At 59.4% G+C, this 57671-nt stretch carries 46 protein-coding genes and 1 pseudogene (1 of these 47 cut by a window edge); 24 read left to right on the top strand and 23 right to left on the bottom strand.

The window, feature by feature from the left end:
- Positions 1 to 16 precede the first annotated feature (16 nt).
- Entirely contained in the window at positions 17 to 1435 is a 1419-nt protein-coding gene (locus AB0P14_RS02470; RefSeq protein WP_363837248.1) for a hypothetical protein, read from the bottom strand.
- 120 nt (positions 1436 to 1555) lie between these two features.
- Between AB0P14_RS02470 and AB0P14_RS02465 the strand changes: the two genes are divergently transcribed.
- Positions 1556 to 2203 carry a hypothetical protein gene (locus AB0P14_RS02465; protein ID WP_363837245.1) on the top strand — a complete coding sequence of 216 codons (648 nt, stop codon included), beginning with the start codon at positions 1556 to 1558 and terminating at the stop codon, positions 2201 to 2203.
- 622 nt (positions 2204 to 2825) lie between these two features.
- On the opposite strand, the gene AB0P14_RS02460 is transcribed toward AB0P14_RS02465, so the two are convergent.
- The 3 genes from AB0P14_RS02460 to AB0P14_RS02450 all read right to left on the bottom strand — a co-directional run bounded on the left by AB0P14_RS02460 (position 2826) and on the right by AB0P14_RS02450 (position 11206).
- Positions 2826 to 8231, bottom strand: coding sequence for a DEAD/DEAH box helicase (locus AB0P14_RS02460; protein WP_363837244.1), 5406 nt, complete (start codon positions 8229 to 8231; stop codon positions 2826 to 2828).
- A 43-nt stretch (positions 8232 to 8274) separates the two neighbouring features.
- Positions 8275 to 8676 (bottom strand): hypothetical protein, encoded by a 402-nt coding sequence (locus AB0P14_RS02455; protein ID WP_363837241.1) that lies wholly within the window; start codon positions 8674 to 8676, stop codon positions 8275 to 8277.
- Positions 8677 to 9172: 496 nt separating this feature from the next.
- A complete protein-coding gene (locus AB0P14_RS02450) occupies positions 9173 to 11206 on the bottom strand; it encodes a hypothetical protein (RefSeq protein WP_363837238.1) in 2034 nt (677 codons plus the stop codon).
- A 559-nt stretch (positions 11207 to 11765) separates the two neighbouring features.
- Here AB0P14_RS02450 and AB0P14_RS02445 point away from each other — a divergent pair.
- The 3 genes from AB0P14_RS02445 to AB0P14_RS02435 all read left to right on the top strand — a co-directional run bounded on the left by AB0P14_RS02445 (position 11766) and on the right by AB0P14_RS02435 (position 14172).
- The gene (locus AB0P14_RS02445; RefSeq protein ID WP_363837235.1) at positions 11766 to 12605 is read left to right on the top strand and encodes a DUF3883 domain-containing protein; all 840 of its coding nucleotides are present in this window, start codon (positions 11766 to 11768) and stop codon (positions 12603 to 12605) included.
- An 82-nt stretch (positions 12606 to 12687) separates the two neighbouring features.
- On the top strand, positions 12688 to 13470 hold the full coding sequence (locus AB0P14_RS02440) for a glycosidase (protein ID WP_363837233.1): 783 nt from the start codon (positions 12688 to 12690) through the stop codon (positions 13468 to 13470).
- A gap of 144 nt (positions 13471 to 13614) precedes the next feature.
- Positions 13615 to 14172, top strand: coding sequence for a hypothetical protein (locus tag AB0P14_RS02435; protein ID WP_363837230.1), 558 nt, complete (start codon positions 13615 to 13617; stop codon positions 14170 to 14172).
- Positions 14173 to 14233: 61 nt separating this feature from the next.
- On the opposite strand, the gene AB0P14_RS02430 is transcribed toward AB0P14_RS02435, so the two are convergent.
- On the bottom strand, positions 14234 to 16744 hold the full coding sequence (locus AB0P14_RS02430; protein ID WP_363837228.1) for an excinuclease ABC subunit UvrA: 2511 nt from the start codon (positions 16742 to 16744) through the stop codon (positions 14234 to 14236).
- A 132-nt stretch (positions 16745 to 16876) separates the two neighbouring features.
- Here AB0P14_RS02430 and AB0P14_RS02425 point away from each other — a divergent pair, with 132 nt between their 5' ends.
- Positions 16877 to 17797: a DNA methyltransferase gene (locus tag AB0P14_RS02425; RefSeq protein WP_363837225.1), complete on the top strand. Its 921-nt coding sequence runs from the start codon at positions 16877 to 16879 to the stop codon at positions 17795 to 17797.
- Here the strand turns inward: AB0P14_RS02425 and AB0P14_RS02420 are convergent.
- Genes AB0P14_RS02420 through AB0P14_RS02410 form a run of 3 tightly spaced genes read right to left on the bottom strand, consistent with a single transcriptional unit; the run spans position 17790 to position 18959 of the window.
- Positions 17790 to 18188 (bottom strand): hypothetical protein, encoded by a 399-nt coding sequence (locus AB0P14_RS02420; protein WP_363837222.1) that lies wholly within the window; start codon positions 18186 to 18188, stop codon positions 17790 to 17792. The genes AB0P14_RS02425 and AB0P14_RS02420 overlap by 8 nt on opposite strands.
- Before the next feature lie 52 nt (positions 18189 to 18240).
- Entirely contained in the window at positions 18241 to 18594 is a 354-nt protein-coding gene (locus AB0P14_RS02415) for a hypothetical protein (protein ID WP_363837219.1), read from the bottom strand.
- The gene (locus tag AB0P14_RS02410) at positions 18594 to 18959 is read right to left on the bottom strand and encodes a hypothetical protein (RefSeq protein WP_363837217.1); all 366 of its coding nucleotides are present in this window, start codon (positions 18957 to 18959) and stop codon (positions 18594 to 18596) included. Before AB0P14_RS02410 ends, AB0P14_RS02415 begins: the two co-directional genes overlap by 1 nt.
- 288 nt (positions 18960 to 19247) lie before the next feature.
- Between AB0P14_RS02410 and AB0P14_RS02405 the strand changes: the two genes are divergently transcribed.
- The 3 genes from AB0P14_RS02405 (at position 19248) to AB0P14_RS02395 (ending at position 28315) form a co-directional block, all read left to right on the top strand.
- Positions 19248 to 20759, top strand: a complete 1512-nt coding sequence (locus AB0P14_RS02405; RefSeq protein WP_363837215.1) for an acetyl-CoA hydrolase/transferase family protein — start codon at positions 19248 to 19250, stop codon at positions 20757 to 20759.
- Positions 20760 to 21101: 342 nt separating this feature from the next.
- Complete coding sequence (locus AB0P14_RS02400; RefSeq protein ID WP_363837212.1) at positions 21102 to 26609, top strand: DUF3320 domain-containing protein; 5508 nt, start codon at positions 21102 to 21104, stop codon at positions 26607 to 26609.
- A 95-nt stretch (positions 26610 to 26704) separates the two neighbouring features.
- Positions 26705 to 28315: a hypothetical protein gene (locus AB0P14_RS02395; protein ID WP_363837210.1), complete on the top strand. Its 1611-nt coding sequence runs from the start codon at positions 26705 to 26707 to the stop codon at positions 28313 to 28315.
- 66 nt (positions 28316 to 28381) lie between these two features.
- Here AB0P14_RS02395 and AB0P14_RS02390 read toward each other — a convergent pair whose 3' ends face one another.
- A complete protein-coding gene (locus AB0P14_RS02390) occupies positions 28382 to 29320 on the bottom strand; it encodes an NAD(P)/FAD-dependent oxidoreductase (RefSeq protein WP_363837207.1) in 939 nt (312 codons plus the stop codon).
- A gap of 96 nt (positions 29321 to 29416) precedes the next feature.
- On the opposite strand from AB0P14_RS02390, the gene AB0P14_RS02385 reads away from it, so the two are divergent.
- A complete protein-coding gene (locus AB0P14_RS02385; RefSeq protein WP_363837204.1) occupies positions 29417 to 29998 on the top strand; it encodes an XRE family transcriptional regulator in 582 nt (193 codons plus the stop codon).
- A 17-nt stretch (positions 29999 to 30015) separates the two neighbouring features.
- On the opposite strand, the gene AB0P14_RS02380 is transcribed toward AB0P14_RS02385, so the two are convergent.
- Both AB0P14_RS02380 and AB0P14_RS02375 read right to left on the bottom strand, forming a co-directional pair.
- Complete coding sequence (locus AB0P14_RS02380) at positions 30016 to 30609, bottom strand: PIN domain-containing protein (RefSeq protein WP_363837202.1); 594 nt, start codon at positions 30607 to 30609, stop codon at positions 30016 to 30018.
- A gap of 39 nt (positions 30610 to 30648) precedes the next feature.
- Positions 30649 to 31107, bottom strand: coding sequence for a helix-turn-helix domain-containing protein (locus tag AB0P14_RS02375; protein WP_363837199.1), 459 nt, complete (start codon positions 31105 to 31107; stop codon positions 30649 to 30651).
- 177 nt (positions 31108 to 31284) lie between these two features.
- Here AB0P14_RS02375 and AB0P14_RS02370 point away from each other — a divergent pair, with 177 nt between their 5' ends.
- From AB0P14_RS02370 to AB0P14_RS02350, 5 genes are read left to right on the top strand one after another with little or no spacing between them, the layout of a single operon-like run.
- Complete coding sequence (locus tag AB0P14_RS02370; protein WP_363837196.1) at positions 31285 to 31992, top strand: alpha/beta hydrolase; 708 nt, start codon at positions 31285 to 31287, stop codon at positions 31990 to 31992.
- Positions 31989 to 32423 (top strand): DUF1810 domain-containing protein, encoded by a 435-nt coding sequence (locus AB0P14_RS02365; protein ID WP_363837194.1) that lies wholly within the window; start codon positions 31989 to 31991, stop codon positions 32421 to 32423. The genes AB0P14_RS02370 and AB0P14_RS02365 overlap by 4 nt, the downstream gene beginning before the upstream one ends.
- 38 nt (positions 32424 to 32461) lie before the next feature.
- Positions 32462 to 32923, top strand: coding sequence for a hypothetical protein (locus tag AB0P14_RS02360; protein ID WP_363837192.1), 462 nt, complete (start codon positions 32462 to 32464; stop codon positions 32921 to 32923).
- 53 nt (positions 32924 to 32976) lie between these two features.
- Entirely contained in the window at positions 32977 to 34647 is a 1671-nt protein-coding gene (locus tag AB0P14_RS02355; RefSeq protein WP_363837190.1) for an acyl-CoA dehydrogenase family protein, read from the top strand.
- A gap of 40 nt (positions 34648 to 34687) precedes the next feature.
- Entirely contained in the window at positions 34688 to 35590 is a 903-nt protein-coding gene (locus tag AB0P14_RS02350) for an alpha/beta fold hydrolase (protein WP_363837187.1), read from the top strand.
- 27 nt (positions 35591 to 35617) lie between these two features.
- Here AB0P14_RS02350 and AB0P14_RS02345 read toward each other — a convergent pair whose 3' ends face one another.
- The 5 genes and pseudogenes from AB0P14_RS02345 to AB0P14_RS02325 form a co-directional block, all read right to left on the bottom strand.
- Positions 35618 to 35767, bottom strand: coding sequence for a hypothetical protein (locus tag AB0P14_RS02345; RefSeq protein WP_363837185.1), 150 nt, complete (start codon positions 35765 to 35767; stop codon positions 35618 to 35620).
- Positions 35768 to 35948: 181 nt separating this feature from the next.
- Entirely contained in the window at positions 35949 to 36413 is a 465-nt protein-coding gene (locus AB0P14_RS02340; protein WP_363837181.1) for a hypothetical protein, read from the bottom strand.
- Positions 36410 to 37249: pseudogene (locus AB0P14_RS02335) on the bottom strand (cytochrome c biogenesis CcdA family protein). The gene AB0P14_RS02340 and the pseudogene AB0P14_RS02335 overlap by 4 nt, the downstream one beginning before the upstream one ends.
- A 2-nt stretch (positions 37250 to 37251) precedes the next feature.
- Entirely contained in the window at positions 37252 to 37974 is a 723-nt protein-coding gene (locus AB0P14_RS02330) for a DsbA family protein (protein ID WP_363837179.1), read from the bottom strand.
- A 151-nt stretch (positions 37975 to 38125) separates the two neighbouring features.
- A complete protein-coding gene (locus tag AB0P14_RS02325) occupies positions 38126 to 38515 on the bottom strand; it encodes a hypothetical protein (protein ID WP_363837176.1) in 390 nt (129 codons plus the stop codon).
- Positions 38516 to 39023: 508 nt separating this feature from the next.
- On the opposite strand from AB0P14_RS02325, the gene AB0P14_RS02320 reads away from it, so the two are divergent.
- The 3 genes from AB0P14_RS02320 (at position 39024) to purN (ending at position 41534) form a co-directional block, all read left to right on the top strand.
- Entirely contained in the window at positions 39024 to 39227 is a 204-nt protein-coding gene (locus AB0P14_RS02320) for a cold-shock protein (RefSeq protein ID WP_038467205.1), read from the top strand.
- 386 nt (positions 39228 to 39613) lie between these two features.
- Positions 39614 to 40936 carry a DUF6350 family protein gene (locus tag AB0P14_RS02315; protein WP_363837171.1) on the top strand — a complete coding sequence of 441 codons (1323 nt, stop codon included), beginning with the start codon at positions 39614 to 39616 and terminating at the stop codon, positions 40934 to 40936.
- A gap of 34 nt (positions 40937 to 40970) precedes the next feature.
- Positions 40971 to 41534: a phosphoribosylglycinamide formyltransferase gene (purN, locus tag AB0P14_RS02310; protein ID WP_363837169.1), complete on the top strand. Its 564-nt coding sequence runs from the start codon at positions 40971 to 40973 to the stop codon at positions 41532 to 41534.
- A gap of 62 nt (positions 41535 to 41596) precedes the next feature.
- Here purN and AB0P14_RS02305 read toward each other — a convergent pair whose 3' ends face one another.
- From AB0P14_RS02305 to AB0P14_RS02280, 6 genes are all read right to left on the bottom strand, one after another.
- Complete coding sequence (locus AB0P14_RS02305) at positions 41597 to 42220, bottom strand: VTT domain-containing protein (protein ID WP_363837166.1); 624 nt, start codon at positions 42218 to 42220, stop codon at positions 41597 to 41599.
- Between the two features lie 118 nt (positions 42221 to 42338).
- Positions 42339 to 42641, bottom strand: a complete 303-nt coding sequence (locus AB0P14_RS02300; RefSeq protein ID WP_363837164.1) for a hypothetical protein — start codon at positions 42639 to 42641, stop codon at positions 42339 to 42341.
- A 92-nt stretch (positions 42642 to 42733) separates the two neighbouring features.
- The gene (locus AB0P14_RS02295; protein WP_363837161.1) at positions 42734 to 44086 is read right to left on the bottom strand and encodes an MFS transporter; all 1353 of its coding nucleotides are present in this window, start codon (positions 44084 to 44086) and stop codon (positions 42734 to 42736) included.
- Between the two features lie 48 nt (positions 44087 to 44134).
- Positions 44135 to 45235, bottom strand: a complete 1101-nt coding sequence (locus tag AB0P14_RS02290; RefSeq protein ID WP_363837158.1) for a serine hydrolase domain-containing protein — start codon at positions 45233 to 45235, stop codon at positions 44135 to 44137.
- A gap of 21 nt (positions 45236 to 45256) precedes the next feature.
- Positions 45257 to 46231, bottom strand: coding sequence for an N-acetylmuramic acid 6-phosphate etherase (murQ, locus tag AB0P14_RS02285; protein ID WP_363837155.1), 975 nt, complete (start codon positions 46229 to 46231; stop codon positions 45257 to 45259).
- 87 nt (positions 46232 to 46318) lie between these two features.
- The gene (locus AB0P14_RS02280) at positions 46319 to 47896 is read right to left on the bottom strand and encodes a glycoside hydrolase family 3 N-terminal domain-containing protein (RefSeq protein WP_363837152.1); all 1578 of its coding nucleotides are present in this window, start codon (positions 47894 to 47896) and stop codon (positions 46319 to 46321) included.
- 76 nt (positions 47897 to 47972) lie between these two features.
- On the opposite strand from AB0P14_RS02280, the gene purH reads away from it, so the two are divergent.
- Together purH and AB0P14_RS02270 are read left to right on the top strand one after the other, a co-directional pair.
- Complete coding sequence (gene purH / locus AB0P14_RS02275; protein WP_363837149.1) at positions 47973 to 49640, top strand: bifunctional phosphoribosylaminoimidazolecarboxamide formyltransferase/IMP cyclohydrolase; 1668 nt, start codon at positions 47973 to 47975, stop codon at positions 49638 to 49640.
- Positions 49618 to 49752, top strand: a complete 135-nt coding sequence (locus AB0P14_RS02270) for a hypothetical protein (RefSeq protein ID WP_363837146.1) — start codon at positions 49618 to 49620, stop codon at positions 49750 to 49752. The genes purH and AB0P14_RS02270 overlap by 23 nt, the downstream gene beginning before the upstream one ends.
- 124 nt (positions 49753 to 49876) lie before the next feature.
- Here AB0P14_RS02270 and AB0P14_RS02265 read toward each other — a convergent pair whose 3' ends face one another.
- Entirely contained in the window at positions 49877 to 50383 is a 507-nt protein-coding gene (locus tag AB0P14_RS02265; RefSeq protein ID WP_363837143.1) for a ferritin, read from the bottom strand.
- 195 nt (positions 50384 to 50578) lie between these two features.
- Here AB0P14_RS02265 and AB0P14_RS02260 point away from each other — a divergent pair, with 195 nt between their 5' ends.
- The 5 genes from AB0P14_RS02260 to AB0P14_RS02240 all read left to right on the top strand — a co-directional run.
- A complete protein-coding gene (locus AB0P14_RS02260; RefSeq protein WP_363837140.1) occupies positions 50579 to 52801 on the top strand; it encodes an NADP-dependent isocitrate dehydrogenase in 2223 nt (740 codons plus the stop codon).
- A gap of 502 nt (positions 52802 to 53303) precedes the next feature.
- Complete coding sequence (locus tag AB0P14_RS02255) at positions 53304 to 54539, top strand: branched-chain amino acid ABC transporter substrate-binding protein (RefSeq protein WP_363837137.1); 1236 nt, start codon at positions 53304 to 53306, stop codon at positions 54537 to 54539.
- 139 nt (positions 54540 to 54678) lie between these two features.
- A complete protein-coding gene (locus tag AB0P14_RS02250; protein ID WP_363837134.1) occupies positions 54679 to 55683 on the top strand; it encodes a branched-chain amino acid ABC transporter permease in 1005 nt (334 codons plus the stop codon).
- Entirely contained in the window at positions 55680 to 56909 is a 1230-nt protein-coding gene (locus AB0P14_RS02245; protein WP_363837131.1) for a branched-chain amino acid ABC transporter permease, read from the top strand. The genes AB0P14_RS02250 and AB0P14_RS02245 overlap by 4 nt, the downstream gene beginning before the upstream one ends.
- Positions 56906 to 57671 carry the 5' portion of an ABC transporter ATP-binding protein gene (locus tag AB0P14_RS02240; protein WP_110484889.1) on the top strand. 128 nt of this gene lie beyond the right edge of the window, so 766 of the gene's 894 nt are visible here — the first part of the coding sequence; the start codon lies at positions 56906 to 56908; the stop codon falls past the right edge of the window. The genes AB0P14_RS02245 and AB0P14_RS02240 overlap by 4 nt, the downstream gene beginning before the upstream one ends.

The raw sequence follows: 57671 nt of genomic DNA, 5'->3' as shown, positions 1-57671 counted from the left end.
CTTAGCTGAAGTTTGGTCACGACGCAGTGACAGCCTTGAACAACCAGCCGACACCCTCACTGAGCTCCCCGCCGACCACAGCTGGTTTTACGTGCTGGGCGAGCCGGGTTAGCTCCCTCTTGAAGCTTTGTAGGGCGCTGTCCAATTCCTCTGGGTCAAATGACCTTGCGGCTTTGGAACCGGCAATGGCAGAAATAGCCGCACGAAGATCTTCCGTAGCGTCTTCGAGCGATTGAATAGGGGCGTCGTGTGTCTTTTTTAGGCGCGCGCTCTTGCCCGCGGTTGTCAAACCATTTTCGATAGCCGAGTCGAGCTCGACAAGCTTAGCGGCGGATATTCTTACTTCATCGGGAGTAGCAACGGTGGACGTCTGTCTTACGGCGCGAGCCTTCAACGCTGAATCAGTCAGCATGGAAACGCGCTGCGTTTCGGAACTGGGCCCGGCAACTTGTAGACCACCTGGTACGCCAGGGACGTTGATCGTTGTGGGACTGAAGTCGCCTGGGGGCAACACCTCGGCGGCGTGATTCTTGAGAAAGTCCTCATCAATTAGGCGTACATCCGTTTTGGATTTATCCATGACGATGGCCAACAGGCGCTGCTCAAGTAGTCGATTCGCACGGTCATGCTGGCCACTTCTTTCTAATTTCGACCACGCTCTATGGAGTTCTTCAAGTTTGCCTTGATGGGTCTCAAAGTCGACTAACCGCATCTTTACTTCAGTGCCATCTTTGAGTTGGACACGGCTGCGATCGATGGCGTCACGAATTAGATTCAGAATCCAAATGGAGCGTTTATAAGTCTCAGCCCGCATCCGGAAGTCCTTTTGGATTGCTGTGGGATCGTCTCCACGTGCAACTCGGTCGTCGACCGCCAGGAGAGCGTTGACAAAAGAGTAGTCGCGCTTGTGCTCTTTGCGGAGTTGCAAGACTAGTTCGATAGCTTCGGTGTCGGCTTCCGCGGCGTCGCTGGGAAGAACGGCGACGAGAATCTCTCGTTTACCTAACTCTCTCAGGGCAACACATCTAGTGTTCGCATTAATTAATACGCCGGCACGCGTCACGATTCCGGGTTCTTCTTGCCCGTATTCGTCTAGGGATTCCCGGAGTTCCTTGAATGAAGTATCTTCATTTTCAGGGTTCACGGGATCTCGAGTTAGCAGATGTTGAAGGTAACCTTGAGCCATTTCGCCGTAAGGGTCATCTTCAAGTGCCTTCTCACGCACCGGATCTAGGGATTTTTGGGCGCGAATACGGTGGGTATCTGGATTCAACATTAAGCTGTCCACCGGCAATGAGACCACGGACAGGATCTCAGGTTGTCCCCGGAAATCAACTGTGAGTGTCCGCTGTTCACCAGTCTTTTCTAAGCGCGCTGCAAGACGCTGCTCGATCAACTGAGCCACAGCTGCGGCGTTGGGAGGCAATTGCCCCATTACGACCTCCAATTATCCGATACTAGTAGCCCTATACTAGATGAGATTACCTAACCGTTTGATATGGCGTTGGAGCGTATATTGGTTCTCCCCGATTGGCGAACGTACCCTGGTGGGACTATGAAGAAGGCAGCGTTATGGCTTGCTGACTTTGTTGGTGAAGGTGAAGTTTTCACCAAGGACGAGCTTCGTGAGACTTTCCCCGGTGTGAGTCAGATTGATCGTCGTGTGCGTGATCTACGGGATCATGGGTGGATCATCAATACCCGATCCGAGGACCTCGATTTAGAGCTTGACGAGCAACGGCTTGTGCGCATAGGTGGCAACGTGTGGGTCGCTGGATACAGATCTCCCATTAAAGTCAACGGACCCAGCCCCAAACAAAGGCAAGAAGCTTTAACATCATCGAACCATCGCTGCATGGCTTGCGGTGCCGCGGCTGGCGAGCCGTTCTTCGATGAGGTCCTTACAATTGCCAAGCTAACCGTGGTGGGTTCGCCAGGCATTGGGTGGATCGCTTGTTGCCAGCGGTGCAAGAAAGGTGAAAGCCTTCCCTCTTCTAAGGCTGAATTCCTAGCGGACTATTCGCTCCTTACCATTTCTGAGAAGCGGGTCTTCGCAGAGTGGATTCATGCTGATGTACGTGAAAGTACTCCGCTGGATCGGGCTTGGGACCAGTTCCGTAGGTTGACCGAAGAAGAACGCCCGGGCGCCCTCTACATAGTCGAGGCAGAAGTGCAAGGTCGGAGAGGGCGCTACAGCGCATAAAATTATTTCCATATCGCTGGCTGCGGTATCGGTCGAGGTGGCTCGAAAACAGTGAGACTTGTGTTCAGTAGGGACTCGGAGAGTCAAAATGCATGCTATCGGCTGGTGCACTGGCTTGTAGCTTTGTCGCAAAACAAGCTGGAATTGGCTGAAAAGTACTCCGCCACTGGATGCCAGGGGCAGTTTCGCGACGGCAATCTGCAAAAATATCGATTTTGGACTTTACCCCGATTTTTCGGGAGCTCGGCTTCAACTTCGTAAATGTGAGTGGAGGTAAGAAGCGGCCCGGATCAAGGAGGAATCGACCAAGCGCCTATGGGATCGCCTGTGGGATAAGGCCAGGGAGTGCGACCGATTCTAGATATCAGGGATCGTCGCAAAACGCTATTCTTGATCGGCGTCGCCAGATACGCACCTGGCGGCAAGGGTATTTAGAGACGAGGCTTTCTGTAGCGGGTATGGGTCGATCAGGTCGTGCATCCGGGTTGACCTCACTCACTTGCTGGGGGCTTGTAGCCAACAGGGCCTACGCGCTATAAGCGCCGGAAGCGATCATAGCGCATACCCCCTGCTGGCAATTTCCCTCAGACGTTATTTGAAACACGGAACAGGAAGCTAATATCTACGCGCCGATCCTCAGACTCCGAATTAGATTGACGGCATGGTTCGGGTCGCGATCAAGCATGAAAGCGTCGACATAGACGACTCCGTCGAGTCCCGGGTTCTCTTCGTGAATTTGTGACGTAGTCTTCTTCAGTCTCTCCGGCATCAAGTCCGGTTCTGCAGATTCGAGGGGATGTCGCAGAACCACTGCTATACGTCCCTCAGCAGCTTTGTCCCACAGCGCGCAGGCTGCGAAGCTGTTTGAGAGTGGCGCTACGTTGTAGACCGCCGCCCAGTTTTGGATAGTTTTTCGTTGCGTGTCCAAATCGATAATCAGGCTCTGACCATCGAGCACTGATTTCAAGTCTTTGGCTAGACGCCAGTCGAGCAGTGCATGGTAGGCCATATTCGAGTAATCACGCAGGCATCGGTAGCAAGATGACGTGCACTCGATGGAGTGCTCACCCCCGAGTTCTTCTAGATAGGCGTCCACGTCTTTGAGGAACTCGGGCAGAATGTCCGGTCGTCCCAAATGGCTACTAAAACCCGCGCCGTTTTCCAAGGTGTCGGCAAGAAAAGCGAACGTGGTTGGCCGTCCGTTTTGCAGTCCTGTGTAGATTCCGGCGTTGAACTCCTGGGACTGAATGTCTAGTTTGTTGGCGGCCACGGTCCTCATCAGAAAACTCAGCGAGTACCAGGCAGCCCGGCGACCTTGGATAGAATCATAGGCGCCATATTGTTGGGGCATTCCTGCGCTCAGATCCAGCCGCAGCCCCTCACTCTCAACCACTGCTGACTGGGGTCCGTAGAAGAGGAAATCCGTTGGCTGAATAGTTCCAAGTGCCACTGAGATTGCTGCCACCGACTGGTCAGTGTGAACTGGTGTTGTCCCATCAGCTGCTACCGCTACGTAACCACCCCAGTGATCGTTTGAAAGAGCCTGCTTAAACTCGAAGGATTTTCCGGAGTTGTCATTAATGACATACCGCTTTCCTGGGCCCGAGTATGCAACTGAGTTGGAAAGGGATACGGATTCCAGTATTTTGAGATCAGCCACGGCCCGGGTCGATGTGGACTTGGGTGACCAGGAGAAGTTCCCGTCAAAGTCACGAGGTGTACCTGCCCGGTATCCCTTGGGCTCCCGTAGATCGATGGTGCTGAAGATTCCGGGGTCGGCCTCGCATCGTGGGCAGGCACCTTCGGAGTGGTCCGAATCTGTTGGTTTTTCCTCCACATAGGCGCATTGCCGACAAGTATCGATCAGTCGTTGGTCGCCTAAAGCGTTGACTTCTTTGCTGACGTTTCGACCGGCCGGGTAGAACGCGGCCGCGCCAATGACTGGATAGATCTGCCCGTCGCGTACCAGTTCACTGCCAGGAGCGAACTGGTTTACTGCCATTGCGGCATCTCGATCAATGACGTTATCCGGCGGCCAGGGGAAGGCGAGATTTGGTCTCTTAAGGTATAGGTCTCGAACCTTTGACGGGAATCCGAACATCGGCAGGAGTCCATTTTCTGCCAGTCGCTGGCTCAGGTCTGAATGGCCCGGGGTGTCAAGAGCTACGATCCTGGAAATATCTTCTACCAGATTGGCTATGTCGGCGCGTGCGCCGTTCAGGTCGTCGGGACTAAGATTTGTATAAGTCGCGAAAGCTGTCACGGATTTCTCGACGATGGTCCGATTGTCGTCGAGCCAAAAACTTAGATGCGGCTTCACCTTGTGCCAGTCTGTCACTAGCCCGAATTGACCGTGGGTGTTCCGGCCAAGTCCGGAGAATTCTTCGTCAAGTGCGAGGACATCGGTAAGATCGATAAAAGCACGCCGGAGTGTCTCACTCCTTAGAGCCCGCAGATATATTTCGGGACGGTTAAGCGCAAGATATGGCTTCGGTGTTGGTTCATTGGTAATGAGTTCTGGACGTCCAAAATAGTACTCGTCGTGGCTGCGTCCCCTGCACACAGTAAGCGATATTGCCATGGGTGTCATTCGACGCCCAGCACGTCCAACTCGCTGCTGGTAATTGAAGCGGGTGGGTGGCATATTGGCCAAGATGACGGAGTCGAGGGCCCCAATATCTACACCCGCTTCCATTGTTGTCGTTACGGACAAGAGCTCAATGCCATCGGATTTCTTGTTCTCCTTCTGGTCGAGGAAAACATTCTGGAACCGAGCCTGCCTCGATTGGGCGGCAAGTCTATCGGTTTGCCCGGTCAGCTCAGCTGCTGTCAGGCGGAACTGTCCGGCGCCGTGGAGGGCCTTGTGGCCATAATAATCAAGGTTCGTCTCATGATCAGTCGCCGCTGGAAGTTGCTTACCGCAATACGTGCACAGTCCGCACCCCTGTACGAGGTGCCGCCGTCGGCAATTCTCACATGTCCAGTCACTTCCGGAGGGCTGATAGATGGTTGCCTTGTCGGGATGTATGAGGAATTGAGAAACCGAATCTCCCCATTCCTTCCGGACTGAAGTCTGAACGTCGTCGAAATCCAAGTCGAACATCTTCGCCACTGACTGCCAAAAAGTCTTGAGTTTCCTGGGTGGCGTCTCGGATTCATTCCTCATACCAGCGAATCGTCGCATTCCGGCTAGAATTCGCAAGCTGGATTGTGCGATAGCCGCCGAAGAGCGAGAGTCCTGAGCGCCACTGAGAGCGCCGACAAGTCCTACCCACCCAAGTCCTAAGGATTCATAGTCTCGCCCGACTCCTGAAAACAACCCGTCAATAACTTCCTTTTGTAGATTTTTGTCTATGGCAGCTTCTAGTTTTTTCTGAGGTATTGAAAGATCAGGTTTTCGTGAAGGTACCGGATCCCAACGGTAAATATGCGACCAAGAAAGAGTGTCTTTCTCGTCGGTTCCCTGAAGAGAAGCCGATGGTCCGCCGGGATTTATGCCCATTTCAACGAGTCGCTGACTGATCCGTGCAGTTAGTACGGGAATGGAAGGGGGTTGATTCAATTCATGTATGGCTTCAGTTTCCGGCATACTACTTTCGAGATCCCATACGTCCTGCAGAGTAGTAAACGCTTTCAGATCCTTGGCTCTTAAGCGATTGATCGCGTCTCGAGATTCTGGGCTCCGTTTACCGTTCAAGTAGTGTTCTTTAGCCAGAGAAATATCAGCTGTAACCTGATCTGATCCTGCAAGTTCCCTATGGAGAAGTAGCCGCAATAGATCCTGGTAGTGCCTGAGGCTAATTCCCGACGATAGCTTTGCGGCGTCCTGACGGCTATCCGCGAAAACGATAGTCTTTCGGTTTGCTGGCTCGAGGTCTTGAAACAATTCCGTGATCAATACCTGATTTATTTTCTCGAAACCAGTGCGCATGGCGCGGAGGGGTGACCTTTGACGTTTTTTGTCATCAGATCGAACAGGTCCTTCCGCCGTGTGCCTGATCTCCCAATCGTCGGCACAATTTGGGCACCTGGTTGGTAATGGTGACAAGTGTTCGGCATTTCGTTTGCCTGCCGGAGTCGTAACTCTGAACGTCCAGCCGGTGTGGCCATCGCTAACCGTCGGACGGAGCTCTCCTGTCTCGGGCCTCAAGATCGAGCGTAGGAATGTGTACTTCACCTTCTTATTGTCTGCATTCCATTCAAGCGCTTCCAGATCTGGCCTTCGTGTCTGAGGCCAGTACAGCAAATAGTTGTTCGCCGTTCGCTCAAGACCTACGTGATCAGGCAAATGTTGTATATCGGACAGGTCCGCCAGTAGGGTTACGGCTTTCCCCGGCTGTTGGGTCGAACCGGAAGGAACATAACCACCGAGGAAGACATCCCCGCAGTTCTGGCAGTACAGGAGTTCTAATACCCTGGAGCCGCATAAACAGCGGCCCACTGGTTCGGAATATAGCCGTCCTACACGCCTAGTTTCGCTGGTATCTTCCTGAATTTCTGGGCAGGAAGGATCGGTGCAGGCCCACATTCCCGGTACATTTCGGAAAAATAGATGGCTTCTTAGTAACGGCCACTTGACCACTTCAGTCTGTTCAACAGATGACGCAGCAGATTTCAAGACTCTTTGCACGGCTGGACCGCGGGAGCTTTCAGGCAACGCCGCAAAGAGTTGTTCGCCAATCTGTCGTAGGGACTTCGCGTTGGGGTGAGACAGGAGTTCACCCTTTTCGTTCCGAAAAAATACGTTACTGAGTGCGCTTGCACCGATAATTTCGTCCGCATGGCTGGGAGTAGCCGCTTGGTTTGCGAACCCAGTTTCGGACAGGTCAAGTGCGGGATGCTGGGCGCGGATGAGTTCTCCGGGAAGAAAATCAAATGAGTTGCGTGACACTCCAAAAAATTCCTCGACATACGCTTCGTCCCGGTTGGCTTCCAACGAAGCCGATGCTGCGATGACTTGGAATTGTTTGGAGTCTTCACCGAGCCCGAGCCGCATCTTCAAATTCCGGATCAGCAGCGCGACTTCCGTACCCGCGGTACCCCTGTAGGAATGCAGCTCATCTACAACGAATGTGAAGCGATGGTCGGGGCTGGCACTAAGCCACGCGCGAGTTGAGTCGAAGTATCGGCTATCTTGATCGCGAAGGAGCAGGACATTGAGCATCGAATAGTTGGTGATGAGAATGTCCGGTGCAGCGTCGGCCATATCCCATCTCGAGACCATCTCTGCTCCGCCCAAGTGAGGCATGAAGAACCTGGATTCATCATCAAGCTGGCGCATTTGGGCACTGCGCTGATCGACATCCTGCAGATAGGATCTTAGATTCCCTAATGGAACCTTATCGCCAACTGAACCCGTGACAGGCGTCGCTCCGGTGTACCGTCCGAAGTAGAAGCGATGCCCACGTCTATGCTTGTCCAACCAGGCTCGGGCCTCGTCACTGTCGAGGGCCTTACGAAGCCTGATGAGTTGGTCATCAACGAGCGCGTTCATCGGATACAGGATGATGGAGCGCACAGCTTGGGTGCGTCCCGACTCGGTGCCCCGCTGCGGAACGAATGGCTGATTCTCCCTTCGCCACCATGGAACAGGAGAGGCCCCCTGCCCTGTCCATGATGTCGATTCAGTCAAAAGGTTCGACAGTAAGGGCAGAAGGAATGCCTCGGTTTTACCGGCGCCGGTTCCAGCGGAGACGACAACATTACGTTTATCCCTCACAACGGATGTCAATGCGGACTCTTGGTGGGTGTACAAGTCTCGACCGGCAGGAATGAGCCCGGTCCGTGCGAACTCAACGAGGTCTTTTGAAGCCTGGGCGTGCTCCACTGACTGCTCGAACGTTTGTGCTGAGACCTTGTATTCGGGCCGCAGTTCGATAAATGGTTCTCGGTAAACGCCGTTGTCCTTGTCAAGGATTCGACGACGCTCGGCCATGAGTTTCTCATCAGCAAGTCCAAACGGTGTGTCGTAATAGCGGAAGTAAGATTCCCGCAAGTGATCGAATGTCTCAACTATGTCGATAGGCATGGCTGCGTCTTCCTGTTGAACGAACTAGAACTTGGCATTTTAGCTAGATGATTTGTAGCTGTTGATGAACAGATCGTGCGACAGAATTGGCGACGGAGCTCGGAACGTTTTCAAATGTCAAACTCCCATCCGAGGTCTTGTCGGGGTGGAACCCGCTGCAAAAAGTCAGTGCTTGGAGGTGTGGCATCGGCAGCGGCAGGCCATTGTCGACACGGAGCGTACCGATGGGATCGTCAGCATCTTCCGTAATTTGCAGTTCTAGGCAGTCGACGTCAATTTCTGCTTTGGCTAAGCACACACCTTCGGAATAGGTGGTTGAGTACCAAATACCCGACTCTAGCAACCAGTACACAGACCGTCCGTTCACCTTCTGCCTGTACAGTCCATCCCGACGAAAAATTTCAACGTGCATGAATTTTGCCGTTTGAACATTGAACATCTGCAATGGGGAACTTTGAGTGTTTGGTCCTCCTGCTAGCGGTCCGAGGCCAATTGAGGGGAGTCCTTCGGCTATGGACATCGCTGCACACGATATGAAGGCTGCTCCTGAACTGGCAGCAGCCTCGTGGAGCTCTGCTTCATTGTCGTACTCAACGATCAAAGTTCGTGGGTCGCTAAGTGGCCCGGTTCCAGGTCGTACCGGTGCCAGCCTGTGCAAGACCATGTCTGCTTCAAGTCGGGCTTCTAACACAGGTGACCGTTTTCCAATGACCAGAGCAAATGCTGAGGACCCTGGAAGTTGTGTCACCAATGTTGGTCGAATACGCCATTTGCCCTCTGACCACGATTGATCCAAATACCCCAGGACCTCCAAACGCCATAAATATGCTCGGGCGGCAGGCAGGTTTACCGACGGGACCCCATCCATCACGGCCCCAACTGACGAAACAACGTCGGTCATACTTCCGTGCTCTCTCGAGCTTAACCACTGTAGAACTAAGTCACCGTCCATGAATGCTCTCCTGCATTGATTGCGATAAGTATGCGCGCCAGAGACGGTTTGTATGGTCGATAGTCTCGCTAGCGGCCCTTCTCCAGAAGAACTGTGAGGGAATGTCTAGCGGATCAAAATTCGGTGGATCTGAAGTGATCTGTTGTAGCTGGGATATTTTCCCTGCTCGTTCGGCAAGCACCCAGGCAGTTCCTGCGGGTACCAGTACTTTCCATTGGTACGACTCAGGGAAGCCGAGCCTCATACTGAGATGAGAAATTGGCGACTCACGTTGCATGCGTACTTTTCCTGAAGGGCTGACAAACCAGACAGCAGCATCCTTTCCTCGTCTGGACACCACGAATTTTGAACGGCCTACTTTGTGCCCGAAACCAGAAGGTAAGAGATCGGTAATGCTTTCGGGTTGCACGGCCTCCCACTGTGCAGCAGAGCCACTCGGGTGAACGAAAAAATCCAGAGTGACGTCGTCAACGGAGACGGCGTGCTTGCCTTCATCAAACGGTCCAGCCAGCCGCAATGGAAAGAGCGAGCCATTGGGCTTTACTCGGGTACCGGGAAGTCGACCATCAAGCCGGACCTGAATGAATTCCTTCGAAGGATCCTCAGGAAGTTGCAAATCCGGTTCACCACCTGAGAGAAAGTGTCGGCCACCAACTACCGTCCGCAGCTCGAGGCCATTTATAAGCTTGGGCCGCAGATTGGGAGCCGGCTTGAGCAGCTCTTCTACACTGATGAACGTGCCCGTTGTGGACAACCCAATTGGCCCGTTGAACGAGACATCAACATATACACTCCATCCAGGGAAGATGACTGTGCGAAATTTCCAGTGTCCAGTCGCGGCACTCTTGGACAGGAGATCGTCCATCTCCGGAACATCTGATTGCTGGACAACCAGCAGATGTTGCTCGCCTGGAATTACATCGCTCACAGACTGCCAACGACCCGATGACGGCTCCATGCGTAAGATCCACAATTGACGCAAATTCTTGGTGACGACGGCATTCTCACCGAACGCCCTAAATCTGTGATTCAATAGCGAGATCGGCTCCGGGAGAGACCCTTCGGATATGTCGTAGACTGTGCCGTATTCTGGCTCTTGGATCGCTATCAGAGCCCCATTGCTCGTCCTAAGCTTCTGTGAGTGCAGTCTCGGATTAACCGGGATCACCCAACTTACCGACCAATCCTCTGGATCGATACAAAGGCTTAGGTCCAATCTTATCTTTCCTGCAACTGCAGGAATATCGGAGGATTGCTCGTCAGCCAGTTTTGCAATGACGGCTAATAGTAGAGGATTGCCTGAACCTTTTTGAATCAGGTCTACAAATGCCTTCGAGAACCCCCTTGGCTTATCAAGCCATAGCCGTAAGAGACCAAGCAAGTGCTCAGGTGAAGATTTTGATCGTCGATCAACTCGCCGCCTTTGGAGAAAAATTGACAACTGCTCTCGATCGGATGCTTTCATCAGTGTTTGAGAGAGAGGGTATCCAATTCGGCTGTAACTACCTTGGTAGATAGTGCTAGGACCGACAAAATCCTGATTACTCTCTACCCACTTGTCAAGTACTTGCCACATCTCAGCTACTAGATCAAAGTGCTTTTGAATCCCGTTGGCCGTCAAGCTATTTGATCCGGAAGTCATCAAATTGACCAAGCGAGGATAATAAGCTGACTTCGAGAATTCTCCGTCATTTCTCATTCGAGAGCCGGCGAGCACTGTGACTGCTAAAAGGGGTAAGCACGGCGGCGCCTGATTCCGCGGGCCTCTCCTCCAATTGGCAAGGCGCCTGTCTATAGCATCGAATATTGTGGACTTGTCTGTTTGCCGGAGCTCTGCCAAAACTGCAGACCGCAAAGACTCCACAGGATCAACCAAATGAGGAAAGAACCGTGATAGTTCCTCATCATCAATGAACATGATCACAGGTTCATCAGGTTGACTCATCGGAAAAAATACCTGCGACAGTTTCGACTGCCACATGTCGTAGTCAACATACGTCTCTAAGGCTTCTAGTTCCCCCATGGTAGTGATTGTAATGGGAGGCACTGACATTCTTGAATTCCGCCGTGGATCACTCGAAACACGGTGTATTTGTCGAGGCGCAAACGATGAGCTGCATGGAAAATAGACGTTCTCACGATTTCAGGGAAATACTTTTTCGTGTCGGCGCTCCCCCCCCAGGATCCGACCATCATCCGCAGTCGGAGACAGCCAGTTTCACTGACTATGTGGATCCTCGGCTAATTGTCTGTCGAAGTCGACACTCATCTATTCTCCAAATCGGCACTCGCGCCCTTAGATTCTGACCATCAACCTCGACCGTTCATGCGGCGAGGTCTACGGTGGATCGGGGCTGACCAATTGACGTGTGCCGGTGACGGATTGCATGCGGGTCACAGCGGTGCAGGTTAAGTATCATAGGTGATTGGTTGTTCTCTCGGCGTTCCGGCAGATTAGCCGATACAACCAAAGTACTTTTTTGGGTTTTGAGACCCATCAGGCAAACCTCAGAGAAAAGGTCCAGTCTCGAAAGGCTCGTTAAACTTTTCAGCTTAGAGAATCCTTGATGTAGCCTGGCATGATGGACTCGAATAAGGCTGGAACATCGTGGTCGGATGATGAAGTTGTGGTCACTGTGGATACGTATTTTGAGATGCTGAGTGCTGAGCTGGCCGGTGAAGTGATTAACAAATCCCAGTTCAATCGCAATCTTCAAGAAGCAATTGGGCGTAGCAAGGGCGCCATTGAGTTCAAGCATGCTAATATTAGCGCTGTTCTCCACCAGCTGAGATCCTTCTACATTAATGGCTATAAACCGCGTAATAATGTGCAGAAGTCGCTTCGATTGGAAGTTGAACGCCGCCTTAGAATCGATTCTGAAGTTGAGGCGCTCATGATTAAAGCGGTCGATGAACCTGTAAATATGTCTGAAGTAGATTTCTTGCTTCGACAATCAGTGGCACCAGTCATTGAAATGTCAGACCGAATCTATCATCGTCAAGCCGTAAAGCATGACTTTGTACAGTTAGAGGCCAGCAAGCGAGAGCTCGGATTGGCAGGTGAACTTGCAGTAATAAATTTTGAGAAGGCAAGACTGCGCCGGGCCGGGATGGCCAATCTGGCCAATGAGGTTGAGCATATTTCAGTTACCCAAGGTGATGGTTTGGGTTTCGATATTCTGTCTTTTGATTCAACTGGCGCAGAGCGCCTAATCGAGGTGAAGACGACTCGTAGGGCGGAGACCTGGCCGTTCGTTGCTACGCGTAACGAGGTGTCGTTATCCACAGAAGTTCCAGAGAAGTTCCATCTATATCGTGTTTTTGGGTTCGGTAAGTCGACGCCTGGATTGTTTACATTGCCTGGTTCATTGGAAGAGTCTTGTTCACTGGTGCCGCGTGACTTTGACGCATACCCTGCGTAGTTGCCACCCCGCGTCATGTACTGTCCCGTAACTTCTCCCCGTGCCACAGTAGTTCTGTACCCGCTTCTACAGGAGGACCACTGTGGCCATTCGCAACAACACCAACCGTCGACTTAAAGAAGTTCTAGACATCATGGCAGCCGGATCTTGGCTAGATGAGAAGCCCAACGGGGGAGTGGTCCTAGCTGAAGCCGTGGCCCGCATTCCTTTTACCAAGGAAGAGTCAGAGCTCCTCTCAGGCGGCATTCCCCGCGGTCACAAAAACCTAACCAAGGCCACCGCAGAACTAGTCAAGGCAGGCTGGATGACTAAAGGTCGCAGTGGCTGGGAGATTACGGATAACGGACTGCGCGCAACGGTAGCCTTCGACACCGTTGAATCATTGGCTGATGCCCTGAAGAACGGCACGTTGATTCCGGCGGGGACTCCGCTGCCCGAAAAGCCGGCTGATAAGCCAGCGGCCAAGACTCCTGCAAAGAAGGCAGCTTCCAAGAAGCCAGCCTCCAAGGCATCACCTACCAAAGTGGGGCCTGTTGCTGAAACGTCGAAGCCCAGTGCAGTGCTGGAAAACCAGCCCGCATCGGTTGCCTTGGCCGGGACCTTCGGCGAAGCGCTCGGTGCGGCGAACTGGGATCCCAGCCACTCCAACGTGCAGATGCAGCTCGATTCCATTGACGGTGTTTGGCAGCTCTCGGCCGATCTCCCCGCCGGGCAGTACAGCTACAAGGCTGTAGTGAACGGTAACTGGGATGAGAACTACGGTGCATTTGGGCTGCTGGATGGCGCCAACCACGAGTTCGCACACGCCGGTGGACCGGTGACCTTCCACTACAACCACGCCACGAAGGACGTGCTGCGCGGCTGACAATAAGCGGCAGCTGACACCCTACGAGCAACTTTGTCAGACCCTCAACGTACGTTGTGAATAGGCCCAATCCACCACGGATTTGGTTGCGGAACCGTTCTCAACGGTCCTGTTGGTCTTTCATCATCACTCGTAGGGGAAATCATGAAGAAGTTGTTAGTTGCCTTGCCGCTGGCGGCACTTTTGTTGGCCGGTTGTTCCAGTGCAGCACCCACCGTCGACAGCTTGGCTGGCGCCGACTCGGCAGTCAACCAGGCCGAGAAGCCTGCTGCAGAGACGGCCGAAAAGCCGGCAGACCGCTCCGCTGCCTTGGGCGAGACCGTCACCTACGAAAGCGGAGTGAAGGTCACCGTGACCTCGCTCGGTTTCCAGTCGGTGGGCGAATACGCGCACGGCGCTATTGAAGGCCAGGCTGCCGTTTTTGAACTGACCGTCATGAATGGCAGCGACGAGGACCTCGAAGCTGCCCTCATGTCGCTTCCGAAGGTCACCGTCGGTGAGACGAACGCCCAGACCGAATCTGTGACCGACATGGATAGTGACCTTGGCCTGAATATGTTGAGCACCATCCTGCCCGGTGAGACCCAGACCGTGAAGTTCGGCGCAGGCATTGCCGCTGCCGATGCCGGTGCTGTCCGGGTGGAAATCAGTGGGCCCAACATGTTCACTGACAAAGCCGCCATCTTCAAAGGTGCGCTCTAGCAACTGTTGATTGTTCCTGCCTGCCGCCCACGGTAGGCAGGAACGAGTCACCGAGCGGCAGCTACGTTGCGGATAGGCTGTTGCGACGTCGCAGGGCAGCGGCTAAATAGGCAGCGGTGCGGCTCTGCGGGACACCCGCTATTTCCTCAGGTGTACCAGCAGCCATGATGCGGCCACCGTCGGCTCCACCGGACGGTCCAAGGTCAATGACCCAATCGGCCGAAGCCACCACATCCATATCGTGTTCAACCACCACCACCGTGTTTCCGGCCTCGACCAAACGATTGAGCTGATGCAGCAGCAACTGCACATCGGCCGGATGCAGGCCGGTGGTCGGTTCATCCAGCAAATAGAGGCAATGGCCGCGCCGGGGCCGCTGCAGCTCGGTCGCCAGCTTGATCCGCTGGGCCTCACCACCGGACAGCTCCGTGGCAGGCTGCCCAAGCCGCAGATAACCCAAGCCCACTTCGCGCAGGGTGGCCAGGCTTCTTACCGCCGACGGAATGTCCGCCAACACCTCAGCTGCCGCATCCACCGTCAGCCGGAGAACATCGGCAATGGTTTTCCCACGGTACTTCACGGTGAGCGTCTCTTCATTGAAGCGGGAACCGTGGCACGCCGGACACGGTCCGTAACTACCTGGCAGAAACAAAAGCTCAACGGCGACCGAGCCCTCGCCCAAGCAAGTTTCACAGCGCCCGCCTGCAACATTGAAGGAAAATCTAGCCGCTGTGAATCCCTTAGCCCGGGCTTCGGGCACCGCAGCAAACTCACGACGGACGGCGTCGAACATCCCGGTGTACGTGGCCAGATTTGACCGTGGAGTCCGGCCAATAGGCCGTTGGTCCACCTGAACCACGCGATCAACCCCATCAAAGCCGGCACGTGTCACACTCGCGGCAAGTCCTTGATCGTCGGCATCGGTTTGCCCGCCAGCAGCGCTGTTGAGAACCTGCAACAGCGTGGATTTCCCGGAGCCGGAAACCCCCGTGAGAGCCACCAACGCGTGCTGCGGCACCCGAGCCTCAAGCTCCTGCAAATTGTGTTTGGTGATGCCCCCCAACTCCAACCATCCGCCAGGGGCTCGCCTCGCGTCCGTGGTCGCAGCGGACTGCGTTGACAGTGGCGCAGCGGGGGATAGCTCGCCCAGCAGAAATGGTCGCGTCAGCGACTCTGCAACATCGGCAAGTCCCTCCACGGGCCCGCTATAGACAACATGCCCACCCTGTTCCCCGGCCAGCGGACCTACATCCACCAGCCAGTCCGCCCTACGGACCATGTCCATATTGTGCTCCACGATGAACACCGTGTTCCCTGTTGTTTTGAGCTGTTCCAGCACCTCCAGGAGCGGTTCGGCATCGGCCGGATGCAGGCCCGCGGAGGGTTCATCCAGCACATAGATGACACCGAACAGGCCAGAGCGCAATTGTGTGGCGATCCGCAGTCGTTGCATTTCCCCCGGGGAAAGCGTTGGCGTGCTGCGTCCCAGGCTCAGATATCCCAAACCCAAGTTCAGCAGCACGGCAATGCGGTGATTCAGATCCTGTGCGATCGCCGCGGCGACAGCTTCACGGCTGCCGTCCTCTCCCGCTGGGCCCGAGCTGAGGTTCTCCAGAGTGGCGGAAAGTTCCGTTAGCGGCAAGGCGTTCATGGCGGAAATAGTGCGACCCGCCACTGTGACCGCCAGCGCTTCAGGCTTCAGCCCGCTCCCGCCGCAGACTGGGCAAGGACCCGAATGCATAAACGCTAATGCCTGCTCACGCATGGGTGCACTCTTGGAATTGGCCAGGGTGTGTAGCACGTGACTGCGGGCGCTCCAAAATTTGCCTTTGTAGGGTTTCGCCACCCGATCCCTTTGCGGCGTCACTTCCACAACAGGCTGTTCTTCAGTGAACAAGATCCAGTCACGTTCGCTCTTGGGCAGCTTCTTCCAGGGACGGTCGACGTCGTAGCCTAAGTGCGTGAGGATGTCCCGCAGGTTTTTCCCTTGCCATGCGCGTGGCCATGCTGCAATGGCACCGTCCCTGATGGAGAGATTGGGATCGGGTACCAGCAACTCCTCGGTGACCGTATGGGCTGTGCCCAAGCCGTGGCACACGGGGCAGGCTCCGGCCACAGTGTTGGGCGAGAACGAATCCGAGTACAGGATGCCGGCACCTTCGGGATAGTCGCCCGCTCTGGAGAACAGCATGCGCAGCGAGTTCGACAGTGTCGTCACGGTTCCCACGGAAGAGCGCGTGCTGGGACTGCCGCGTCGCTGCGCCATGGCGACTGCCGGGGGAAGCCCTGAGATTGATTCCACATGCGGCGTATTACCTTGTTGGATGAGCCGGCGGGCATACGGTGCCACCGACTCAAAGAAGCGACGTTGGGCTTCAGCGAAGATGGTGCCGAAGGCCAAGGAGGATTTGCCGCTCCCGGAAATACCGGTAAAGGCGACGATGGCATCTCGAGGAACATCCACATCTACATTCTTGAGGTTGTTCTCGCGGGCACCGCGCACCTGTAGAAAACCTGCGCGGTCCTTGTTCGTTGTCATCAAGTGCATGTCTGATTCGTGGTGAAGAGCCATCCTTCGACCCTAGACCTAATCCCGTAGCTGCGCTGTGGTCTGTGGCGTGTCGTGGCTGCCGTGCATTCAACAACGGGTCGCCGAGGGAGGCAACGTTTCGTCGCATTCCTGCCGCACGGCTAGCCTTGATGCATGACAAGCGACGCGAGCGATTCCACCCTGAGCCCCGCCTCGGCGACAAAGCATGTCAGCGTCTGGCATGCGGAGGGTGGAAACCTGGTGGCTGAGGGTGACAATCTCAGCTTCCTGCGGACGCTTCCGGATGAAAGCTTCCGGCTCATCTACATCGATCCGCCGTTCAACACGGGCAAGGTCCAGGCCCGCAACAACATGACAAACGTTCGCAGCGAAACCGGCTCGCGTGTGGGTTTTCAAGGCCGCAGCTACGAGACCATCAAGGGCCTCACGCTCAGCTACAATGATTCCTTTGGCGACTACTGGGAGTTCCTGGAACCCCGGCTTGAAGAGGCCTGGCGCCTACTCAAGGACGACGGCACCCTTTACCTGCATCTCGACTACCGCGAGGTCCACTATGCGAAGGTCCTCTTGGACGCGCTCTTTGGCCGCGAATGCTTCCTGAATGAAATCATCTGGGCCTACGACTACGGTGCCCGGTCCAAAAAGCGCTGGCCCGCCAAACATGACAACATCTTGGTCTACGTCAAAAACCCCAAGACTTACTACTTCAATAGCGCCGAAGTTGACCGCGAACCGTACATGGCTCCCGGGCTGGTGACCCCCGAAAAAGTAGCGCTGGGCAAGCTGCCCACCGACACCTGGTGGCACACGATCGTCTCACCCAACGGCCGCGAAAAAACTGGCTACCCCACCCAAAAACCGTTGGGTATTCTGCGCCGCATCATCTCGGCCAGTACCGAACGCGGCGACTGGGTACTGGACTTTTTCGGGGGCAGCGGCACTACCGGAGCCGCAGCTCTGGAACTTGAACGCCACTTCGTCATGGTGGACCAAAACCCGGAATCCATTGAGGTCATGCGCAACCGTCTGGACCCCGAACAGGTCACCTTCATCAAACACGAGGGTGCTAAATAACACCCAAGGGGACCAGCCACTCAACCGCAACATAAATACAAGCAGCGACTGTCAGCACACCGGTGAGGCATGCGGCGATCCAGAGGGACCGGCGTCGTGCCTTCACGGCGAGGCCCAACAGCAGTGGGAACGCAAGCATCGCCAGAGCCACCAGAAAGCCCAAGACACCTAAGATGATGCTCGGAGCGGCAGAGGTGGAGTCCGCAGACTCTGTCATGAGGATGAAGGAGAGCAGCGCCAACAGGATCGCGGGGTAGGCCAACAGTGCCCAGCCGGCAACAGTGATGGCAATGGCCAGCCACGGTGGGCGGTGCGGCTTAGCTGTCGTGGCCGAAGTGGCAACGGATCTGGCCAGTCGTTGTGAAGGGATCTCGCGGTGGGGACGGGGCATGGACTCATTCTGACATGCACCTCTGGACGGTTCCTGTGTTGAGTTCAGGAGCCTATGCGGTGGTGATGTAGATGAAGCCAATAATGGCCGGGATGGCTGCAATCGCACCGAAAATCCACAGGCTGTTCTTTCGCCGGTACAGGGCCAGTGCCAACAAGATCGGTGCGCCCACTGCCGAGGCAACCACAAAAAGGGCTTGGACGTAAAAGCTCGCGGTGCTGGAGCTGGGGGAGTCCATTCCGACAGATAGGAGTGTGAAGACGCCGTAGAACAGTGCTGCTGGGGAAAACAGCAGCCAGCCGCCGAGGGCAATGGCGATGGCACCTCCGACGCTGCCGGTAGGTTTTTGCTCGGTGACGGTGGGTTGCTCGGCCGGCTCTTCCCCGTTACGGCTCAGGTACGCCATCAGCCCAGGTTACTCAACCAGCGGAACACAAAGTACAAAATCACGCAGACCGTGGGGATGCCGGTAATGAGGGCTGCCCGCCACATGGCCTTTTCCTTGAATCGCACGGCCTGGCCCAGCAGGTGCGGGGTAGCGATCATGCAGAACAGCAGCACTGCGCCGGCAAAGATCAGCGCGATCCGGGCTGGGGCCGCCATGCCCTGAGAGGGTTCCATCACGGCAGCAAAAATGAGGACCGACATCAAAATGATCGGCAACACCACAACGACCCAAGCGACGAGTGAGACCACGGCGCCGGCAAGCGGGGAGCGCTCATGGCGCACGTGATTGCCGGGGGCGGAGGGAAGGCTGGGGTTCTCAGTCATGTTCTAGTTCTATCAGCAATGTTCCAAGGTTCTACAGTTCGTGGCACCGCTACAGGAGCAGGCTCGAACCGGCGCACCATTTTTGTACTGCCGACGGATGGTGAGGTCTGCCTGCGGTGACGTCTGTTTGCGGTGACGGGCGCAGACGAGGGCGGTAGGCGCCGTCGTACTTTAAACGCGAAAAAACTATGGACTATCTACCGGGCTACGTGTATCCTGCATCACCGTCTAGAGTGGTCTGGATGACTTTGGACGGATGTTCCGAAGAAATACGTGAAAGAGGGCCCTGTGCACGATCGTATCCGCCACGCCGGATTGTTGGAAAAGCGTATGTCGCCCGAGGCGGCAGCAGCGCTGATCAAGCCCGGAATGACAGTCGCCATGAGCGGCTTTACCGGCGCCGGTTACCCGAAGGCGGTGCCGCAAGCGCTGGCGGCACAGGTGGAGACGGCAACTGCCGCGGGCACTGATTTTAAGATCAGGATCCTCACCGGTGCTTCCACCGCCCCCGAACTCGACGGCGTGCTCGCCAAGGCTGGCGGCATGGAACTGCGCCTGCCGTACATGTCCGATCCGGCGCTGCGTAAGCGGATCAACGACGGCGAGATTGAATACATGGATATTCACCTCAGCCACGTTGCCCAGCACACCTGGTTCGGTTTCTACGGCGACATCAACGTTGCCATTATTGAAGTGGTGGGCATCCGTGAAGACGGCAGCCTGATTCCTTCCTCCTCCGTTGGCAACAACAAGACCTGGCTGGACATGGCCGACGCCGTGATTATTGAGGTCAACTCGCAGCAGTCCGCCGGACTTGAAGGCATGCACGATGTCTACTATGGCACCGCACTGCCGCCGTTCCGCCAGCCCATCATGTTGACGGAGCCGGAAGACCGGATTGGCCAACCGTACCTGGACGTTGATATCAACAAGATCATCGCCGTGGTTGAAACCGACGCACCTGACCGGCTTTCTGCCTTTGCTGAGCCTGACGCCACCTCGAACCAGATTGCCGACCATCTGCTGGATTTCTTGGATGGTGAGATCAAGTCTGGTCGCATGACTGATAAGTTGCTGCCGCTCCAATCCGGTGTTGGCAACATTGCCAACGCTGTACTGGCCGGGCTTTCTCGCGGTGGCTACCGCGGGCTGAAGGCTTACACCGAGGTGATTCAGGACGGCATGCTGGGCCTGATCAAGGACGGCACCATCGAGTTCGCCTCCGCCACCTCCTTCTCCTTGTCCGAGGCGGGCATTGAAGAGTTCAACAAGCACGTGGACTTCTACCGCTCACGCATTGTGTTGCGCACCCAGGAGATTTCCAACCACCCTGAACTCATCCGCCGTCTGGGGTGTGTGGCCTTGAACGGAATGATCGAAGCCGATATTTACGGCAACGTGAACTCCACCAACGTCGTGGGATCGCACGTGATGAACGGCATTGGCGGTTCCGGCGACTTTGCCCGCAACGGCTTCCTCTCCGTGTTCATGTCCCCGTCGGTTGCCAAGGAAGGGCGCATCTCCGGCATTGTGCCCTTCGCCAGCCACGTTGACCACACCGAACACGACACTATGTTGCTCATTACCGAACAGGGCTACGCCGACCTTCGCGGCCTGTCCCCGAAGCAGCGCGCCCGGTTGATCACCGAGAAGCTGGCGCACCCGGACTACAAGCCGATGCTGGAAGACTATTTCACTCGTGCACTGCGTGATTCTTACGGCAAGCACACACCGCACCTGATGGGCGAGGCACTGTCGTGGCACCAGCGCTACATCGAAACCGGCGATATGCGGCTGTAGCTCCACTTTTGGGCCCGGTTATTCACTTTTTTGGGGCCCGCTTATTCATCGATCCGTGAGGAAAGGCTGCTTAGAACGTTCTAAGCAGCCTTTCCTCACGGATCGATGTCGGTTCCGGGAAAATGCCCCGTTCCTCGCCCACTGTTGGTGGCTGGAACGCAGGGTGCAGGCGTTCAGTGACGGGCCGGGGTCGTGCGGGGTCCAAGATGCGAAGCAGCGGCAGCGCCGGTGAGACAATAGGGGGAAATTGCCGGTCTCGGCACTGCGGCTGCACCCTAAATAGCAGGGTCAATGCGAACGGGTGCGGCCTCTGATTTGGGCGCGTCACCGAAGGGGAAAACTATGGGTTCGGCAGTGGGCGTCGTGCCATCGGGGGCTGAGCTGGCCAAGCTGCAGGGTCAGATGAAGGCGTGGCGCGAGGATCTGATGGCCCTGGACCGGCGTCAGAAGCTGCTGTACTTTCAGCACCCCAAGGTCGGCTCGCTGGAATTCTTGCTCCCCAAAATGGGGGAACTGGAAAGCTGGCTCGAAGCCGGCGCCGTGCACCTGATCTCCCACGAGACCGAACTTGAAGACCGTGCTACGGCCGAGACGCTCGGGCTGCCCACGGGCAAGAAAACACGTGTGGCCACCGTGCAAGGCAAAAACGAATCCCAAATTCTGAGCACCTGCAAACGCCTGCAGCAGCGCTCCGAGCAGGAATTCGCGGACCGCGGTGTCTGGATCCTGTACATCGGGCTCGGCATGCTCAATTGGGTGGATCCGGCCGACGGGAAACGCGTGAGCAGCCCGTTGAAGCTGATCCCCGTCCGGCTGGAGCGGGCCGGGACCCGGTTCACCCTACGGCGCACCGGCGATGAGGCCGTGGTGAATTCCTCTCTAGCCCTGAAGATGGCGCGGGACTTTGCCCTTGAGATGCCCACGTTTGAGGACTCCGACTTCACGGTTCAGGACGTGATTGACCAGACCGCCGAGGCGATAGCCGGTGAAACTGATTGGTCGGTGGATACGCGCAGCATCCTGATGCCGTTCACGTTCCACAAGGAGGCCATGTACAAGGACTTGGCTGACAACGAGGAACGGATTATGGCCAGCGGCCTCATCCGCGTCATGGCGCTGGGCCCGGAGGCCGGCAACGCCGACAGCTTTGCGTTCGAGTTCGCGGACGATTCCCAACTCGATGAGCTGGTGGCCCCGGAAACACTGCACAGCATTCTGGACGCCGATGGCAGCCAGCGCAAATGCATCATTGCCGCCCGCGAAGGCCGCAGCTTTGTCATGGACGGCCCGCCCGGCACCGGTAAGAGCCAGACCATTGCCAACATCATCGCCGAACTCATGGCGGTCGGTAAGACCGTGCTGTTTGTCAGCGAGAAGGCCGCCGCGCTGGACGTGGTGCGGGACAGGCTCTCAGCGCGCAAACTCGATCCGTTCCTGCTGGAACTTCACAGCCACAAGGCCACCCGGAAGCAAGTGGTTGAGACCCTGAGTAAGGAACTCACCCAAAAGCCCATGGCCCGCAGCAAGTTTGACGGGACCGATCAGTCGCGGCTCGAGGCGTCGCGTCTGGCATTGAGCGGATATGCCGCGGCCATGAACCAGATCCGGCAGCCGCTGGGCCGGAGCCTGCACAGCGTCCTGGGCCGGATCCTGCAGCTGGCCGATGTTGAGAAATTTCCCACGGGGGAGAAGGCCCACTTTGCCGGGCTCAGTGCCGAAACGCTGGGCGAGGTGCAGCGTCACGGCGAGGATCTCTCCCGTGCGTGGCGCCCGGCTCTGGAGCAAGAGGACTTCCTCTGGCGCGGATTGGCGGGCACCAAGCTCGACGCCGATCGGGCCAAGTCCGCTGCCCTCGCCGCGCTGAAGGTATCGCAGTTCTCACAGGAGGTCTTGGAGCAGGCCTTCGGCTTTGACGGCAAGCTGCCCTTCCTCACGCTGGACGTCAGCCACGCCAGCTTGGAGATCCGGCGACGTACTCTGGAGCTGCTGGAAGCCCGCCCGCCTGTTCCGGATGCTTGGCTCACCGGGCCGTTCTCCCCGGTGGAAAACAGGGCCGCCGAGTGGCGTCAGTGCATCGCCGACCGCACTCAGTGGCAGGCCCAACTTGGCGCCTCTTTCACCCAGTGGCAGCCGGCCGATCACAGCCTTCGGGGCCCGCTGGAAAAGATGCTCTCGGCCAAACCTGAGCTTCCACTGCCGGGCGGGCTGGCCAATCTCACCGTCCAAGGCGCCCTCGCGGCGCAGGGCCGCATCCGTGCCATGAGCGCTGAAATCCGAGCACTGGCACCGGACGCCATCAAGCTGGCCGGACTCTTTGAAGCCGACCCGAATGCCATCAGTCTGCGCACCCTTGCCGTGCTCTGTTCACTGGCGGAACTGAGCCTGGCTGGCAACCGGCCGGAAGTCGATTGGCTCAACCCGGCCGTCCATGGGGCGCTGGATGACAGCGCAAGGGTCCTGTCCGGCGCAATACAGAGTGTGCGCCAGAAGCAGCAAGAGCTGCAGGGAATCTTTGCCGAGTCCGCGCTGCAACTGGATCTGAGCGAACTGCATCGGCGCTTTGAACACGAGCACACGGGGTTCAAACGGTGGTCTAAACAATCGCGCGCGGACCGCAAGACGCTGCGTTCGGTCACCGTCAATGGCGTGGTCAACAAGAGTGTGATCGCCGCGCTGCCCGGGGCCATCGCATGGCAGCAGGCCCAGCAGCAGCTGTACGCCACCGAGCGCGCGTACGGGCCGCGGCTGAAGAGCTACTACCAGGGCATGCAGACCGATTTTGGGCGCGTGCACCAAGCCATCGACCTGGCCAGGCGGGCCACCGAGCTGGCCGGGAACGATGTGAGCCTGCACGGACTCGCCGCCCAGCTGTCCACCAACACCGAGCCCGACCGCCTGCTCATGCCCATCGCTAACGCCATCACCGCGCGCACTACCAAGCTCACTGCGCTCATGGCGGAGACGCTCACCTCCGACTTCCAAGCGTGGGCTGCCAACGCCCCGCTCAGCGAGGTGTTGGACTATACCGAGGTGTTCGCCGCGAATCTGGCCACCGCCGATGACGCCCTGGCCCGGCTCACCGCCGTGGGTGCCGGGCCGCTGACGCTCGCCGCTTGCGCCGATGGCTTGGCCCTGATTGGGCGCCTGGTTGACCTCGATGCCAAGAACGACGCCGAAGCTGCCGCCGACTCAGCCCTTCTGGGCCGCCACTTCGCCGGGCTGAATACCTCGTTTAATGCACTGGACGCGGATCTGGCGTGGTGCAAGGAAGTGCGGCAAAACCTGAATGCTCCGCTCGATGCTGAGGCCATGGAGTATCTGAAGGAGTTCACTAGTTCCGGGCTTGTTCTGGGCAGTTTGCTCTCGCAATGGGATACCGCTGTGGAAACACTTGCCGATTATTTTGACGCCGAGCGGATGCCGGGGCTCCGGGCCGAATTGGGCAAGGATCTGGCCGGGACTGTTGAGCTGGCTGGCTCGATGTATGCCACGGCAACCACTGACATTGACCTCTGGTTTGAGTACCAGCGGATTCGGGTATGGGCCACACAGCACGGGCTGGATGCGACCGTTGCCGGACTAGAACGTGCTGGAGCTGCGGCCGCGCAACTGCCAGCCGCCTTCGAACGCGCGGCGCTGGAGCCGTGGGTTGAAAACATCATCACCACCGATCCTCGATTGGAGCAGTACCGCTCCGATAATCGCCAAGCCATGGTGGCGGAGTTCCGGCGACTCGATGAAAAGCTGATCAAGTTTGCCTACAGCTCGGTGGTTGCGGCCTGCACCGCCCGGCGCCCGCGATCGATCTTTGGCGACGCCCGCATCATTGTGCGCGAGGCCGAGAAAAAGTCCCGGCACAAACCGATCCGCACGCTGCTGGAAGAAGCCGGCACCGTGGCGCAGGCACTCAAGCCCTGCTTCATGATGAGCCCACTCTCGGTCTCGCAATATCTGCCCGGGAATATGCGCTTTGACGTGGTCATCTTCGATGAGGCGTCCCAGGTGATGCCGGCCGACGCCGTGAACTGCATTTATCGCGGCAGTCAGCTCATTGTTGCCGGCGACCAAAAGCAGCTTCCGCCCACCGCGTTCTTCACCACCGTGGCGGATGACAGCGACGAACCGGATGCTCCCGATAACTTCGATTCCGTGCTGGATCTCTGCAAGGCCTCCGGCGCCATCACTTCACTGCCGCTGACCTGGCACTATCGCAGCCTGCACGAAGATCTGATCACGTATTCCAACTACGGTTTCTACAACGGACAGCTCAATACCTTCCCCGGCGCCGTTCAGCATTCACCGGATCTAGGCGTGCATCACGAGTTCGTCAACGGCATCTACCAGCGCGGAACAGGGGCCAAGAACCCCATCGAGGCCGAGCGCGTTGTGGACCGGATCATTGCGCACCGCACCCACAACCCCACCTCGTCCTTGGGGGTCGTGACCTTCTCCACCGCTCAGGCCGACGCCATCTTTGACGCCATTGACCGGCGCGCTGTCCACGAGCCGGTACTCTCTGGGCTGCTCGAGGACCGTGACCGGCTGCGCGGGTTCTTCGTCAAGAACCTTGAATCGGTGCAAGGCGATGAGCGCGACATCATCATCTTCAGCGTGGGCTACGGACCCGACGAATCCGGAAACCTCGCCATGAATTTCGGTCCGCTGACGCGCAAGGGCGGACAGCGCCGACTCAACGTGGCCATCACCCGAGCCCGCCGCCGGGTGGAAATTGTCAGCTCCTTCTATGCTTCCCAAATGCGGGAGGGCACCTCCGAAGGTAATCTGCACCTGCGCAACTACCTAGACTTCGCCGCGCGCGGTCAAGCGGCCTTGGCGCACAGGATCCTGGCTGGCTCCAGTGGCAGCGACTTCCTGTTAGAGGATGAGGTCCGCAACGCCATTGAAGCACTGGGCTACGAGACCGTAACGCAGGTGGGATCTGCTGGCTACCGCGTGGACATCGGCGTCAAGCACCCGAGCAAGCCGGGTACCTTCATGCTTGGTGTGGAGTGCGACGGCGTGGCCTACAGTTCCGCGAAAACGGCACGCGACCGGGACCGGCTGCGCGGCTCGGTCCTGAGCAACTTGGGTTGGCGGATGTTCCGGGTGTGGGGGCTGAGCTGGTACCGAGACACTGCTGGTCAGATCGCCAGGCTGCAGCGTGCCCTCGAAGAAGTTGCGAACGGCGCCCCGGTTGCGGCGCCCCATGCTTCCGTTGCCTCTTCGGATGTTGAGGAACCGGGCCTGGACTATGTGGCTGTGGACCTCAACGCAGCACCCGATTGGACCGTGGAGTACACGCAGACGCGCTATTCACGTTCACGGGCCAGCCATCTGGTGGAGCCCGGCTCGCCGGAAGCGATGCCGGAACTCATTGAGTTCTGCACCAAAGTGATCGCCCAGGAAGCACCGCTGCATCTCGACACGCTCCAGGGGCGGCTGCGCGATACCTGGGCGATTGGCCGGGTGGGGCCGCGGATCAAGGAGAACTTGGTGGCCGCCGTCGGACGTTCACGCGTTGATGGGGTCGCGGCGCGTCTGGATAACGACGGATTCATTCGGCTCGGCCCGCCAGGAGTAGTCACGGTGCGCCATGGCGGCGATAGTGGGCAGGGGCGCAAGGCCTCGGCTATTCCGCCCGAGGAGTTCGACGAAGCCGTGCGGCTGGTGCTGCGCGATTCCATGGGTGCCACGGAGGAGCAGGTGCTGGCCGCCGTCAAAACCGTGTTCGGCTGGGCGCGCAGCGGGGCCGATGTGCAGGCCGCGGTCAAGAAGTCGCTGTACCGCTGCCAGCGGCTGGGTGTTTGTGAGAAGGGCGAGGACGGGACGTACCGGCTCATATCTGTGTGATGCGCGTGTGATGCACGCGGGAACGGCGTGGCGTGCCTCGACATCGCCGCACGCCATGGGCAGAATGAAAGCTCAGCTAAAAGGGAGGAGCGGTCATGGCGTATCCGCTGTCGCGGGCCATGCCGGAGGCGCATTCAGTGCCCCTGCCAACATCGCCGGTGGTGTGGGCCGGCTATGCGCGCCGAACGTATTGCTCGTGCCTGCTGCTCGCGTTTCTCTGGGCCATGGCCATCACGATGCTGGGCTTCTTCTTTCCCTTAGGTATCACCCACTTGCTCGACGACGTTGTCCACTTTGTCCCGGGACTGCTGTTTGTGGCCGGACTGGTAGGTGCGTTGGCACTGGGCAAGGGGATCGGCAACGACTTCAAATACGTGCAGGGTTACGGAACCATCAAGCGCACCTCCGACTCCAATGGCCGCACGGTAGTTTCGGTGCGCGGGCGGCGGATTGTGTATGCCGCAGTGCTTGCCGGTCTCTTTGCCGGCTGCCTCATCGCGGCCGTGATCCGAGTATCGACCGGGCATTGGTTGGGGTTCTTGGTGTTGGCCGCACTTGCTCTGGTGCTGTTGCTTCCCGCACTCAAGGTGGGGCGACTGGCCAAGATCGTGTGGCAGCAGACAAAGACCGATCAGCGTATTCATCGCGACATTGTGGCCAGCGGCCATCATTCGGTGGGGACCGTGGTGGCCGTGACGAACGAGGCGTTCACCGTGGAGAACCGGGCCATGTTTCACGTGGATCTGGAATACGAGACCGGAGGACGGTTGGAAACCACGCGGATTCAGTTCTTCGATTATCCCGTGTGGGCGCCAGCTCTGGGCAATGAATTCGATGTCTGGACCGATCCTGAACGGCCTTTTGTGGAAGACCGGACCGTGCTGGAACGCCGCTACGTTGGACAGAAGTTCGCCAAGTTCGAAGATGTTCCGGTGTCCGGGGACCACAGCAGCAACACCGATGACTGGGATGCGGACCGCGGTGTTTTGGGCGGGAGCGTTTTGGACGGGAGTGTTTTGGGCCGGGGTGGGTTGGCCGGCGGTGGGTTGGCCGGCGGTGACTCTGCTGGAGAGAAGCTGGGCGGCGGAACTCCGCCGGGCGTCCAGCTCCTGCCGCAGTGGATGGTGGACGAGGCCGATCCCCAAGGGCCGTCCACGCCGAAGGATGCCCGCCGGACGCGCATCCTGATCGGTATCCCGCCAACGCTTATTGCCGTGGCGGCCCTGGCCGGGACCCTGCTGGTGCCGGTCATGGTGGCGGATGTTCCGTGGTGGACCATGGCTGCGCTGTGGTTCTACACGGTGTTGACCCTGATCAATGCCGCTGTCTATTGGCAGTTTATGGTGCGCAGCCGCTGGTTCTTGCGCTCGGGAGTAACCTTCGGGGCAACGGAGACGGCCGTTTTTGCGGGCTTCTTCGCTGCCGGCTTTGCCATGCTCACCACCCACAGCATGGTCATGGCGCCCTTGCATCAAGAGATTCCATGGACCGCGGCACACCTGCTGACGTGGGCCGCGGTCATCGGAGCGCTACTCGTGTTTGAGTGGGCTTTCACCAGTAACGGTTGGGCGCTGAAGCATCTCAACGCCGAGTTCCCGGCGCCGCCGGAAGCCATCCAGGAAGCACTCACCGGCCACGACGGTTTGGGGATCGACAAGCTGGAGACCGAATACGGGTACCGCGCAGGGGTGTTCCTGTGCACCTGAGCAACTGACCGCCCCTCTTCGACGCTATCCCACCTTTGGTGCGTTTTTTCACGACGCTATCCCACTTCAGACGTGCACGGCCGCCTCATGAATGGCCACGGCGTCCGCCAATTCCTCGGCCATCATGTCCATATTGATGGTCATCCCGGCAAACGATCCGGCAAGTGCTGCCGCCGGAACCGTGATGCGCATATCTGTGACATTGCCAGCCACCCACACGCCGGGCACCGCGGTGGCGCCGTTTTCATCAGACTCAACCAGCTCACTAAATTCGCTGGGCACAGGGACCAAGCCCAGCATGGTGAGGAACGGAGCCTGCGCAACAACCCGCGATTGCGCCGTCAGGGCCTGGACCGGATGAATGGTGCCGTCTGCCAACTCCACTGATGTGACGGCGTCGTCCTCGCTGTGAATCCGGGCCACGGTGCCCGCAACGAGGCGAATTCCGCGCGCGGCAAGCTGTTGGCGTTCGACGGCGGTGGGTTCAGGTGCGCTGTGCAGGAACAGTGTGATGTTGGGTGACCATTGGCGGAAGAGGAGCGCTTGGTGCACGGCTAGTGTTCCGCTGCCGATGACGCCGATCGCTTGATCCTGGATTTCCCAGCCGTGGCAGTAGGGGCAGTGGGCCAAATCCTTGCCCCAGCGTTCTGCCAGTCCGGGGATCTCTGGGAGTATATCCACTACGCCGGTGGTGACGAGGATTCGTTTGGCGGCCAAGGTGCTGCCGTCTTCGAGTGTGATCTGGAAGCCGTCATCCTCTTTTACGGCGCCGACCACAGTTCCCTCCACAAGACGGACGTCGTAGGGCTCTAGATCCGCGCGGCCCAGCCGGATCAGCTCAAGGGGAGAAACGCCGTCGCGCGTGAGAAATCCGTGCACGCCCGCTGCGGTTTCGTTGCGCGGATGGCCGGCGTCGATCACGGTAACGGTGCGGCGTGAACGGCCCAGTTGCAGAGCTGCGCTGAGTCCGGCTGCGCCGCCGCCAATGATGATTACGTCTTGCATGATGTCCACCTTTTGCTAAGTCTATTTGGTCTTTCAAGCGTGCGCCTAGGGGTGTAGTACTGGCAATGTTTGTTGCTGGAATGGCAAACTGGGGCTATGACTAAGGAGGCCGAAGAAGTGCTATCCGGTGTTGGGCCGCGGTTGAAGGCGCTGCGTCTGCAAAGGTCCCTGACGTTGGCGGACTTGGCTGCGGCAACTGGGATATCTGTCAGTACGCTTTCGCGTCTGGAGTCCGGTCAGCGCCGACCAAATCTTGAATTGTTGTTGCCGCTGGCGCGGGCGCATGCGGTGCCGTTGGATGAGTTGGTCGGCGCGCCAGCAACGGGGGATCCGCGGATTCACCTGCGCCCGTTCAAACGCAACGGGCAGACGTACCTGCCGTTGAGTAGCGGGACCGGCGGAGTACAAGCGTTCAAGTTGGTGCTGCCGGGCGGTGCCTCCTTGCCCCAGCCCACCCCGCAAGTCCATGAAGGGTATGAGTGGCTGTATGTCCTGCGGGGTCAGTTGCGCGTTGTCTTGGGGGAGCGGGACTTCGTGCTTAAACAGGGTGAAGCCGCCGAGTTCGACACCCGCACTCCGCATTGGTTTGGCCGCGCCACTACAGACAGCGTTGAATTTCTGACGCTCTTTGGCCCGCAGGGTGAACGGATGCATGTCCGGGCTGCGCCGGCCAGGTAGGGGGGGCCTGGCGTGGATTAGTAGTCGGCTCTCAATGCTATTTGTTGGAGAATCGTCTTGACCTTGCCCGCAAACTGTGGAGCTCGGGCATCGCTCAGGGCTTTTGGCAGCTCCTTGGCGCCAGCCTTCATTTTCCAGTATTTAAGTTGCCGCTTCGTTGTTGCATATGTCGCGGCAGGACGACGTTCGGCGATAAGACAAAGGAACGAGTCAGGGTCGTAAATTTCGAAATCCAAGATGTCTGCGAGGGTTGCGAAGTCCTTGATGTTGCTGGTGACCATGTAGTCCACTGCGCCCTTTTGAGCGGCGGCAATGACATGGGCATCGCAGGGGTCACCAGCCAAGAACTGTGGATCGATGACGTAGTTGGTGACCATGGCATCCGGAAATCCCTCGAGTAGTCGCCGCCTCCAGCCGCCAACTTGTGCATCGGAATGATGTGGATTCGCTTTCCGCAGGTGATAGATCACCTCTGCCCAGACGTCTTCGCTCCAAAATAGGGCGATACCATCGAGGCCGCTTTCTTGTGACAGGAGGCAAAACCAATCACGAAGAGTTCGCGAATAGAGGATGTTGGCATCGAGAAAAACTCTTGTGGCCCCTGGCTGCATACCTGATGCTATGCAGCCAGAGGCCTGAATTTCCGCAACTCAGCCCACAATGCCGAGCGTGTCCTCAAAGTCGCGGAACTCGTCGAATGAGGCCCTGCGCTGATTCTGGACTTGATCAGCAAACTTGCGGATGTCTTCGTGGGCAAAGCGAGTGTGTGTTCCAACTTTTGTTGAGGCGATTTTTCCCTCATCCGCCAGCTTGAGCAGCGTTGGTCGAGACATACCCAAGGCTTTTGCGGCTTCGACGCTCGTCAACACCGCCGGTGGCTGGCTCAACGATAGAGGTTGACCCGACGACGCCAGGTTGAGGACCATGTGGAGCAGCCGAACCAAGCCAGCAGGCAGCCCCACTTCAAGCCCGTCGCTGGTCTCGATCTTGATGCGGAGGTCCTGCGGTCGGACGTCTTTAAATCTCAGGATCACCGTCTTGGCTTCTTGAATTTCGGTGGGCGTGAGGTCGATGGTGTTCAGTTCACGCGCGGCACGTATGGTCGCCATTGCGACTCCTTTCAGATATGTTAATAATTGCACCTAAGTGCAGTAAGTGCAAATCTGGGGGAGGGCTCTTGTGAACCATACTTGGCAACGATTTGTGTGGTCGGCGTGTTGGTCTTGTGGCCTGGTGCAATGCGGACAATATTTGGTACGTTGAGGCAAAACGACGGGGGAGCTCGCATGGCGACGATTGTTTTGGTGCATGGTTTGTGGTCCGACGGCTCGAGCTGGGCCAAGGCCATCACAGAGCTGCGTGCCCTAGGTCATGAGCCCGTCGCCGCCCAGCTTTCCCTCGAATCATTTGACGACGACGTTGCCTCAGTTCGCCGCACCATCGCGACAGTTTCGGGGCCTGTGCTGTTGGTGGGCTGGTCCTATGGGGGAGCGGTGATCGGTGAGGCTGCCCGAGGAGTTGCGGCCGTGACCGCGCTGGCATACATTGCTGCCTTTGCGCCGGCCGAGGGGGAGTCCGTCAGTGGGCTCTCGCGTAAATACTCGGGGAACGAGATCCCGAACCATGTTGTTGTGGCTGGCGATTACACCTACATCAACCGGTCAACGTTTGGCGAGCTACTTGCGGCCGACGCGCCCGCCGAGGATGTTGCCGTCGCTGCAGCGACTCAACGCATGGTGCGGATTGGGCTCGACCGCGTGAAAGTCGGCCCGCCAGCCTGGTTGGACCTACCCACTGTCTACCTGGTGGCAACCGCCGATCGGTGCGTGCCCCCGGAGTTGCAGCGCGAGATGGCTGCGCGCATGGGAGCAGTCATCACGGAGCTTTCAACTAGCCACGCCCCGTTGTTGTCCCGTCCGCGCGAGGTGGCCGAATTTCTTGACAGGGCCTGCCGTGACATGCTGACCGCCAACCCACAGGAGGAAACTGAATGAGCCATCAGCTCGATCGTTTCGTTGAAGCGCAGGACCCTATCTATGACGACGTCACTAGGGAGCTGGCCTCCGGGCTCAAAGCCAGCCACTGGATGTGGTTTATCTTCCCGCAGGTGCGCGGCCTTGGATCCAGCCCTTGGGCAAAGCTGTATGCCATAGAGTCGGAGGCAGAAGCTGCGGCCTATGCAGCACATCCCGTTCTTGGCGCCCGGCTTCGAGAGTGTGCCGGGCTGACACTGGGCAGTCACCATCGCAACGCTGAAGAGATCTTTGGTGCAGTTGATGCCAGAAAGCTCCAATCATCCATGACGCTCTTTCAAGAGGCCGCGCCGGAGGAGCCGCTGTTCGGCGAAATACTGGACCAGTTCTACTCAGGCGATCTGGACCCGAAAACCGAAAGCATCTTGGCCCGCTGGCGCTCGCAGTCCTGAATTCCTCAGGCAGTCATGCTGCCGGATACTCTTGGGGCATGACTGAGTCGAAATCCCGGGGGACATTGCTTTTTCCTGCGCGCACTTACATTGTGGACGCTGCAGTTGCCCACCCCGTTCTTCCCTTTGTGCAGGCACTCATCAAGGAAAAGTTCCGGGTTGTTTCAGAGCCTGGCCAAAGTCCCGTCAAACTCCGGTACGGGGCGCTGTGGAAGGACCTACTTGCTGGCAGTGAGTATTTCCCCGGTTTTTTGCTCCCCAAAAAGCTCCAGCGCTGGGAACTGACGGTCGATGTTCGCGTCACCGCCGGAATTGACCCCTACGGAAACCACGCCGTGACCGCCACTGGGTGGAGCGTGCCACGACGTGGAAACAACTTCCTGTTTGAAACTCTCGGCGCAGCGGCTGATAGCTACGCCCAAAGTGGTCACCTGCTCCACGTATCTGACTATTTTGAGGGCGACGCATCAGCGTTCAAGAAATCCAAGCCGTCGAAGTAGCTAGTTCTGGTTCACCCCACGTGCAGTCTTGACTCGCGGCGTAGCCTGTACCCATGACCGCCAACGACGCCGGCATCACGGCAGACCCCCACTCAGCTAGCTACCCCACGCACTACGTCAGCAATCAGCCGCCACCTCGTGTGGACATTAACGAGTACTTGCTGAACCTTCCGCTCCAAGAGCACCTCATGAACTTTGGTGGGGTCAGCGCCGGTGCCACCGCCGCGCTCGAGGCAACGGGCGCCGTCGTAGGTTCAGCGAAGGTCCAAGATGACGCGCGCCTAGCCCACAAGAATCCGCCCATCCTGCACACCCACAGCAAGTATGGGCAGCGGATTGACGAGGTGGAATATCATCCCTCGTATCACCGCGTTCTTGGCCAGGCCGTCGCGGCGGGCGCGCACACCTCCGCGTGGGAGCAGCCGGGCAAGGGTGCCAGCGCCCTGCGTGCGGCCCAGTTCATGCTCTTTGCGCAAGTGGAGCCCGGACATGCCTGTCCGATTTCCATGAGTCATGCTGCGGTGGAATCCATTGGTCTCGCTCCGGAGCTGGCGGGGGAGTGGCTGCCGCGGCTGTATTCGCGCAACTACTCACCAGGGTTGTCGGCGGATAAGCCGGGCGCACTTTTTGGCATGGCCATGACGGAAAAACAGGGCGGCTCAGATGTCCGTGCCAACACCACTCGTGCCGTACCCGCCGCAGACCACTTTCTCTTGACGGGGCACAAGTGGTTCTGCTCGGCACCGATGTCGGACGCGTTCTTGGTGCTTGCGCAAGACGATGCCGGTCTGGGCTGTTTCCTAGTCCCGCGGGTATTGCCCGGCGGCGAACGGAACCCGTTCTTGATTCAGCGGCTCAAGGACAAGCTCGGCAACCGGTCCAATGCTTCTTCAGAGGTGGAATTTGCCAACACCGTGGGGTGGCGGATTGGCGATCCCGGCCGCGGAGTGCGCGCGATCATGGGTATGGTGGGGCGAACCCGCCTCGACTGCATTTTGGGCACCGCCGCCGGCATGCGCCAATCTGTTGCCGAAGCCGTCTGGCACGCCCGGCATCGGCGCGCTTTCGGCTCACGGCTAGTTGACCAGCCAGCCATGAGCAACGTCCTGGCCGACCTTGCCCTGGAATCGGAGGCCGCCACAGCCGTCAGCATGCGCCTGTCCCGCGCTTTTGATGACGACGCCGGCCCCTCCGAGCGTGCCTTCCGGCGCCTTGCTACTGCGGTCACCAAATACTGGGTCTGCAAGCGTGGCCCCAACCACGCCTATGAGGCCATGGAATGCCTGGGTGGCAATGGGTATATCGAGGATTTCCCGCTCGCCATGCGGTATCGGGAGCAACCGGTCATGGCGATCTGGGAAGGAACCGGAAACGTCATCGCCCTCGATGTCCTGCGAGCCATGGCCACGGATCCCGAATCGGTGGAGGCCTTCCTTGCTGAGGTTCGCTTGGCCTCGGGAGCCCACCGGATCTTCGATGATTTCCTCGCTCGACTCATGGAACAACTGGCCCCTGTACGGCACTCCCCGCAGGATTTTGCTGGCCAAGCACGGGCCGTGGTGGAGCGCATGGCGCTGGCGTTGCAGGCCTCACTCCTGCTGAGAGCAGCACCCACAGCGGTGTCCGAGGCGTTTGTTGTCTCCCGGCTGGGGCCTGACCGCTCTTTCAACTATGGCAACCTCCCGCCGTCATCCGATCTCACAGGGATTTTGGCGCGGGCATAACGAGCAGGCAAATCTGTGCTGGGCGGCTATCATGTTACCCATGGGTAACAATGTGAGCAATCTTGTGGCATCCACCGATCTGTCCATTGCTTCGCGGGGTGGCGGGCAGCTTCGCGGCACGTTGCGAGAGCCAACCGGCCGGGAACCGCGTGCCCTAGTGGTCATCCACCCGGCGACCGCCGTTCCCGAGCGGCTGTATTCAGGATTCTCGGGCTACCTCGCGGAGCTGGGATACGCCGTGGTGACCTACGATTACCGCGGCACGGGCCGCTCCGGAGCTCCGCAAGCCCATCCGGAAGTGCGCGTACGCGATTGGATGGACCAGGATGTTCCGGACGTTGCCGGGTGGGCCGCCGACAAGTTCCCGGATCTGCCCCGCTTTGCGATCGGGCACAGTGTGGGCGCCCATGCGTTGGCCCTAGGATCAGGTGTTGAGGGGCTCAGCGGTGTTGTGGGGATTGCCTCGCATGCCGGGGTGACGGCGACAGTTCGCGGGCTGGCGGAGCGGGCGAAGGTGTGGCTGATTCTCAGCGCGGCCGGACCGCTGGCCAGCAGGGTGCTCGGCTATATGCCGGGTAGCAAGCTGGGCCTTGGTGAGGATTTTCCGGCGGCGGCCATGCTCGAATGGAGCCGGTGGTCGAAGCTGCCCGGCTATTTCTTTGACGATCCCAGCATGCGTGCAGCCGAGCGGGCGGCAATGATCACCGCCCCGCTGCTGTCCATCGGCTTCAGCGACGATCCATGGGCCACGCCGCAGCAAATCGAAGCCATCACGGACCGCCTTGTGGTGGCCGAGGTTGAGCGGCGCACGTATTCCCCTGCCGATTTCGGGGTCCCGGCCATTGGCCACATGGGATTCTTCCGCCGAGGATTGCGGGACGGCCTGTGGCCGCAGGTTGCGTCGTGGCTTGAAGGGAAGCTGTCAGACGGCCAGCAGAACTAATCTATTTTGCACGCACAACAGCGCCACTCATTGCAGCGCCCATCCCCAATCGGGCTGCACCTGGCCAAGGCGCTTGGCCGAGGTGAACGCCCCGTCCAGCTCAGGAACCTCAATGCTCCAGTGCTCGCCGCTGCGTTCCGCTGAGGCGATGACTCGCACGTCCCTATGTCCAGTCAATCTGCTGGCTGGTCCACTTGGCTGTGATCTCGTCGATTTCGTAGTGATGCGGAGCCACCGTTCACTTGCCTCCGACTTTCATGACAGCGTGGGCGCCACCTTCGCGAACGCCGGTCTGCCCACACATCCGCGCGGGATGGTGGGGCAGGGAAGGGAGGCGGGTGACGCCGTCGTACTTCCCTTATAAAGAGGAAGGAACCGGGCAAGCATTCTCCTGGGAAATCCGGCGCAGCAGGGCCCACACCAGCAGGCCGATGGAGAGCACAGCCAGAATGGGCTGGAACGGCTCGAAGAACTTCATGGCGCCGGTGGTGCCCAGCGCCAGCAGCACCAGCTTGTTGCACACGGGGCAGCCCACGGCGAAGAATGTGAGCAATGAGGCGAAAACGCCCGACTTGTTGGTGGCCCCCGTGCGGGCAATGGGGGAGGCGACGTAAGTCGCCACGAGCAGCCCGGTGATCAGCGAGCTGAGGCCCAATGCCGTGTAGGACCACCACGTTGGCGGGATCTCGCGGCTGAAGAAATTGTTGGGGATCAGCACCGTGGGGATGGCCACCACCACGTAAATGAGCACGGCTGCCGCGGCGCCGGATAGCCAGCGCCGCAATGGCCAGTAGCGCAGATTCTGCACCACGGTGGCGATCATGATGCCTCTACCTGACGTGCTGCAGCAGCCTTTTCAGCCCTCCGCGCCCGCCACATATACAGCCCGCCGGCCACCGCCAGCACGGCCAACGCAGCCACGCCGAACCACACGTTGGGGATCCCTGCGGAAAACGCCACCACCCACGATTCCGCCTCGTACTGGGCATCGATGCTGAGCATGCTGCCCAGCGATGAGGTCCCTTGGGTTGTCAGTAGCAGCACGCCGATCGCCACCGAGAGTGCCCCTGATACCAGCATCCACAGGGAGTTTTCCCACGGTCCGATCCGGATGCGGCGCGGTTTCAGCCAACCGCGCTGACCTAGACGCAGCTTGGTCCAGAACAGCGAGAGGACACTCAGCGGCAGCGCCATGCCCAAAGCAAAAATGGCCAGCATGATCCCGCCGTACACAGGATTTCCGCCAGCAGCAGCCACCGCCAGCACCGACCCGAGGATGGGCCCAGCACAAACGCCGGCCACGCCCTACACGGAACCGAGCACAAAGACAGAGACAGCGGACGTCCCTCCGGCGCGGCGGCTCAGGCCCGGAAACTCCACGCCGATGATCTGCAAGACACCAATTACCATGACAATCCCCGCAGCGACAGTGACCAGCACCCCTCGGTTTTGCGTGACGAGCGAACCCAACAGCCCGGCCAGTAGCCCCAACGGCACCAGCGTTGTCAGCAGTCCAGCATAAAACAACGCCGTGCGGCCCAACAGTTGAGTGGGACTAGCGAAGGCGTACGCAAAAAATGCCGGCAACAGCATGACCGAACACGGGCTGAGCAGTGTCAGAATCCCGCCCAGCAACGCCCCGGTATATCCAATATCCACGGCTACGGAACCTGTGCCAACGCTTGGTCAATGACTTGGGAGAAAATCTCCATGGGCTGCGCACCGGGAATCGCATGATTATTAATGACAAACGTGGGCGTGCTGTTCAACCCCAACGAGGTGCCTTCCTGTAAATCTGCCTGCACCAACGCCATCAACGCCGGGCTCTTCAAATCCGTGGAGAACTTGGCCATATCCGGCACACCCACCTGCTGGGCAAACGCCGTCAGCTCCGGCTCGGACAGTTCAGCCTTGCTGCGTTCGGGCGCCGCCGCATAAACCGCCTCGTTGAACTCCCAAAACAGCCCCTGCTCGCCAGCCGCACGAGCCGCCACAGCCGCCGTCGCCGAGGCCTCACCCAACACGGGCAGATCACGCCACTCAATGCGCAACTTCCCGGTATCCACATACTTCTTGATGATTTCCGGCTGCGTTTTCCGCGCATAAACACCGCAGAACGGGCACCGGTAATCCGAATACTCAATCATCACCACAGGAGCGTCCACGGCACCCAAGGACATCGGATCGCCGTCGACCCTCCGCTCCAGCGTAAATTCTGGGGCCGGCTGCCCCGCGGCGGACGCCGTCGTAGTAGGTGTAAGGGTTGGGGTGGCAGCCTTTAGCCGGTCCTCTTGCGCGGCGGCGCCTACAAAAATAATGCTCAGAACAACGACGGCAGCAATCACCAATGCCAGGATCAAATTCCTGGTGCTTTTCATGGTCATGGGAAACTCTCTTGGAATGTGCGGGCGCACCCGGACCGCGACCGCTCAAGAGTGCGGACGCTCGGCAGCGCTCCATGTATATAAGGACACGTTCGACGCCGGACACTCACCCTTGGCACTAATCGCCAAGTTGGGTGCGGCGCAGCTACGTCTACGTCCGTACGATCCCAAGATCCAGATGCGTCAAAGCTGCAGGGATTCGCCCTGAGAGTTGCGACGCCCGGCTGTCATTGCCAAGGTGGGCTGCGGTTCGCACCGAGATACCCGTGGGGCAGTAGTGCAGCGCAGCAGATGACGGGGAGGCTGCGTTGGTCTCCACCCGGGTCTTGTCGCGGCCCGGTATACAGACCGGAGGCCGATCCACTGCGGTGCTCGCTACAAGAGTGGTCTCTATAAGAACAGTAGACACCGGAGTTGCTGCAGCCAGTTGCTTCGAGGATGCCTGGGCTCCTGTGCAGCCAGCCACCACCAGTACTAAGGCAATAAAAGCTAGAACCAGTGCCTGAGTGACGAGGCGCAGTGACATGCTAGTGCGTTGCATGATCGTCCCCTCGCCTTTGTTCCTAGCTGTTCCTGGCTGTGCCTAGTCATAGTGGTGCCCGTTCGCGGATCCAGCACATTGGGCACAACTATACGTCAGCCATACCTCCGATCTACATCAGGGATGGGTGGCACCATCAGGGATGGGTGGATACTGAATCGCGGGCACTTTGCAATGTTTCGCCCTCTATTACGCGACATGCCCGGTAAACTTTTGGGAAACACTGAGTGACATATCGCAATTCCCAATTCAAGAACCGCGGAAAATCAACGATCTGGCCGCGACATATCTACCAGTTGAGCCCTTGGGTGATGCACCTCTCAGTAAAAAGTGGCACGACCGCTACAGACATGTATACTTAGAGGCAGTTGTAGTGTTGCGTTTTTTGTAGTTGAAGCGACGCCATCCTTTCGGGGAAGACGTCGCTTTTCTGGAGAAGCGGACTTACACCGTACACGGAGGCCCGAAGGTCGGGCGGAATCTCCAACTTCAGAAGGAAATAGAAATAATGGCAACAGGTACCGTCAAGTGGTTCAACGCTGAAAAGGGCTTCGGCTTCATCTCTCCCGATGACCAGTCACAGGACGTTTTCGCGCACTACTCCGCGATCAACTCCTCGGGCTACCGCTCCCTCGAAGAAAACCAGAAGGTTTCCTTTGATGTTGAGCAGGGTCCCAAGGGTCCTCAGGCAGTCAACATCCAGGCTATCTAATTCTAAAGAAAACTTGCGGGCAACCGCATATTCTTTAGGCCTAGCGGCTTGAACACATAAGGTCCGGGATATCCCGGGCCTTATGTGTTTTAAAGCTGCGTTTAAGCTCTCGTGTAATCCCCGTATTGGCCTCTACTTTTAGGCGCCGTTTTAGTCTCTGCTACCGGTTCTGCTTCGAAACAGCAGATGATGCGCTGAACCTGTTCGAGACTGCAGCAGACGCGACAGATTCACGATTTTCATCGCATCATCTGCGTTTTCAATTCCAACCCGTAACACATAGCCGGGCCTGCAGTCCGGTCCCGGACCCACCCTGAAGCCCTGTGGCCAACTAAACTAGCGCCGTTGACAAGCCCATGGCCTGCCATGTGGCACCATTGAAGACGATGAACAGCAAAGCGGACCTGCCCCAGCGCAACGGAATACCTATGCCGCTGTGGCTGCAAGGGGCCTTTGAAGCCACCCAGATGTTCGTGATCTCGGCGCTCATTGTGGCCATTCCGTTGGCAGCCACCTGGTTTACGGGAGGCTTTGCTCAGCAGGACGTATCGGTAGCAGCCCGCTTGGCGGGCCATATCTGGCTGCTTGGCCACGGTGTTCCACTGGAACTGACTCAGACCAGCGGGCCCAGTTCTGCATCACTGGAAACAGGCTTCTTCAGTCTTTTACCACTGGGACTGGTCCTGATTCCCTTCTTACTCTCGTGGCGCTCCGGTCGCCGCCTGGCTCGCGCCTCCTACACGGACCAGCTGTGGCAGCCTTTGTTCGGTGCCCTGGCCGTATACGCCGGCGCCGGACTCGCCACTGCTTTTGTCTGCAGTTCACCCGAGGTTAGTGCACCACTGATTGCCAGCACGTTGATCCCGCTCATCCCGGCCGGGGCCGGCCTGATCATCGGCTCCCGTCTAGAGGCAGGTTCCTGGGGCAGACTCATTGGCGTCAATGCCGCAGATTGGATCTCTCGAACCAGTCAGGACCAACGCTGGGCTGGGTCCTATGCAGTCTCTGCGGTGCGGGCCAGTTTCGTGGCGACCATGGCCGCACTCGCCCTTTCAGCCCTGCTGCTGACCATCACCGTCATGGCACGCTGGAACGACATCGTCGGTGTCTACCAAGCCTTACGTCCCGGAGCCGTGGGGGGTGCCGCGCTGACCTTGGCCCAACTGGGGTTCATGCCCAACCTAGCCATCTGGACCTTGGCATGGACAGGCGGGGATGGCTTCGCTTTAGGCGTTGGCTCCACCGTGTCCCCGCTGGCCACCAGCGTGGCTCCCGTGCCGCCCATTCCACTGTTGGCGGCGCTGCCAGTTGGTGAATTGTCTTGGGGGTTCGCCGCTCTGATCGTTCCCGTAGCCGCCGGTGTCCTCGCCGGATGGTGGTTTATTCGTGCTGGCGAGAACCATTTCGACGAATGGTTCTCCCTCAAGGTGCGCCAGCGTTGGATCTCCCTGCCGGTCTCCACGCTTTTCCTCGGCGCAGTCATTGGTGCTGTGACAGCTTTCCTTAGCGGGATCCTGTTCTGGATATCGCAAGGCTCGGTCGGCATTGGCCGGCTGACCCAGGTGGGCCCGGATCCGCTAAGCGCGGCGATGTGGCTAGGAATTGAAGTCGCTGTCGGTGTCATGATCGGTGCCCTAGCCGGGCCATGGCTAGAAGGAGAGCGCCCGTCGATGGCTCTTCCCCGACGTCCTGAAGAGCACCCCGAATAGGGCTTGCCCGCCTCTTGCCCCTAAAATTGAGGGCATGCGCATAGTTGTTTTAGTTTCCGGAACTGGTTCAAATCTTCAAGCCGTGATCGACGCCGTCGCCGACGGCAGTCTGCCCCTGGAGATCGTTGCGGTGGGTGCTGACCGGCCCGACACTTTTGGTGTTCAGCGCTCGGCCGACGCCGGCCTGGAAACTTTTGTCGTGAACTTCAAGGACTACTCCACCCGCACCGAATGGGACGCGGCGCTGCTGGAAAAGGTAGCTTCTTACAAGCCGGACTACGTGGTCTCCAGCGGATTCATGCGCATTGTGGCCCCCAGCTTCATCAACGCTTTCGAGGGCCGCTACGTCAACACGCACCCGGCCCTACTCCCGGCCTTCCCGGGCGCTCACGGCGTCCGCGACGCCATGGCCTACGGCGTGAAAGTCACCGGCTGCACCGTGCACTTCGCCGACGCCGGTGTGGACACCGGACCCATCATCGCCCAAACACCCGTGGCCATCCTCCCCGACGACACAGAGGACTCACTCCACGAACGCATCAAAGTGGCCGAACGCGAACTGCTCATCAAGGTTCTGGGCGATCTAGCCCGCGCCTGATCTCTTCTCTCGCTGTGCGGCATGACTTCGCTCTGCGCCATGCTTTGCTCTGCGCCATGCCCTTAAGGAACGGCGGCGGGTACTTGCTGTGGGTTTTTTCTGTCCAGGAACCAGGCGGAGACTTTTCCCAAGAGCCAGCCCAGGGCTAGCGACACAGCAATCGCAATGACAACGGCCACTTGGATGGAGATCCCGGGCCAGAACTGGGTCAGAATGCCGATACCCACCGAATACACTGACCAAATCACTGCCGACACCAGCGAAAACACGGTGAAGGCCTGCAGTGGGTAGCCAGCTATGGTGGCGGCAATGTTGGAAGACAAGCGCCCCAGCGGAATGAACCGCGAGGTCAGCATGAAAATGAACGGGCGCTGACGCAGTCTGCGGGTGGCCGCATCAACGGCGCGCTGACGCCGGGGACCACGGTTCGCGCCCCAACGTGTGTGGCCCAATAACTTGGTTCCCCAATAAGTGAGCAGGTCTCCGGCCATGGCACCAGCCATCATGGCGAGCACCAGCGGGACCGCAGCGGGTCCGCCGTCGAGTCCGGCAATGGCGCCCAAGGCCACGAAGACTGTGGTGCTGGGAATGGGCGGGATGATGGCCGAGGCCATGACAAAACCCCCGCCCATCAGGTAAATCCAGAAGCTCGAGAGGAAGCCGGTGGTATCGGCGGCGAGGTCCATGGCTACCTTTCTCTCGCAGCGATGATGCGTGAATTGCTAAGAGTCATAGTCTACGACCCCTCTGGTGGACGGGATGCGGGCAGCCGCACTGGGTGCCAGCATCCCAATCCTTCAGGAGCTACTTTTTGGCACGGCCAAACGCCAACGAGGCAACAGCTGTTGCGGCGGTGACGGTGTAGACCGCTGGCCAAGAGCCCATCTTCTTGGCGAGTGGGTGCGAACCGCCAAAAGCTGCCACGTAGCCGAGGGTCAGGGCAACGGCGGTCCCGGTCCCGGAGTTCTTCTTCCAGCCCATAAACGCTGCGGCACCCGCGGCAGCCAGCACGGCGCCGCCCAACTGACGGTTCTTGGTGACACGTGCTGTCTGATATCCGCCGAGGAGTCCGGCGGTGGCGAAGGCAGTGGGAAGCAGGGCACTCATTGATAGTCCTTACACAGGGGATTTATGGTCGGCAATAGACTACCTGCTCAAGGTGGATGAATGCTGGGCGTTGCTGCGATCCACACTGGCACTTAGTCCAGTGCTGCGCCCTTGGTTTCGGGGGCCGAGAACGCCATCCAGATCACGGCCAGCAGCACTAGGCCGCCGGTCAGCGCAAATGTCAGCGGCAGGCCCAGTACCGGCCACAGGATGGAGCCGAAGATCAGCGGCACCAAGCCGGCGCCCACCCGCGAGATGGTGGAGGCCCAGCCAAAGCCGGTGGCCCGCAGATGCGTGGGGTACAGCTCTGACACATAGGTGTAGAGGACCGGGATGGCCACCTGGATGACGAAGCCAAACACCAGCAGCCAGATTTGTGAGGCTAGGGGAGCATCCAGCACCAGCGCGAAGATCACCAAGGAGAGGGCTGCCAGCGGACCCGTGATGGCCAGAATCCATTTCCGGCCAACTCTCTCCACCAGCAGGGCAGCGGCAATCACGCCGAGCAGCCCGATCCCGGTCATGGCCGCCGTGGCCATAAAAGCCTTATTTTCGGCGTAGCCAGTGGACACCAGAATGGACGGCATCCAGGTCAGTGCGCCGTAGTAGACCAACAAGATGGTTAGGAACAGCGACCAGGCAACGCCGGTGATGCGCCAGTTGAAGCGCCACAGTCCCGCCAACTGCTCGGTGACCTTGCCCAGCGAGAGCTTCGGAGCAGTGGCGGGATCCGGCAGCACCCATTCCCCAACATCCGCGCCGGTCCGTTGGATCAAAGAGTCAATCACGGCCTTGGCCTCGGCCGGACGCCCCGCCCGCACCAGGTATAGCGGCGATTCCGGAACACCCACGCGGACCCAAAACACCAGCAGCGCTGGCAAAACCATGACCAGCATCAGGAAACGCCAGTCACCAAACCAAGCCATCAGCAGCGCCGAGACCACACCGCACAGCGACGCCCCGATGGGCCACCAAGCATCCATGGCAGTCAGCACGCGGCCGCGGTGCTTGCGCGGGGTGAACTCGCCCACCAGCGCATAATCCACCGGAATGCAGCCGCCCAGCCCAAAACCGGCCATGAAGCGGAACACGCAAAACAGCACAATCTCGTTTGAGAAAGCACCGAGCACAGTGAACAGCGAGAAGATCAGCAGCGTCAGCGTGAACGCCTTTTTACGCCCAATAATGTCCGCAATAGACCCCCACGCAAAGGCGCCAACGGCCATGCCGATCAGGTTCGCGGTGCCTATCCACGCCGCCTGCCCGGGTGAGAGCCCCCATTCCTTGGACAGCAGCGGAATCAGGAAACCATTGAGCGTCACATCCCAGGCGTCGAACATGAAACCGAGCCCGCCAATGAGGAAAATGCTGCCCTGCACACGCCACTTCCAGGGCAGCTCTTGGACAACACGGTCACCGGTCAGGGCGATTTGTGGGGCACTCATGGCGCCTTCCTTCTCATTGGCCGCAGCATCTCAATAGGCACAGCTTCACTAGGCAAAAGAATAGACGACGTCGGACACAGACTTGCGCAGGCTCGTAACGTCATCCCCGTCCCGGCTGGGGTTCACCCGGTTAGTCAGTAAGGCAATCACTACGCCCTTGTTCTTGTCCACCAAGAGTGAGGTACCCGTGAAGCCGCCGTGCCCGCGGGCATGCGTGCCTTCATCACCCATCCACGGCTGCTGATTGATGCGCAGCCCAAGCCCCTGGCCAAAGCCCGGTTCGTCGGCGGTGAAGTGCGCCCCCAACATCTCAGGTAACTGCCGTCGCCACATGTCTGCGGCCAAGGTGGGGGAGAGGATGCCCGGCAAGCCCTCGAGTAAGGAGGTGCCGAAAATACGCAGCCCATCGGCTGTGGCGAACATTCCGGCATTTCCACTCAGACCGCCCAACGACCACGCCGCCTCGTCGTGGACAATCCCACGCACCATCCCGCGGCCCAGCCCCGGTTGATATTCGGTGGGAGCACAGTGCTCAAGGCGCGGAGCTCCCGTGATGTCGTGGGTGGCCAGCCGTTCCAACACCCGGTACTGCACCAGTTCCGCCCATGGTGTGCCCGTGACGTGCTCGGCCAGCGCCATGACCGTGTTGAAGCCCGCGCAAGAATACTCAAAGCGAGTCCCCGGCGCGGCGGCCAAATCCAGAGTCAGCAGATCGGCGATCAATTCAGTCCGGTGGAAGCCGCGGCCTTCGGACAAGCGGGTACGCCAGCCTTTCCACTCCGATGGCAGCCCAGAGGTGTGCGTGAGTAAATGCCGCAGCGTCACCGTGGATTTCCTCCCTCGGGAGTAAGGACGCAAGTGCCGCCCAATCGGTGCATCCAGTTCCAATACCCCGCGGTCCACTAACGCCAACGTCGTGACCGTGGTGAACAGTTTGGTGATCGAGGCCAAGTCAAAGAAGGTATCCGGCCCGGCCTTGCCAGCTGTCAGGACGGGCAGTTCACTACCGCCAAGCACGACGGCGCAGCTCACGGCAGGTGCAATGCGCTCAGCTACGGCCTCATTCAGCAGGCGCTGAAGAGCGCCGCGTAACTCCGTCCGTGACGAGAGAGCAGGAGCCTGCAGGGGGGAAAGGTGAGGAGCGCTCATGAGGTGATCTCCGTCGTCGTACTATTCGGTGCCGGCGTCAATGGCCGCCGGGAGGAAGCCTGCGTTCTCGGCCAGCAGGGTGGCGGCCTGCTCGGCGGGAAGGCCGGTCATAATGGCCAGGATAGCTGCCTTGACATGTCCGCCGGCCGCGGTGAGAGCTGCGGTGGCGGTGGCGGCGTCGCAGCCGGTGACGCGCATGAGGGTACGTTCGCTGCGTGCGTGGAGTTTGGCGTTGGTGGCGCGGAGATCGACCATGACGTTTTTGTAGGTCTTGCCGAGGCGGACCATGGTGATGGTGCTGATCATGTTCAGGACCAGCTTTTGGCAGGTGCCGGATTTCAGGCGGGTGGAGCCGGAGAGGAATTCGGGGCCCACCTCGATCTCCAGCGCAGTGTCAGCCGCGGCGCCCAGGAGCGAGTTCGTGTTGCAGGAGAAGCCCACGGTGTAGGCGCCCTGCGCGCGGGCGGCCTTGATGGCGGCGATGACGTAGGGAGTGCGGCCGGAGGCGGCCATGCCCACCACGGAATCGTTCGCTCTCAGGGTGAGAGCGGCCATGTCTGCGGCGCCTGCTTCCTCGGAGTCCTCGGCGTTTTCCACTGCTTGGTTGACGGCAGCCCGGCCTCCGGCGATGACCCCGACCACCAAGGACGGGTCAGTGCCGAACGTGGGAGGGCATTCGCTGGCGTCCAAGATGCCCATACGGCCGGGAGTTCCTGCACCCACGTAGATGAGGCGTCCACCGCGGGACATGCGGGCGGCGATCTCCTCGATGATGGTGGCGATGGTTTCTTGCTGTTTTTCGATAGCGGCGGGGACCAGGGCGTCCTCGCTGTTCATTCCGGCGACAAGTTCCTGTGTGGATAGGGCTGCGAGGTCGGGGTACTTCGGGTTGGCGGCCTCGGTGACGAGGGTGCCGATCTCAGCGCGGACGGAGTCGATGGTGGTCGCAGTGGGTTCGGTGGTTTCAGTGGTTTCAGTGTTTTCAGGGGAGCTCATGGTTACTTTCTGGAAGAACGTGGGGCTGCGGGGCGTGTTGGACGCTGAGCGGCGGGTACTGGCCGGGCGTGGGCTTGCCGGGAGGACCTAAGCAGATTCCAGCACACGGACCACAGCTTGGGCGGTGACGCGGCTGAAACCGTGAGCGTGGATGGCGGCAAATCCCGTGGGGGACTCCGGGGCTAGACCAGCATTGATGCACACTGCCTGTGGCGCCGTGGCGAAAGCCAATTCCAAGATTTCCAGCTGATCGGTCGAAGCCAAGGAATCGACCAACACCAAAACAGTGCTGCTGCCAGCGGGGTCGGCCTGGGCCTGCATGAGGGCCACCTCCACCTCGGCTCCGGAGAGTTCGGCTGCTTCCAAGGTGGTGACGCCGTAGCCGTTCAGAGCGGTAGCCAGGAAGTTCTCGGTGGGGCCAGCTGCCATATTGTGCCCGGTGCGAGCATCCACCAAGGTGACAGAGCCAGCTCCGGCGAGAGAGGGCTTTGCGCTTGGTGAGTCGAAGCGGCAGGCGCGGGCAGCTACCGAAACCCAATCGACGTCGTCGTCCGCTTCCTTGACGTCCAAGGCAGTGGTGAGCTCCCCAGCGGACCACTGAGCCAAGGCCTGCACACGGGCGGCGGCGCGGCGCAACACCTCGACGGGCAGGCGGCCGGAAGTGGCGGCGGCGAAGAGTGCCTCGTACACCTCGGTGTAGCAGGACTCGTCATCGCGGCCCGTGGTGTAGGCGTTCAGGGGGTTGCCCACGCAGAGCAAATCGTTGCCGGCCAGCAGCGCCAGCACGCCGCCCTCACCCGGGCCAACAGTGGCGCGCACGGCAGCCATGTCCAGCGCATCGGTGATGAGCACGCCGTCGTACCCCATGTCTCGCAGTAGCGCGCTCGCAGCCGGGTTGAGGGTTGCGGGGGCTTCGCCGAGCTCGGGGATGATGATGTGCGCGCTCATCATGGCGGCCACCCCGGCGTCCACCGCGGCCTGGAACGGCGGGAGATGCAACGCGCTCATTTGGGCCATGGAAAGCTCCACGCGGGCGGTGTCCATATGCGAATCGGCCACCGTGTCGCCGTGCCCGGGGAAGTGCTTGGCACAGGCGGCCACACCCAGGGTTTGGATGCCTGTGACTGCTGCGGCGGTGTGCACGCTCACCAGCGCGGTGTCGGCGCCAAACGCACGCACGCCGATCACCGGGTTCAGCGGATTGGTGTTGACGTCGGCCACCGGGGCGATGGTCAAGTTGATGCCCGCCTCGCGGCACAGCCGGCCAATGGCGCGGCCGGCGGCCTCGGTGGTGGCCAGCTCGTTCAGCGCTCCCAGAGCTGCGGCGCCGGGGATGGTGGAGCCGTCGCGGGCCTGCAAACGGGTGACGTTCCCGCCCTCTTCATCGACCCCAATCACGGCGCTGGGGTTGGCGGCGCGGATGGCTGCGGACAGTGCCGTCACCTGCTCCGGCGCGTCAGGGTCAATGTTGTGGCTGAAATACACGACGCCGGCCAGCCCGTTCCCGAGGGCCGTTTCCAGCCACTGTGGCACAGTCGTGCCAACAAAGCCGGGGAGGATGACCTGGTTGATCAGACGGGGGAGATCTGCCGGGAGTTCACTTTCAAAGGCGGGGGAGCAGCCATTTACTGGCAGTGGTGCGTGGTGAAGATCACTGGAAGTCATAAGGGAGATCCTACCGGCGCGGATGTGGCCTAAACTTTATGTGTCGCCACCATCAAGCCACCCTTGGAGATTTTCTGTGACCAGTGTTCCTCTTAACCGTGTTCCCCTACGCCGAGCTTTGATCTCGGTCTACGACAAGACCGGTTTGGAGGAGTTGGCCGCTGGCCTGCACGCCGCCGGTGTTGCCATTGTTTCCACCGGTTCCACCGCTGCGCGAATCGCCGCCGCTGGCGTTCCCGTGACCGAAGTTTCCCAGGTAACTGGTTTTCAGGAGTGCCTCGACGGCCGCGTGAAGACCCTGCACCCGCTGATCCACGCAGGCATCCTGGCCGACCGCCGCCTGCCGGACCACGTGCACCAGCTCGAAGAAATGCACATCGAGCCCTTCGACCTCGTCGTGGTCAACCTGTACCCGTTCGTTGACACTGTTAACTCCGGTGCCGGCCAGGACGCTGTTGTTGAGCAGATCGACATTGGCGGACCCTCCATGGTCCGGGCCGCAGCCAAGAACCACCCCTCCGTTGCCGTCGTTGTTGACCCGGCCAAGTACGGCTCCGTCATTACCGCAGCTAATGAAGGCGGCTTCACTCTCGGCGCCCGCCAGCGTCTGGCGGCGGCAGCCTTCGCTCACACGGCCGCCTACGACAACGCCGTGGCAGCCTGGACATCCGCTCAGTTCCTCGATGAAGACGGCGACGGCGTCATCGACTGGCCCGCCTACGCCGGCTACTCGCTGGAACGCTCCGAGGTGCTCCGTTACGGAGAAAACCCCCACCAGCAGGCAGCGCTGTATGTGGACAAGGGTGCGCCGTCGGGCATTGCTCAGGCAGACCAGCTCCACGGCAAGGCCATGAGCTACAACAACTTCGTTGACGCCGATGCCGCACTCCGCGCAGCCTTCGACTTCGATGAGCCGGCCGTTGCCGTCATCAAGCACGCCAACCCGTGCGGCGTGGCCGTGGCCTCCCCGGATGCCGCAGACCCCATCGCCGACGCACACGCCAAGGCTCACGCTTGCGATCCGCTCTCCGCATTCGGCGGCGTCATCGCAGCTAACCGCACCGTCACGGCCGCCATGGCCCGCACGGTTGCCGGCATCTTCACTGAGGTTGTCATCGCACCGGACTTCGAGCCCGAAGCCGTGGAGATCCTCTCGGCGAAGAAGAACATTCGCCTGCTCGCCCTGCCTGAGGGCTACGGCCGTTACCCGGCCGAGGTTCGTCAGGTTTCCGGCGGCATGCTGGTCCAGATGTCCGACAAGGTTGACGCCGACGGCGACGACACCGCCAACTGGACCCTCGCAGCCGGCGCCCCCGCCGACGAGTCGACCCTCGCGGACCTGAAGTTCGCCTGGACCGCGGTGCGTGCAGCCAAGTCCAACGCCATTCTGCTCGCCAATAACGGCGCCGCAGTGGGCATCGGCATGGGCCAGGTCAACCGCGTGGACTCCTGCAAGTTGGCCGTTGAGCGCGCCAACACGCTCGGGGTCACGGTGGAATCCGATGTTGACGCAGCCGGCGGCGCCTCAGGTACAACCGGTGCCTCGGTCCAGCGCTCCATCGGCGCCGTGGCCTCCTCGGACGCGTTCTTCCCGTTCGCCGACGGCCTGCAGATCCTGCTCGACGCCGGTGTCCGCGCCGTGGTCCAGCCGGGCGGTTCCGTGCGCGATGAGGAAGTCATCGCCGCGGCCAACGCAGCAGGCATCACCATGTACTTCACCGGTGCGCGCCACTTCTTCCATTAACATGGAGTGGCTGTGGCAACCCGGCGTGCTCGCCACGCTGATCATCGGTGTGGCCACGCTGGCGTTCTTGGCCCTGCTGGTTGGCATCGTGGTAGCGATGCGTCGCCGCTAGTTTTCCTCTGAAGTACGACGGCGGGAGGTCACCTTTTGTGAAAAGGTGACCTCCCGCCGTCGTCCTTAAAAACGAACGTCGGGGGCGTCGGGAAACACCCCGAAAGGTGGGGGAGCGGGGCGGGCTAGGCTACGGGCGGGGCCTGGCGGGAGCCGAGCTCGGCATCCAAACGCAACAGGCCGTTGCCGTCCTCGCTGATCAGCTTTACGCGGCCAATGATTTCACCCACGGATGCTTCTTCTTCCAACTGCTCCTGAACGAACCAGTTCAACAGCGGGATCGAGTCAATATCGCCCTCCGCCATGGCCAGACGGTACAGGTTACGAATAGATTCGGAGACCTTCTGCTCGTGCGCCAAGGAGGCCTCGAATGCTTCGAGTACCGAGTTAATGGTGACGTTCGGGGCCGTGATGGTGCCGATCTTGGGAGTGGCGTTCCGGTCCGTCATATGGCTGGTGAATTTCTGAGCATGTACCAGTTCCTCGGCCGACTGGGCCAAGAACCAGCCGGAGATCCCGGGCAAGTCCAGGACTTCCATTTCGATAGCCAGCTGGCGGTAAACCACCGAAGCCTGGATTTCGAGAGTGATTTGGTCGTTGATGGCGTCTGCGAGTTTTCCTTTAAGTTCCATAACTTCTAAGCTACGGCGAAATCCTCTACTTCGCACAGTAAGCAAGGCTAAGTTCACTTCTAGCGAGTGTCGCTCTGTGCGTCACCAAACTCTCCGATAGCGGCCAAAACCGCTCTCTCGGGTAAGTTAGGAGGGAAAGAAGATCACCAGATTCTTAAGTAATCCATTGAATTTTCGCAGGAAGAGGCTTCACCCATGGCCAAAATTATTTACACCCTGACAGACGAAGCGCCCATGTTGGCCACGTACTCACTTCTGCCGATTGTTGAGGCCTTCGCCTCCACCGCTGGCGTAGACGTAGAGACCCGTGACATCTCCTTGTCCGGTCGTATCATTTCCGTTTTCGGCGAATACCTCAACGATGAGCAGCGCGTTGGCGACGCACTGGCCGAATTGGGCGCCCTGGCCAAGAGCCCGGATGCCAACATCATCAAGTTGCCGAACATCAGCGCCTCCATCCCGCAGCTGAAGGCAGCCATTGCCGAACTGCAGGGCCAGGGCTTCGCGCTTCCGGACTACCCGGACGATCCCTCCACCGATGAGGAAAAAGACGTTCGCGCCCGCTACGACAAGATCAAGGGCAGCGCCGTGAACCCGGTCCTGCGCGAAGGTAACTCGGATCGCCGCGCACCGTTGTCTGTCAAGAACTACGCCAAGGCCAACCCGCACAGCATGGGTGCCTGGTCCGCTGACTCCAAGACCAACGTCGCAACCATGGATTCCGGCGATTTCCGCCACAACGAGAAGTCCGTTGTCATCGAAGCCGATGACAAGATCAAGATTCAGTTCGTTGCCGCCGATGGCACCACCACCGTGTTGAAGGATTCCTTCCCGGTTTTGGCCAACGAAATTGTTGACGGCACCGTCATGCGCGCCGCAGCGCTGGATGAATTCCTGACAGCTCAGGTGGCCCGCGCCAAGGAAGAGGGCATCTTGCTCTCGGCGCACCTGAAGGCCACCATGATGAAGGTTTCTGACCCCATCATCTTCGGCCACGTAGTCAAGGCCTACTTCCCGGAACTGTTTGCCAACTACGGCGAAGCGTTGGAAGCTGCCGGCCTGAGCCCGGCCAATGGCTTGGCTTCCATCCTCAACGGATTGGGCGAACTGCCCGAGGACGTGCGTGCCGGTGTTGAAGCCGCCATCAAGAGCGGTTACGAGAACGGCCCGGCTCTGGCCATGGTCGATTCCGATAAGGGCATCACCAACCTCCATGTCCCTTCTGACGTGATCGTTGACGCCTCCATGCCCGCCATGATCCGCACCTCCGGTCACATGTGGGGTGCTGACGGCCAGGAACATGACACCCTCGCTGTTCTGCCCGACAGCAGCTACGCCGGTGTCTACCAGGCCACGATCGATGATTGCCGTGCACACGGCGCCTTCGACCCCACCACCATGGGCACCGTTCCCAACGTTGGTCTCATGGCTCAGGCCGCCGAGGAATACGGCAGCCACGACAAGACCTTCGAGCTCAGCGAAACCGGCGCCGTGCAGATCGTCAACGCTGCTGGCACCGTGTTGATCCAGCACGACGTCGAAGCTGGAGACATCTGGCGCGCCTGCCAGGTCAAGGACATCCCGGTTCAGGACTGGGTCAAGCTGGCCGTCACCCGCGCCCGTGCCTCAGCCACCCCGGCCGTATTCTGGCTCGATGAGACTCGCGCCCACGATGCCAACCTCATCGTCAAGGTCAACGAATACCTCAAGGACCACGACACCGACGGACTGGACATCCAGATATTGTCACCGGAGAAGGCAACTACCTTCACCCTTGAGCGCATCCGCCGCGGCGAAGACACCATCTCCGTCACCGGTAACGTACTCCGTGACTACCTGACGGACCTGTTCCCGATTCTGGAACTGGGTACCAGCGCAAAGATGCTCTCCGTAGTTCCGCTGATTGCAGGCGGTGGCCTCTTCGAGACCGGTGCCGGTGGATCCGCTCCCAAGCACGTCCAGCAGCTTCTGAAGGAAAACCACTTGCGTTGGGATTCACTCGGTGAATTCCTGGCACTGGCCGTCAGCTTCGAGCACCTCGCCGTGACCGAAGGTAACGCCCGCGCGCAGATTCTGGCTGATACCTTGGACCGCGCAACCGGAACCTTCTTGCTCGAGAACAAGTCCCCGAAGCGCAAGGTTGGCGAGATCGACAACCGCGGCAGCCACTTCCACCTGGCCAAGTTCTGGGCCCAGGAACTGGCAGCCCAGACCGTGGACGCCGAACTTGCCGCAGCTTTCGCAGCAGTAGCAGCCGAGCTGACCGCCAACGAGGATGCGATCATCGCTGAACTCGCCGAGGTTCAGGGTTCGCCCGTCGATCTGGGTGGCTACTACCACCCCGACGCAGCCAAGGTCGCAGCCATCATGCGCCCGTCGGCTCTGCTGAACAAGACCATTGCGGCACTGACTGCCTAGTCTTGCTGGACTGCTTAGTCCTAGCAGCGTCTGTCTAGCGTCTGTCTAAGCCGCTGGGCTGTACAGTACGCAGCGAACAACCCGTTTCCTTAGTGGAGGCGGGTTTTTTGCTGCCCGGAATCGCTGGCGGAATCGCTGGTGGAAACCAGAGCGCGGATGACGCGGTGATTTCGGTGGTTTTCTCGCACCAACTGTGATTTGGAATCCAAGGATCGAGCGCCGGGAGGTTGTGCAACAACGGGAGCAGGAAACGCCGTCAATGGGCCCGCACGAGGTGAGTGCGGATAAGTGGTGAGGCTAAGAATCTTGCGCGGGACACGCCGTCGTACGTCTTGGAGCGCAAGATAAATACGCGGTAGGGCATCTGTTACCAGATCTTTACGCAAATAGTGTGCTGAGTATCACATACCCGGGGGTAGGGTCGAGAGCATGTGAAGCCAGTGTTACCCGGGACGACGGCGTTCCGAGGGCAGTGGCGATTACTTTGAAAGGCTAATTAATGATGCGCAAGAGAGTTATGACCACACTGGCGGCCGCCGCCACTTTTGGGATGCTACTCGGTGGCTGTGCAAACACGGCGGCCCCGGAGGGTGGAAGCAGTTCGGAAGCGGGCGGCAGCGGTAGCGCTATCAACATTCCCGCACTGACCTCCATTGACACACCCAAGGACGCGGTCCTGCCCGCCGGCGATGGGAAAGCCAAGTGTGCGGACACCACCACGCTGGCGTACGTCGGCGCTCAGACGGGTGCTAACGCGCAGCTCGGTATCAATATTTTCAACGGTGTGCAGTTGGCCATCAACGAGCACAACGCAGCGAACCCGGACTGCCAGGTGCAGTTCAAGAAGTTTGATACCGAAGGTGACCCGAACAAGGCCACCGGCCCGGTCACCCAGGCCACCAAAGAAGAAGGCATCATCGGTGTGGTCGGTTTGCCGTTCTCCGGTGAGTCCAAGGCCACCGGCAACATCTTCGAGCAGGTCAAGCTGGTCCACGTGACCCCGGCCGCCACCAACCCGGGTCTGACCGAAAACGGCTGGACCACGTTCTTCCGCGGACTAGGCAACGACGCAGTTCAGGGCCCGGCAGCTGCCAAGTTCATGACCGAGCAGCTGAAGGCCAAGAAGGTCTACATTGTTCAGGATGACTCCGAATACGGCATCGGCCTAGGCAAGACCACTGAGGAGGGTCTCGGCGACGCACTGGCCGGCATCGACAAGGTCACACAGGGACAGAAGGACTTCTCGGCCACGATCTCCAAGATCATGAACTCCAAGGCTGACGCCGTCTTCTACTCCGGCTACTACGCAGAAGGTGCACCGTTTGATCAGCAGCTGGTCAACAAGGGCTACACCGGAACCTTCATTGGCCCGGATGGTCTCAAGGATGATCAGTTCATCAAGCAGGCAGGCGATGCTTCCAAGAACGCCTACTTCACCTGCCCCTGCATCCCGGGCGAGTTGATCCCGACCTTCGCCAAGGACTACAAGGCACTGGCCGGCATCGATCCCGGAACGTACTCCATTGAAGGTTACGACGCCGCAACCGTGCTGCTCTCTGGCATTGACGCCGGCAACCAGGACCGCGCTTCACTCCTGGAATGGGTCAAGACCTACGACAAGGATGGGCTGAGCAAGCACTACAAGTGGAATGACAAGGGCGAGCTGCAGGCCCCGACCGTCTACGGCTACAAGGTGGAGAACGGCAAGATTGTTCCCATTGGTGCCATCGGGGAGTAATTCCCACCTGACGGCCAATGCTGTGGGGTGGATTATCCGCCCCACAGCATTGCCGTGCAAGCACCTTTAGCCACCCCTCTACTTTGCGGGGCCGCTGGCATAATCTGCCGGACGCCCCGGAAGGAAACGGACACTTCCCATGATCCCATCCATACTTGTGGCGGCACCGACCAGCGACTGGATTACGCTGGACTTTGTAGCGCTGGCACAAAACTTTTGGTCGGCAACCTTTGACGGCCTGACCTTCGGCTCCATCTACGCACTTGTGGCCCTCGGCTACACCCTTGTTTACGGTGTTTTGAACCTCATCAACTTTGCCCACTCCGAAGTGTTCATCATTGGCTGCTTCGGCGTCTGGTTCACCCTGTCTTTCCTCGGCTTTGGCCCCTCCGCCCCGAACCTCGACGTCGGCGCGATCGTTTTGAACTTACTGCTGGCACTGATCGTGGGTATCATAGCCGCGGCGTTGGCAGCCTTTTTGCTGGAACGGCTGGCCTATAAACCGCTGCGCAAACGCAACGCCCCGCGCCTGGTCTTCTTGATCACCGCTATCGGCGCCTCCTTCACCATCCAGTACCTGATCTTCTTGTGGCGTGGCCCCGTTCCAGAACAGGCCCTGACCATGTTCCAAACCAAACCAGTATTTGAACTGTTCGGCACCTACATCTACAACGACCAGCTGCTGATCGTCACGGCCGCCGTCATCATGATGGTGATCACCGAACGCTTCATCAGCAAGTCCCGCACCGGCCGCGGCATTCGCGCCGTGGCGCAGGATCCTGACACCGCCACCTTGATGGGTGTGAACAAGGAAAAGATCATCATCACCACCTTCGTGATCGGCGGCATCCTCGCCGGTGCGGCGGCCCTGTTCTACACCATGAAAATCCCCTCCGGAGTGGTTTACAACGGCGGCTTCATCCTCGGCATCAAGGCCTTTGCAGCCGCCGTCCTGGGCGGCATCGGTAACGTCCGCGGCGCCCTCCTCGGTGGCCTGCTGCTGGGCCTGATTGGTAACTATGGACAGATTCTGCTGGGCAACTCCCAGTGGACCGACGTAGTGGCCTTCATGGTGCTGGTGCTGGTACTGCTGTTCCGCCCCGAAGGAATCCTCGGCACCTCGCTGGGAAGGAGCAAGGCATGAGCATGTCAGACGGACCCAAACCCCTGCAGACCGCCAAATCCGATCAGACCACAGCCAGAACCGACGCGACCGGAACACCGCTCGGAGCCAGTGCAGCCGTTGCGCGTCCTCACAGTGTGTTTGCCGGCTGGAGTGACCGCTGGCGGGAAATGACTCGCCAAAAACAGTGGCTGTTCCTTCTCCCTATAGTGGTGCTCGCGTTCTTCCTGCCGGTCCTGAACATCCCGTTCCTCACCACCGAACCGGGCAACGACTGGCCACTGGCCTGCCAGCTCATGGCGATTTACGCACTCGTCGCCGTCGGCCTGAACATCGTGATTGGTTACGCTGGCCTGCTCGACCTGGGCTACATCGCCTTCTTCGCGGTGGGCTCCTACACGGCGGCCATGCTGACCAGCCCGGACTCCGCATTCATCAAGATCCCGTACCTGTGGACCCTGCCTGTCGCCATCGCCGTCTCAATGTTTGTGGGCGTGCTTCTGGGCCTGCCCACGCTGCGCCTGCGCGGTGACTACCTGGCCATCGTGACCCTGGGCTTCGGCGAAATTGTCCGCATTCTCGCCACCATCATCCCAGCCATGAAGGGCCAGCCCGGCTTCCAGAACGTGGGTCACCCGCCGGGCGTGGGCGCCGACGGAATCCCCATCTTCGCCAACTCCAACGGCACCCCGTGGTACTGGCTGACACTGAGCATCCTGATCGTCATGCTCTTCCTGGTGGGCAATATGGAGCGCAGCCGCGTTGGCCGCGCCTGGATTGCCATTCGCGAGGACGAGGACGCCGCCGAGACCATGGGCGTCCCCACCTTCAAATACAAGGTGTGGGCCTTCGCACTCGGCGCCGGCGTCGGCGGGCTCGCAGGTGCCATCATGGGTGGTCAGGTTGGCTTTGTGAACAACCAGAAGTTCGACGTCGTCACCTCCATTTTGTTTGTTGCGGCAGTTGTTCTGGGCGGCTCAGGCAACAAGGTCGGTGCCATCGTCGGTGGTGCCCTCGTGGCCTACATCCCGCTGCGCTTCACAGCCATCGCGGAGTACAAGTTCCTCATCTTCGGTGTCGCCCTGATCATCATCATGATCTACCGCGCCCAGGGCCTAGTTCCGGCACGCCAGCGTTTGCTGGCCTATGGCACCAAGGCTTATGCCGATGTGAAACGGAAATACGGCAAGGCGAGCCATCGAGCGGACACCACACCCCAATCAACTGCTGAGGGGGCATCATCATGAACGACGCACTAGATCCACAAGCATCCATGGACACCGAGGCCTTGGCTGCCGGGGGAGTAGACCTCGAGGTCGCCGAGACGGTTGCCCCGGAACGGTCCTTTGACGTTGAGGTAGGCGAGGACCTCGTCGAGGTGAAGAACCTGACCATGAAGTTCGGTGGCCTCGTGGCTATGGACAATGTCAGCTTCACCATCAAGCGCGGAGAAATTCTAGGTCTCATTGGCCCCAACGGTGCCGGTAAGACCACGTGCTTCAACGCCATGACAGGTGTCTACAAGCCCACGAGCGGACAGATACTCCTCGAGGGCCGGATGCTCAACGGCATGAAGCAGCACAAGATCACCCGTGCTGGTTTGGCCCGAACCTTCCAGAACATTCGCCTCTTTGCCGAGATGACGGCCCTGGAAAACGTGGTCGTGGGCCTGGACGCCCGCCACAAGACCAGTGTAATCGGGGCGCTGCTGCGTCTGCCACGGCACATCAGGGAAGAAAAGAGCGCCATCGAGCGAGGCATGGCGTTGCTGGAGTTCGTGGGTATTGCCGATCAGGCCGCAACCCTGTCGCGGCATTTGTCCTACGGCAGCCAGCGGCGACTCGAGATTGCCCGAGCCTTGGCCACGGACCCCAAGGTCTTGTGCCTGGATGAGCCCGCGGCCGGCTTCAACCCGGCCGAAAAAGAAGAGCTCATGTCCCTCATCCGGACCATTCGAGATGACGGCTACACCGTGCTGCTGATTGAGCACGATATGAAACTCGTCATGG

It is taken from the genome of Specibacter sp. NPDC078709, assembly GCF_040686795.1.
GTDB lineage: Bacteria > Actinomycetota > Actinomycetes > Actinomycetales > Micrococcaceae > Specibacter.
The sequence above is the reverse complement of the archived record's forward strand: the minus strand, read 5'-3'. Positions and strand labels throughout refer to the sequence as shown.

Coding starts and splice junctions, on each gene's coding strand:
- AB0P14_RS02470 (WP_363837248.1), bottom strand. CDS start 1,435: ATGGGGCAATTGCCTCCCAACGCCGCAGCTGTGGCTCAGTTGATCGAG.
- AB0P14_RS02465 (WP_363837245.1), top strand. CDS start 1,556: ATGAAGAAGGCAGCGTTATGGCTTGCTGACTTTGTTGGTGAAGGTGAA.
- AB0P14_RS02460 (WP_363837244.1), bottom strand. CDS start 8,231: ATGCCTATCGACATAGTTGAGACATTCGATCACTTGCGGGAATCTTAC.
- AB0P14_RS02450 (WP_363837238.1), bottom strand. CDS start 11,206: ATGGGGGAACTAGAAGCCTTAGAGACGTATGTTGACTACGACATGTGG.
- AB0P14_RS02445 (WP_363837235.1), top strand. CDS start 11,766: ATGGACTCGAATAAGGCTGGAACATCGTGGTCGGATGATGAAGTTGTG.
- AB0P14_RS02435 (WP_363837230.1), top strand. CDS start 13,615: ATGAAGAAGTTGTTAGTTGCCTTGCCGCTGGCGGCACTTTTGTTGGCC.
- AB0P14_RS02430 (WP_363837228.1), bottom strand. CDS start 16,744: ATGGCTCTTCACCACGAATCAGACATGCACTTGATGACAACGAACAAG.
- AB0P14_RS02425 (WP_363837225.1), top strand. CDS start 16,877: ATGACAAGCGACGCGAGCGATTCCACCCTGAGCCCCGCCTCGGCGACA.
- AB0P14_RS02420 (WP_363837222.1), bottom strand. CDS start 18,188: ATGCCCCGTCCCCACCGCGAGATCCCTTCACAACGACTGGCCAGATCC.
- AB0P14_RS02415 (WP_363837219.1), bottom strand. CDS start 18,594: ATGGCGTACCTGAGCCGTAACGGGGAAGAGCCGGCCGAGCAACCCACC.
- AB0P14_RS02410 (WP_363837217.1), bottom strand. CDS start 18,959: ATGACTGAGAACCCCAGCCTTCCCTCCGCCCCCGGCAATCACGTGCGC.
- AB0P14_RS02400 (WP_363837212.1), top strand. CDS start 21,102: ATGGGTTCGGCAGTGGGCGTCGTGCCATCGGGGGCTGAGCTGGCCAAG.
- AB0P14_RS02395 (WP_363837210.1), top strand. CDS start 26,705: ATGGCGTATCCGCTGTCGCGGGCCATGCCGGAGGCGCATTCAGTGCCC.
- AB0P14_RS02390 (WP_363837207.1), bottom strand. CDS start 29,320: ATGCAAGACGTAATCATCATTGGCGGCGGCGCAGCCGGACTCAGCGCA.
- AB0P14_RS02385 (WP_363837204.1), top strand. CDS start 29,417: ATGACTAAGGAGGCCGAAGAAGTGCTATCCGGTGTTGGGCCGCGGTTG.
- AB0P14_RS02380 (WP_363837202.1), bottom strand. CDS start 30,609: ATGCAGCCAGGGGCCACAAGAGTTTTTCTCGATGCCAACATCCTCTAT.
- AB0P14_RS02375 (WP_363837199.1), bottom strand. CDS start 31,107: ATGGCGACCATACGTGCCGCGCGTGAACTGAACACCATCGACCTCACG.
- AB0P14_RS02370 (WP_363837196.1), top strand. CDS start 31,285: ATGGCGACGATTGTTTTGGTGCATGGTTTGTGGTCCGACGGCTCGAGC.
- AB0P14_RS02365 (WP_363837194.1), top strand. CDS start 31,989: ATGAGCCATCAGCTCGATCGTTTCGTTGAAGCGCAGGACCCTATCTAT.
- AB0P14_RS02360 (WP_363837192.1), top strand. CDS start 32,462: ATGACTGAGTCGAAATCCCGGGGGACATTGCTTTTTCCTGCGCGCACT.
- AB0P14_RS02355 (WP_363837190.1), top strand. CDS start 32,977: ATGACCGCCAACGACGCCGGCATCACGGCAGACCCCCACTCAGCTAGC.
- AB0P14_RS02350 (WP_363837187.1), top strand. CDS start 34,688: ATGGGTAACAATGTGAGCAATCTTGTGGCATCCACCGATCTGTCCATT.
- AB0P14_RS02340 (WP_363837181.1), bottom strand. CDS start 36,413: ATGATCGCCACCGTGGTGCAGAATCTGCGCTACTGGCCATTGCGGCGC.
- AB0P14_RS02330 (WP_363837179.1), bottom strand. CDS start 37,974: ATGACCATGAAAAGCACCAGGAATTTGATCCTGGCATTGGTGATTGCT.
- AB0P14_RS02325 (WP_363837176.1), bottom strand. CDS start 38,515: ATGCAACGCACTAGCATGTCACTGCGCCTCGTCACTCAGGCACTGGTT.
- AB0P14_RS02320 (WP_038467205.1), top strand. CDS start 39,024: ATGGCAACAGGTACCGTCAAGTGGTTCAACGCTGAAAAGGGCTTCGGC.
- AB0P14_RS02315 (WP_363837171.1), top strand. CDS start 39,614: ATGAACAGCAAAGCGGACCTGCCCCAGCGCAACGGAATACCTATGCCG.
- purN (WP_363837169.1), top strand. CDS start 40,971: ATGCGCATAGTTGTTTTAGTTTCCGGAACTGGTTCAAATCTTCAAGCC.
- AB0P14_RS02305 (WP_363837166.1), bottom strand. CDS start 42,220: ATGGACCTCGCCGCCGATACCACCGGCTTCCTCTCGAGCTTCTGGATT.
- AB0P14_RS02300 (WP_363837164.1), bottom strand. CDS start 42,641: ATGAGTGCCCTGCTTCCCACTGCCTTCGCCACCGCCGGACTCCTCGGC.
- AB0P14_RS02295 (WP_363837161.1), bottom strand. CDS start 44,086: ATGAGTGCCCCACAAATCGCCCTGACCGGTGACCGTGTTGTCCAAGAG.
- AB0P14_RS02290 (WP_363837158.1), bottom strand. CDS start 45,235: ATGAGCGCTCCTCACCTTTCCCCCCTGCAGGCTCCTGCTCTCTCGTCA.
- murQ (WP_363837155.1), bottom strand. CDS start 46,231: ATGAGCTCCCCTGAAAACACTGAAACCACTGAAACCACCGAACCCACT.
- AB0P14_RS02280 (WP_363837152.1), bottom strand. CDS start 47,896: ATGACTTCCAGTGATCTTCACCACGCACCACTGCCAGTAAATGGCTGC.
- AB0P14_RS02265 (WP_363837143.1), bottom strand. CDS start 50,383: ATGGAACTTAAAGGAAAACTCGCAGACGCCATCAACGACCAAATCACT.
- AB0P14_RS02260 (WP_363837140.1), top strand. CDS start 50,579: ATGGCCAAAATTATTTACACCCTGACAGACGAAGCGCCCATGTTGGCC.
- AB0P14_RS02255 (WP_363837137.1), top strand. CDS start 53,304: ATGCGCAAGAGAGTTATGACCACACTGGCGGCCGCCGCCACTTTTGGG.
- AB0P14_RS02250 (WP_363837134.1), top strand. CDS start 54,679: ATGATCCCATCCATACTTGTGGCGGCACCGACCAGCGACTGGATTACG.
- AB0P14_RS02245 (WP_363837131.1), top strand. CDS start 55,680: ATGAGCATGTCAGACGGACCCAAACCCCTGCAGACCGCCAAATCCGAT.